We start from the raw sequence: 41,655 nt of genomic DNA on the forward strand, positions 1-41,655 counted from the left end.
TATTTTTGTCTATTTTCATATAAAAAATTAAAAAATTTTTATATAAAATCAATTTATAATTTCCTTAGAAATAAAAATTGTTGCAACAGCAACATATTTTTTAAAATTTTTATATTATAATTATAGTGTAAAATATATTTAGGGAGGAAAAATATGATTCGTAAAATAATAAAAATAGATGAAAATAAATGTGATGGTTGTGGAGCTTGTGTCAATGCTTGTCATGAAGGAGCTATTGGTTTAGTAAATGGAAAAGCTAAACTTTTAAGAGATGATTATTGTGATGGATTAGGAGATTGTTTACCATCTTGTCATACAGGAGCTATAACTTTTGAAGAAAGAGAGGCTCTTCCATATGATGAGGCTGCTGTTTTATCAAATATGGCTAAGAAAAATTCAAATAATTGTTCTAATGGTGGGTGTCCTGGAAGTCAAAGTAAAGTTATAAATCATCATATAGGTTGTCCTGGTTCAAATTCTAAAAAAATAGAAATAGAAACTGATAACAATCAAAATTTTGAAGAGGGAGTTTTAAAAAGCAAATTACAACAATGGCCTGTTCAAATAAAATTAGTACCTATTAATGCTCCTTATTTTGAAAATTCCAATCTTCTTATAGCTGCTGATTGTACAGCCTTTGCTTATGGAAATTTTCATAATGAATTTATTAAAAATCGTATAACTTTAATTGGTTGTCCAAAATTAGATTCTGGAGATTATGAAGAAAAATTAACTGCTATAATAAAAAATAATAATATAAAATCTTTAACAGTTGTTAGAATGGAAGTTCCTTGTTGTGGTGGTATTGAAAGAGCTGCTGTAAATGCTTTAAAAAATAGTGGTAAATTTATTCCTTGGCAAGTTATTACAATTTCTATTGACGGAAAAAAATTAGATATTTAAAAATATATAATAAAAAAATCAGGATAGAATTTAATCTAACCTGATTTTTATTTTTATTATCTAGAAAATATATCAGCAATACGATATAAATCTAAAATATTATTTCTTTTTGTTCCTTCCCAAGCATAAGAAATAGGATGAGTAACTACATCTCCACGTTCAACTCCAACCATTATTCCACCTTCTCCAGCTTCTAATAGTTCAACAGCTTTTACAGCCATTTGAGTAGCTAACATTCTATCTCTTCCACTAGGAGTTCCTCCTCTTTGGATATGACCTAAAATAACTGTTCTTACTTCTGTTGTAACTTTTTCTTTTAGTTCTTTTTCTACATCAAATATATTTCCTACACCTTCAGCTACAAGAACTATATCATGTAATCTTCCAGTATTTCTTCTTTGTTTTATTTGGAAAGCAAGCATTTCAATAGAATTTTCTACTTCTGGTATTAAGATTCCATCTCCTCCACCACAAATACAAGAATGAACAGCTAAATCTCCAGCTCTTCTTCCCATAACTTCTACAAGAATTGTTCTTTCATGAGAAGTGGCTGTATCTCTTAATTTAGAAATAGCATCTAATATTGTATTTAAACAAGTATCAAATCCTATAGTATAATCAGTTCCAATAATATCATTATCTATTGTTCCAGGAAGACCAACTACTTTTATTCCATGTTCTTTACTTAAAAGGTCAGCTCCTCTATATGAACCATCTCCACCTATTACTATAAGTCCTTCAATTCCTCTTCTTTTTAAATTTTCAGCTGCTATTGCTCTATATTTAGGGTCTTTAAATTCTGGACATCTTGCAGTTAAAAGAGCTGTTCCTCCTTTTTCAATTATTCCAGATAGGAAACGTCCATCTATTAAAAAGATTTCATCCATTAACATTCCATGATATCCTCTTCTTATACCATAAACTTCCATTCCTTTATATTGAGCCATTTTTACTGCAGCTCTAATAGCTGTATTCATACCAGGTGCATCTCCACCACTTGTTAAGATAGCTATTCTTCTCATTATTAACCTCCCTAAAAAATTTATAATAATTTAATTTTTTTCCTCATTATTTTCTACTTGAGATGTTTTCTCTGTAATTTCCTCATCTACTTCTTCTAAGAAGAAACCAATTTTTCTAAATTTATTATATCTATTTTTTAGTAAAGTATCTATATTTATTTTCTTTAATTCAGTAATTGATGAGATAACAGCATTTTTTAGGTTAATTTGTGCGCATAAAATATCTCTATGAGCTCCACCTAAAGGTTCTGGAATTATATCATCTATAATTCCTAATTTTTTTAAGTTTTGAGCTGATATTTTTAAGTTATTAGCTGCTTTTTCAGCTAAAGCTCCATTTTTAAATAATATAGCTGCACAACCTTCTGGAGAAATTACTGAATAAATAGAGTGTTCTAACATGAAAACTTTATCAGCCACTGCTAGAGCTAAAGCTCCTCCACTTCCTCCTTCTCCAATAATAACAGAAATAATTGGAACTCTAAATCCCATCATTTTCATAAGATTTCTTGCTATAGCTTCACCTTGTCCTCTTTCTTCTGCTTCAATTCCTGGAAAAGCTCCAGCTGTATCTACTAAAGTAAGAATTGGAATATTAAATCTTTGAGCTATTCTCATAAGTCTTAAAGCTTTTCTATAACCTTCTGGATTTGCCATTCCAAAGTTTCTACGAATTTTTTCATTTATGTCTTTACCTTTTTGATGACCAATTACAACAAATTTTTGTCCTTCGATTTTACAAAGTCCTCCAACTATAGCAGGGTCATCTCCATAAAGTCTATCTCCATGTAATTCAACAAAATCTTCTGTTATCCCTCTAATATAGTCTAAAGTATTTGGTCTATTTGGGTGTCTTGCTATAGAAACTTTATCCCAATCTGTTAAATTTGAATAGACTTCTTTTATTTTATCTCTGTATAATTCTTTTTGTTTTTCAATTTCCTCTGTTAAATCTACTTCTTTATTTTTTGCAAACTCTTCAAGTTCTTTTATTTTTGCCTCTATCTCTAAAAGTTCTTTTTCAAAATCCACTTTTACCCTCCTAAATCTAGACTAAGTTACTTAAAACTTTAGCTACAATATCTTTCATTTCTTCTCTTTTACTGATTATATCCAACATTCCATGTTGAAGTAAAAACTCACTTGTTTGGAATCCTTTAGGAAGTTTTTGTTTGATAGTTTGTTCTATAACTCTTTGTCCAGCAAAACCAATTAAAGCTTTTGGTTCTGTTATTATTACATCACCTAACATAGCAAAAGAAGCTGTAACTCCTCCTGTTGTTGGATTTACTGGAATAGAAATATATGGAATTCCAGCTTTTTTTAGACGATGAACAGCAGCTGATGTTTTAGCCATTTGCATTAATGAAACAATTCCCTCATACATTCTAGCTCCTCCTGAACTAGAAACAACTATAGCTGGAATTCTCATTTCTAAAGCTCTCTCTAAAGCTCTAGTAATCTTTTCTCCAACAACAGAACCCATACTTCCACCTAAAAAATCAAAATCCATAACAGCAATACTTACTTTTATTCCTTTAATTTCTCCAATACCAGAAACAACAGCTTCATTCATCCCTGTTTTTCCTTCAGCTTTTTCTACTTTCGATTTATAACCTTCAAACCCTAAAAAATCTTCTGTTTGTAAGTTTGCATCCTCTTCTACAAAAGTTCCACCATCAATTAATAAGTTTATTCTTTCTCTGGCACTCATTCTATAATAATATCCACAACTAGGACATCTATAAAGATTTCTTCCTATATCTTTTTTAAGTATTATCTCTCCACACTCGGGACATTTTTCCCAAAGTTCTGAAGCTTCTTCTGTAATACCACTTTTCTTTTTATCATTTTCAAGCATTTTACTTTCATCTATTTCATCTTTTACTGTTAAAGTCGCATACTTTTTCTTTCTTAAAGAAAAAAATCTCATTTTCTCCTCCTTATATTCAATAAAAATAGTATTTTTTACAAATAATTATAAAAGCCATTCTATTTATTTTATAAAATTTTAAAAAAATTTTCAATAATTATTTGCATTAATCTTTGTTTTGATATAAAATGAATATAAAAAATGAATAAACTTAAACCTTATAATTTAGATAAAAAATTTTACTTTTTTGTTTAAGAAAATATATAAAAAATATAATATTACATATGTTAGGAGGAATTAAAATGAAAAAAACTATGTTTATTCTACTTGCAACTACCCTAATTGGATGTAGTGGATTACAAAATTTCTCTACAAATCCTAATAATTTATCTGTAATTTGTAAAGAAAAAATAGCTAATAATGTGGATATGTCTAGAGAGATTTATGGTATCGGAAAGGCTAAAATTTCATCATCAGGTCAATTTGTAGTTGAAGGAAAAGCTAGAGAAGCAGCTTTAAATCAAATAAAAGCTAAAATTTCAGCTGAAGTTGAAAAAAGTTTCCAACAACAAATGAATTTAGTAGACAATTATTCTAAGAGAATTTATAACAATTCTATGAAAGAATTAAAAGATTATACTACTAATGTATTAGTTGGAAATGTTGTTGAAAAAGAATCTTTTGTAGCTGATGGATACTTATACATAATAGTGACAACTTCTTTAGAAGATATTTTTAGACAATCAAAATTCACTTTTATTGAATTTACTAGTGATTTAATAAAAAGATTAGAAGTTATAAAATCTAATGTAACTAATATGGAATATGTTGCACCTCTAGAAACTTTAAATGTTACTCCAATAGAAAATGAAAAAGGAGAGGACACATTAAAATTAGATGAAGAACTTATCCTTAAATAATATAAAAAAATACTTTATCCTTTCACTTTTTCTTTTAACTGCTTGTACTAATACAGAAAAACTTTACAAGAATAATCAATATAGAATTTCTACAGTAAATGAAAATGGAAATGGTTATGTATTAAATCTTTATTTTAATAAAACTAATATAAAAGATATTTTTAAAGTTTCTTCTAATAATATAGATGGTGAATATAAAGAATTTTATCCTTCTGGAAAATTAAAATATTCAATAAATTATAAAAATGGAAATCAAGAAGGAATTGCTAAAAAATATTATGAAAATGGAAAGTTAGCTTTAGAGGGATTTTTTATAGATGATTTACCTAATGGTAAATTTACTTATTATTTTGATAATGGGAATATTTCTAAAATTGAAAATTATCACAATGGATATTTAGATGGTGAATATATAGAATATTATGAAAATAATAAAATAAAAATAAAAGTTTCATATTCTGATGGTTATAAAATAGGTGATTATTTTTCTTACTATGAAAATGGAAAGTTAAAAGAAACTGGAAAATATGTAGCAGGAAAAAGAAATGGAATATGGAAATATTATAATGAAAATGGAAAATTAATCTCTAAAAATGATTACGCTGATAAAGGTTATATTAGAATAGAATAAAAAAAAGAGGCTGTTGGATTTAAATAACAACAGCCTTTTTAATATACTTTTCTTAATTTCAAATAGAAATATTCTCTTTATTTATCAAGTTTTATTTTTGTGTTTTTCCTATTGCTATTATTGTAAATACTAAAATAATTGCACCTATAAATTGTTGTCCTGTTAGTAATCTTCCATTAAAAATATAATCAAACACAACTGATGATATTGGAAAAGCTAATTCACAAATAGTAGCCACACTGGCATCTATATATCTAAGTCCTCTATAATAAATCATAATTGCCATACTACCACTTGTAAGCATTATAGTTATAAAAATCAACCATTGAAATGAAGTTACTCTTGTAAAATATACTAAATCTCCTTTAAATAAAGTTATTATAAAGGTAATTATACTTGTAAAAAGAAATCTTGTATATAGTGCTGTCCTAAAAGAAGAATTAGTTAAAATTCTCTTTCCAAAGGCAGTAGAACTTCCAAATGAAAAAGCAGCAAGTAAAGCCAATAAACTAGCTGATAATATATTTCCACTTCCACTTGAATGAGGTAAAGCAAATTCAAATGTCATTATATATCCACCAATCATAGCTAAAAATGTTAAAAAGAAAAAGTTCTTACTCAATTTTTCTTTTAAAATAATTCTAGCTAAAATTAAAGCAAATATAGGTTGAGTTTTTTGTAATAAAGTTACAACTGTTAAGTGTTGAAAATTTACTAAAAATAGAGCCTTTACTATAGAAATTGTTCCTAAAGAACCTCCAAATAATCCTATACAAAAATAATAAAAAATATCTTTTTTAGGTAATTTTTTTATATTTTTTATTTCCTCTTTTCCAAAAAAACAACTCATAAAAAGAAAAGGGATAAAATGTAGAATAAAAACTACAAAGGGAACACTTAATTGATGTAATCTAGGAGTTAAAACAATTCCATCAAATCCCCAAAGAGAAGCAGCAAAACATACTAATCCCGCTCCTAAATATTTTTTGTTTTTCACTTTTCTCTCCTTCTAAAATAGACTAATTTGATTTGTATCACTTAGATTTTTTACTGCATTAAGAGTTTTTAATTTATCTAAAACAGTAGTTGACATTTTTGTTCTTCTTTTTAAATCTTCATAAGAAATAAATTTTTCAATATTTCTTTCAGCTATAATATTTTCTACTACACTTGCTCCTAATCCAGATATTCCCATTAATGGAACTCTTATTTTTTCGTCTTCTATTGTAAATCTAAATCCTTCTGATTTATACAAATCAATTCCTAAAAATTCAAAACCTCTAGCATACATCTCTAAAACAATTTCACATATAGCCATCTGTGTTTTTTTCTTAACATCAAGCTTAGGTTCTTTATTAAGCTCTTGTAGTTTTGCTTTTGCTAATTCTTTGCTTCCCATCATTTCAAAATCAAAATCCTCCATCTTACGAGTAAGATAAGCTGCATAAAAAGCTAATGGATAATGAATTTTAAAATAAGCTATTCTCATGGCCATCATAACATAGGCTACAGCATGTCCTTTAGGGAACATATATTTTATTCTTTTACAAGATTCTATATACCACTCTTTTACATTTTTTTCTTTCATCATATTTGAGAATTTTTCCCAATTCTCAGGCTCTTTAGATGGTTTTCCTTTTCTTACAAATTCCATTATTTTGAAAGCTGTAACTTTTTCCATTCCACTGTCTATTAAATAGTTCATAATGTCGTCTCTTACTGTAATAACTTCTGATAGAGTTGCTGTTCCCTCACGAATAAATTCTTGAGCATTATTAAGCCAAACATCTGTTCCATGAGAAAGTCCAGAAATTCTAACAAGTTCAGCAAAAGTTTTTGGTAAAGTATCTTCCAACATTTGTCTTACAAATCCTGTACCAAATTCTGGAACTCCATAAGTTCCTACAACAGAGCCAATCTCTTCAGGAGTAACTCCTAAAACTTCTGTTCCTGAAAATATTTTTAAAGTTTCAGGGTCAGCAATAGGAATATCATAAACATTTACTCCTGTATATTCTTGTAACATTTTTATAGTTGTCGGGTCATCATGCCCTAGTATATCTAATTTTACTAATTGTTCATCCATAACATGGTAATCAAAATGAGTAGTGATAGAATCATTTTGCATATCATTAGCTGGATGTTGTATTGGACAGAAATCAAAAACTTCTTTATATTTAGGAACTATAACCATCCCACCTGGATGTTGTCCTGTTGTCTTTTTAGCTCCCTCTACTTTTGAAGCTTTTCTAATAATTTCTGCTTTTGAAATATTCAAATGGTGGTCTTCATAATATTTTTTTACATAACCAATGGCGTTTTTATCAGCTAAAGTTGATATTGTTCCAGCCTTAAAGACATTAGATTTTCCAAATAATTCTTCACAATATCTGTGAATTTCTGATTGATATTCCCCTGAAAAGTTTAAGTCTATATCTGGAACTTTATCTCCATCAAATCCCATGAAAACTTCAAATGGTATTGAATGTCCATCTCTTTTTAAAGGTTTACCACATTTTGGACAATTTTTTTCTGGTAAGTCAACTCCAGCTCCCTCTTTTTCAATAAATTCTGAATATTTACAATTTGGGTCTGTACAAATATAATGAGGATATAGAGCATTAACCTCTGTAATTCCCATCATAAAAGCAACTAATGAAGAACCAACTGAACCTCTTGACCCTACTAAATATCCATTATCCAAAGATTTTTTAACCAATTTTTGAGCTGATAAATATAAAACTGAAAATCCATGTCCTATAATAGCTTTTAACTCTCTTTCAAGACGAGCTGAAACTATTTCTGGAAGAGGGTCTCCATAAATTCTATAAGCTTTTTCATAAGTCATTTCTCTAACTATATTTTCTGCATTATCAAGCTCTGGTGGATAAAATCCATCTGGTATTGGTTGAACTTTTTCAATCTCATTAGAAATTTTATTTGTATTTGTAATAACTATTTCATGAGCTATATCTTCTCCTAAATAAGAAAACTCTTTTAATAGCTCATCAGTAGTTCTGAAATAAAATCCATTATCAATAGTATATTGTCTTTCGTTAAATACATTTCCACTACCATATAATAAAATACTTCTTATATCTTTTTCTTCTCTTTCAAGATAATGAACATTAGAACTTCCTGTTACTAACTTATTATGTCTTTTAGCTAAATCATAAAGATATTTATTCATTTCCTCAATAGCTTTGTATGACATAATTCTATTAGTTCCATCTTCTTCTATAAATTCATTATAATTTTCTTTTGGAAGAAGCTCCACATAATCATAAAAATCAACTGCTTTCTCCATTTCTTTAAAATTATAATCAAGATAATTTATAGCAAGTTCTCCATTATTCATAAAGTGAACTGTATTACATGCCCCAACAAATATTCCATCTCTATGGGCTAAAATTTCTGATTTCTTAACTCTTGGTTTTTTATTTCCAAAATTATCTTTATGAGCAAAGGATACAAGTTTATAAATATTTTTTAATCCAGCTAAATTTTTAGCAAGAACAAGAATATTTATAGTATCTTGTTTTTGAATATTTATAGGAAAAGCTCCATTTATTTCTGAAACTTTTTTTACTCCTTTTTCATAATATTTTTCTAAGAAAATTTTAAACATTCCAGCAGTTGCTTGTGAGTCATCAACTGCTCTATGGTGACTTTCTAAAGCAACCCCTAATTTTTTTGTAAGATGACCTAATCCATAACCTTTTAATTCTGGAAATATATCTCTTGCCATCTGTAATGTATCTATAACACTAGGCTCATAATCAATTCCTAAAATTCTCTTACAATCTCTTCTTATAAAACTCATATCAAATTTAGCATTATGAGCTACCATTGTAGAATCTCCAACAAATTTCATAAATTCAGGTAAAACTACTTCTATTGAATCGGCACTTTCTAACATTCCATCAGTTATATTTGTTAAATTTTTAATTTTTTCAGGAACAGGGCGTTTAGGTTTTACAAATTTAGAAAACTTGTCAACAATTCTTGTTCCCTCCATTTTTATAGCACCAATCTCTATAATCTCATGCTCATGTGAATTAAGTCCTGTTGTTTCTAAGTCAAAAATTACAAAACTTTCATCTTCTATAAGAATGTCTTTTGGATTATTAATCATTTGTTTAGTGTCATCTACCATATACATTTCACAACCTAAAATGACTTTAAAATTTTCATCTTTTTTAGTTTGTTTAAATGCAAAAGGGAAAGTATGAACTACAGAATAGTCTGTAATTGCCATACTTGTATGTCCATAAGATTTAGCTCTTTTTATTAAATCTCCTATCTCTGTAACTCCAACCATCTCACTCATTTTACTATGAGTATGTAATTCTACCATTTTTTCTTCAGAAACATCCTCTTTTGAAATTTTAGTTTTTTCCATTTTATTAAGAGAAGATACTAGTAATATCTCTTCATTTTCACTAAAAGTATCAATTTGCTTTCTTCCACTTACTTTTATAAAATCTCCAACTTTAACTTCTAAATTCTCATCAGGTTTTACAAACATTTTTGTAGTAACAGAATTTTTATTATCTGTTATTCTCATAACATAAAGTAAATTTCCTGTTTTTAATTCTCTTTTTTCAAAGTTAAAAACTTCTCCTTCTAAAATACAAATATCATTATCAAAAATCTCTGAAAATTCATCTATAGATATAGATTTTCCTTTAATTTCTTTAGTTTTTCTAAAGGCCACAGCATTGTATTTTTTTTCATTATTTTGATTGTTATTTTCTTCTTTAGGAGTTTGAGAATTTTTCTCATTTTCACTATCTATTTTCTGACTCAAAGTTATGATTCTGTCTTCTTTTTCCTTTTCAATCTCATTAATCTCTTTTGAAAAATCTCCAGGAATAAAAGAAATTTTAAAATCATTTATTCCAAATTCAGATAATAAATTTTCTAATTTTAAATTTATTTTTGACTCATATAAAGTAGCAATTGCCATTTCATTTTTTAATTCTATATAAATATTTTTTTCTTCTATTCTAATTCTATAAAGAAATAAAAAAGATTTTGAAACAGCATTTCTAAGTTTTAATTTTTCTATAGCTTTCTCAACAATTTCAGTTAAAATTTTTTGAGTAATTTGTAGATTTTCATACTCTATATTAAATTCTACAGAAAGACTCTCTCCAAACTTTTTTTGTAAATCTGTCGTTACTATGTCTGTTTCACATAAAAAAGTTGGGTCTTTTAACTGGCAACTTATTTTTAATTTTTTATATAATTCTTCATATACAATTTCTTTTACCAGTAAATTTTTGGCTCCAACACTATGGAAAAAGTCTGGTTTAGATTTAATTAAAATCTTTCTACTCATTTATAAACCTCTTTAAATTTTATTTCTCACCTAAAATTCTATCTAATATAATAGCTACTGCAGCACGAACAGATAAATGATTATATTTTGTAGTTCCTCTTATTGGTTCTAATATGAAATCTGACATATCCATAACCTCTTTTATTAATCCCCAACCTGTACCAAATAGGAAAAGATATGGTTTATCATCTGAAAATATTTTTTCAGAAAGAGCTGGATAACTAATTGAGTTTGGGAAAATATGAGCTGAAGTTGTTATTATTATAGGTCTTTCCCCTTCTACTTCTTCAATATGTTTTATAGTTTCCTCAATAGATTCTCTAACTCTTGTATTTACAAAAGCTGATTCTCTATCCTTGTTGTATTCTCCTCCACTTCCATCTTGCCAATATCCTATGATTCTTTCTGTAAGTTGTTTTTGAGCATCTAATGGAACTATTAAGTCATATTCTTTTACATTATAAGTTCTACATGTTCTTGAAATATCATGTATATCAAAATTTGTAACTGAAGTACAAACAACAGATTTATTTTTATTGTAAACAGGATAATGAACTAATCCTAAATATATTTTATCTCTCATTTTTATATCTCCTAATTTTCATTTTCTTTTAATTCTCTTAACATTTCATTAAAAAGTTTTTTTTCTGTTTTATCAAGAATTTTTTTCTCTAATAAATCAGGTCTTCTTAAATATGTTCTTTTTAAACTTTCCTTTATTCTCCACTCTTTTATCTTTTTATGATTTCCAGAAGTTAGAACTTCAGGAACCTTAAGTCCCATATATTCTGCTGGTCTAGTATATTGTGGATAATCTAAAAGCCCATTAAAAAAAGAATCATTTTCATAAGAAGCTTTTGTAATGACTCCAGGAATAAGTCTTGAAATAGCATCTACTATGACCATAGCTGGAAGTTCTCCTCCTGTAAGAACAAAATCTCCAATAGAAATTTCCATATCTACTTTTTCTTCTACTACTCTTTCATCTATTCCTTCATAGTGTCCTGCTATAATTGTAATTTCTTCTTCCTCTTTTAATTTAAGAGCCACTTCTTGATTGAAAATAATTCCTTGAGGTGATGTATAAATCACTTTTCCACCTACAGTTTCTAAAGCGCGAAAAAGAGGTTCTGGTTTCATAACCATTCCCCCTTCTCCTCCAAATGGAATATCATCAGCTTGTTTATGTTTGTCAAAACAAAAATCTCTTATATTCACTATATTAATTTCTATTAATTGATTTTTGATAGCTCTTCCAATTATACTTTGAGTTTTAAACCCTTGAAATAATTCTGGAAATAAAGTTAAAATATTTATTTTCATTTAAACCTCATAATTTATTTTTGATAATATACATATTATTTTGTTTGCTTTTCTTCTAACATTCCTTCCCAAAGCTCAACAATAATTTTTTTATTTTCAAAATCAATCTCTTTTATAAATGTATCTATATTTGGAATTAAAGCTTCAGTTTCATCAGTTTCTACAACTAAAATTTCATGAGCTGCTGTATCAAAAACTTCTGTAACTTTTCCTATATTTTTATCCTCTAAAGTGATAACTTCCATACCTAATAAATCTTGTAAAAGATATTCATCTTCTTCAAGCCCAAGTACCATTCTATTAACTTTTATTATAGAATTTTGTAATAAATTTCCTTGAGTTTTATTTTCAATCTCTTCAAATTCCAATATAAATTTATCTCCTACTAAAGGAGAGATTTTTTTTACAGTAAAAATATTTTTTTCTCCATTTGGTTTTTCTACAAGTACTTTTTCTCCAATAAGGTCTTCCTCTTCACCAATATTTATATTAGCTTTTAAAGCTCCTTTTAAATGATGAGTTCCTGTTATTTTACCAATAATTACTAATTCTTCCATATTTCACCTAATCTAAAAACTCTACATTTACATTTAATTTATCTTTTACTCCAGCTCCTTGCATAACTCCTCTTATTGCATTAGCTGTAAGTCCATTTTTACCAATAACTCTACCCATTTCTCCTTGAGCAACATTTACTTTAAAAATAACTGTATCGTCTATTACTTCATAAGTAATTCTAATTGCTTCTTCTGTTTCTACTAAATTTTTTAAAATATATTTTAATAGATTTTCTAATTTTTCCATCTATACCTCCTGATTTTTATAGTTGTCCTTTCCATTTTCCCTCTTCTAAAATTTCAGCAACAACATATTTATTTCCTAAATCTAAAATAATTTTTTTTAATTCATCTTTAAAATCATCAGTTGTTATAATAGTAAGTAAACCCTCTTTTGGATTAGTTGTTCTAACTACTCCAAGTCCCTCATAAGCTTCTATAATTTTATTTATAAAATCAATATCTTCTCTTCTACTTTTTACAACAAATTCATAACTTTCCATAAATTTTTCTCCTATTTATTTTCTAATAATTTAGCTAATTTTATAAATTGTTCAATTGTAATATTTTCAGCTCTTTCATTAAAAGGAATTCCTAAGATTTCTAATTTTTCTTGAATGATATTTTTAGGAATACCTAAAGTTGATAAGTTATTTACAATATTTTTTCTTTTATTAGAAAAAGCAGCTTTTACATATTTAAAAAATAGTTCTTCACTTATTTGTTTTTCATATTTTTTATCCTCATGAAATTTTATAGAAATAAATCCAGAATCAATTTTAGGAATAGGAGTAAAAAATTCTTTTGGAATAGTAAATAAATAAGATGCCTCTCCAAAATATTCAATAGCTAAAGTTAAAACACTTCTCTCTTTTCCAGAAATAGCAGAAACTCTTTCTCCTACTTCTTTTTGGACCATAAGATATACTTCTTTTATTTTATCTCTATGTTCTATAAGCTTGTTTATAATAGGAGAAGTTATATAATAAGGAATATTAGCAACAACTTTTGTATTTTCTCCTATAATTTTATCTATATCTGTTTCTAAAATATCTCCCATATGAAGATTAAACTTTGGATTTGAATCAAATTTTTTTCTAAGTATCTTTTCAAGGTCTGTATCAATTTCTACACAGTTAACTTTTTTAGACTTTTGAAGAAGAAGCTCTGTTAAAGCCCCTTCACCAGGACCAATTTCTAAAATTTCATCTTCTAAATTTACATTAGAAACTTCCATTATTTTTTCTAATATTGTATTTTGGTCATTTAAAAAATTTTGTCCATATTTTTTCTTATGTTTAAATGACATTTTATTTATTATCCTTATCTAAAGTAAGCTTTCCTACAAAAGAAAGATTTCTATACTTTTCTGCATAATCTAATCCAAACCCTATAACAAATTCATCTGGAATTTCAAACCCTACATATTCAGCCTTTACATCTATTTTTCTTCTGCTTGGTTTATCTAATAATGTACATACTTTTACAGAATTTGGTCTTTTCTTTGCCATAAATTCTTTTACATTTGCAATAGTCAAACCTGTATCAACAATATCTTCTACTAATAGTACATCTTTCCCTGTAACTTCTTCATCTACATCTTTTAAAATTTTTACGACTCCTGTAGAATCAGTTCCTTTTCCATAACTAGATACCTTCATAAAATCAATACTTAAATCCATATCTATGGCTCTTATTAAATCAGAGATAAATACTACTGACCCTTTTAATAATCCAACACAAACTAATTGTTTTCCTTGATAATCCTCTTTTATTTGTCTTCCAAGTTCAATAATACGATTTTCCAATTGTTCTTTAGAGATTAAAATGTCTATTTTGTTACTCATTATTCCTCCTAAAAATTATAAAATCAACACAAAATATTTTATCATTTTAACTATATTTTATCAAGAATAAATTATTTTTATTTTAGAAATATTTGTCAAATATTTCTTTTTTTTCTAGATTATTTATTGATATTTTATTTCGTTTATGTTATCATTTTTATAATAAGTATCTTTTATTTTTTTAGGAGGATTAATGCAAAAAAAAATAATAGTTGTAGCTAGTTGTATAATCTCTATTATGGCTACAATATATTTCTTAGGATATTTAACTTTAAATTGGTATTTTAATAGAGATTTTTATTACACTCCTAATCTTGTAGGACTTACACCAGAAGAGGTAAGTGTTTTAGCTGATAAAGATATAATTGATATAAAAGTTGTTGGAAAAGATTTTTCTAGACTTCCAGAAGGACAAATTTTTATGCAGGACCCTGTTGAAAGACATATAATAAAAAAGGGAAGAACTATAAAAGTTTGGGTTAGTATGGGAGAAAATTATTTTGAAGTTCCTGATTTTGAAGGACAACAACTTTTTACTGTAAAAAAATTACTTGAAGAAAAAAGAATAAAAATTAATAGTATTGCTAGAACAGATTCTCCTTTATCATATAATTGTATTGTCACTACAAATCCAGGAAAAGGAGAATATGTCAATGTTAAAGATGGTATTTCATTATTAGTTAGTAGCCGTTCATTAAACAAAGTAGTAAAAGTTCCTGATATTTCTGGATATACTCTTATTGAAGCTGAAAAACTTTTAAAAGAAAATTCTATTTTTATTGGAAAAATTGAAAAAATAAAAGTAGAAGGGTTAGAACCAAATATAGTAGTTGATACAAGTATTGGAGCTAACAGTAGAATTTCAGCAGGTTCTACTATAAATATCACTGTTACTGAATAAATTTAGGGGATGATATTATTAAAGGGAAGGTTATAAATAAAATACAAGGATTTTATTATGTAAAATCTGAAGAAAATATTTATGAATGTAAATTAAGAGGAATTTTAAAAAGAAAAGAGAAAAAAGAAAATTGTGTTGTAGGTGATGTTGTAGAAATTTCAGAAGATAATTCTATTATAGAAGTTTATCCTAGAAAAAATATGATAAATAGACCTTTGGTTTCTAATATAGATTATCTTGTTATTCAATTTGCTGGAAAAGACCCAGAAGTTGATTTAGATAGGTTAAATACTTTATTACTTAATAGTATCTACTATAAAATAAATCCAATTGTAATTATTAATAAAATAGACTTGCTTACAGAGGAAGAAATTACAAACTTAAAAGAAAGATTAAAATTTTTAAATTCAGTGGACATTCCTCTATTTTTTGTTTCTACTTATAAAAATATAGGAGTTGAAAAAGTCAAAAGTTTTATAAAAGATAAAACTGTAGCATTTGGTGGTCCTAGTGGTGTCGGAAAATCTAGCATCTTAAATATGTTACAAAATGAAGAAAATTTAATAGTAGGAGAAACAAGCAAAAAATTAAAAGCTGGTAAACATACTACTAGAGATTCAAAACTTATTCCTTCCATTTGTGGAGGATACGTTATAGATACTCCAGGATTTTCATCTATAGATTTACCACCTATAAAAGATTTTACAGAACTTATCTCTCTTTTTAAAGAATTTAATTTTGAAGATGGAGAATATTGTAAATTTTTAGATTGCCATCACATTAGTGAACCTGGATGTCTAATAAAAGAAAAAGTTGAAGAGGGAAAAATTTTTAAAGAAAGATATAATTTTTATAAAAAAGTCTATGAAAAATTAAAAAACGAAAGGTGGAATAATTATGAAAGATATTAAAATAGCACCATCTATTTTGTCAGCAGACTTTAGTAGATTAGGTGAAGAAGTTATTAGCATAGATAAAGCTGGAGCTGATTGGATTCATATAGATGTAATGGATGGTATTTTTGTACCAAATATCACTTTTGGACCTCCTGTAATAAAAGCTATAAGAAACAAAACTAAATTATTATTTGATGTTCATTTAATGATAACACAACCAGAAAGATATATTGAAGCTTTTGTAAAAGCTGGAGCTGATTTAATAGTAGTTCATGCTGAATCTACAATACATTTACACAGAGTTATCCAACAAATAAAATCTTATGGAATTAAAGCTGGAATTTCCTTAAATCCATCTACATCTCCTGAAGTTTTAAGATATATCATAAATGATATAGACTTAGTTTTGGTCATGAGTGTAAATCCAGGATTTGGAGGACAAAGTTTTATAGAAAGTTCGGTTGAAAAAATAAAAGAAATTAGAAAAATGAGTGAAACTGTTGATATTGAAGTTGATGGTGGAATAAATGATAAAACTATAAAAAAATGTATTGAAGCAGGGGCTAATATTTTTGTAGCTGGTTCTTATGTTTTTGGTGGAAATTATGAAGAAAGAATTAAAAGTTTAAAATAGGGAGGGAAAATGGCTAAATATATTGAAGAATTAAATGATATTTTTGAAAAATTTTATAAGCTTTTTTATGAATCAGAAGACATGGCATTAAAAAATGGAATAAAATGTCTTACTCATACTGAACTTCACATAATAGAGGCTATAGGTGAAGATTCTCTTACTATGAATGAACTTGCTGATAGACTGGCTATAACTATGGGAACTGCAACTGTTGCTATTACAAAATTAGGAGAAAAAGGATTTGTTTCAAGAGTTCGTTCTAACACAGATAGAAGAAAAGTTTATGTTTCTTTATCTAAAAAAGGGATGCAAGCTTTAAATTATCACAATAATTATCACAAAACTATAGTTTCTTCTATAATTGAAAAACTAGATGAAGATGAAGTAAAAGTTTTCTTAGGAACTTTTAAAAAACTTCTTAAAAGTTTAAAAAATAAATCTGAATTATTAAAACCTTTGCCTATAACAGATTTTCCTATAAATACTAAAGTTTCTGTTGTTGAAATAAAAGGAACTCCTATTATTCAAGATTATTTTATGGACAGAGGAGTTGGACATTATTGTACATTAGAAGTTTTAGAGGGAAAAGATTCTAATAATGTAGCTCTTAAGAAAGATGACGGAACTATCTTAGAAGTTAATATATTAGATGCTAAAAATATTATTGTTGTTAAGGTAGAAGATTAATGTTTTATTTAGATGGAATATCTCTTTCTAAAATAAAAATAGAGCTAGAAGAAAATTTAACAAGTAAAAAAATTGGGAAGATTTTTCAAAATTCTTCCCTTTCTTTAACATTACACTTTGGAAAAAAAGCTCTATTTTTTTCTTGTAATCCGTCATTACCTATTTGTTATATAAATGAAGACAAAGAAGAAAATTTTTTAGAAGAAAACTCTAGTTTTTTATTATTAATTAGAAAATATTTAATAAATTCAGCTCTAATTAAAATTGAACAACTAGGATTTGATAGAATATTAAAATTCTCATTTTCAAAAATAAATGAACTTGGAGAAATACAAAATAATTTCTTATATTTTGAAATAATGGGTAAATATTCTAATGTAATTTTAACTGATAAAGATAATAAGATAATCTCTGTATTAAAGAAAAAATCTTTGGAAGAAAATTCTCTAAGAACTCTATTTAATGGAGAAGTTTACACACAACCTATTGTAACGAAAAAAATAAATCCTCTTTATATAACTGAAAAAGAATTTGAAAAATACTTAGAAGAAAATAATATTGTTGAAAATATTGAAGGAATTGGAAAATTATTAAAAAATCAAATAAATTCTTTTGAAGATTTAACTAAATTTTTAAAGGATAATATTTCTCCTAAAATATATTTCAAAAACGATACTCCTATTTTAGCCACTGTATTAAATATTATTCCAAAAGATTTTGATAAGGAAATTCCATTTTCTACATATGTTGAAATGATTAATAATTATATAAAATTAAAATCATTATCAAACTCTTTTACTTTATTAAAAAATAGATTATTTTCTGTATTGGATAAAGAGGAAAAAAAATCTTTAAAAATATTAAAAAATATTAAAAAAGATATTGAAATAATGAAAGAACATGAAAAATATAAAAATTTAGGGGATATTTTAGCTTCTGTATTATATTCTATAAAAAAAGGAGATACAAAAGTAAAAGCCTATGATTTCTACAATAATTGTGAAATTACTATTGACATAGACCCCTTACTTTCTCCTCAATCAAATCTTTCTAAAATTTATAAAAAATCTTCTAAAATGAAAAGAGGTTTAGAAATCTCAAAAGAAAGATTAGTTGAATTTTCAAATAAGTTAACATATATTGATAGTGTTAGAACTTTTATAGAAAAAAGTAAAAATATTGAAGAATTAAAAAATATTGAAAAAGAATTGATAGAAGAAAAATATATTATTGAGAAAAATAATAAAAAAAATAAAAAGAAAACTATTGAAGTTCCTTATGGTACTATTAATTTAGATAATAAAATTTTATATTTTGGAAGAAATAATAAGGAAAATGATTATTTAACTTTTAAATTTGCTAGAAAAGATGATATGTGGTTTCATATAAAAGATATGCCTGGTTCTCATTTTATAGTAAAAAAAGAAGATTTTGTCAATGATGAAGAGTTTATAAAAAAAGTTGCTGAATATTCAGCTTATTATTCAAAAGCTAATAGTGGAGAAAAAGTAGTAGTTGATTATACTGAAAAGAAAAATCTAAATAAACCTAAGGGTGCTCCATTAGGTTTTGTAACTTATAATATTTGGGATTCTATAACAGTAATTACTCCAGAAAAAATTTAAGGTGGGATAAACCCACCTTATTTTTTAATCACAAAATGTTTCCAAAGCTATTTTCATCATATTTGTAAAAGATAATTGTCTTTCTTCTGCTGTTGTAGCTTTTTTTGAAGTAAAACTATCTGATATTGTTAAAAGACAGGCAGCTTTTTTTCCTAAAACTTTTGCATTATGGAAAAGAGCAAAACTCTCCATCTCTACAGCTTCACAACCTTTATCTTCAAATATTTTTTTATAATATCCCTCTTCAGCATCTCTATAAAAAACATCACTAGAATGAATTTTTGATAAATGAATAGGAATATTTAATTTTTTAGCTGTTTCTTTTATTTTATTATTTAATTCTTCATCTGGATAAGTTTCATCTTTTTCATATCCATTTTGAGTTTTAGCAAAAGAAGATTCACTCCAAGCACTTTCTACCAATACAATATCAAAAATATTTAATGTATCTACATAAGCTCCAGCTGAACCAATTCTTAAAATATTTTCAACACCATATTGAGAAAAAAGTTCATAAGAGTATATTCCTATTGATGGCATTCCCATTCCAGAGCCCATAACAGTAATATCCTTTCCTTTATATTTTCCTGTATAAGCAAACATATTTCTAACTGAATTTACTAATTTTACATCTTCCAAAAAAGTTTCAGCTATAAATTTAGCTCTTAAAGGGTCTCCAGGCATTAAAACATTTTTTGTAATTTCTCCAACATTAGCACTATTATGTGGTGTACTCATATATCCTCCTTATAAACTTTCATCTGTAAATGAAAAAGGTAATAATTCTTCGATATTTGTTATTTTTAATTTGTCTTCAGTAACTAATACTATAGGAGTATCTTTTTCTAATAATTCAACCATAACTTGTCTACAGGCTCCACAAGGAGTTATTAAATTTTTTCCACTTCCTACAATACAAATTGACTCTATATCTTTTTTTCTATATCCCATAGAATAAGCTTGAAATATAGCATTTCTTTCGGCACAATTTGTTAAACCATAAGAGGCATTTTCTACATTAGCTCCTAAAAAATATTTATTATCTTTTGTTTTTACACAAGCTCCCACAAAAAAATTTGAATATGGAGCATAGGCATTTTTTTGAACTTCATAAGCTTTTTCTATAATATCCCTATATTTTTCCATATAAACCCCTATTTCTTTTTATCTTCTTTTATTAAATTTCTTATAGCTTCTATAGTAATTTTTACAACTTCATCTGTGTCATGAACAACTGGATTATCAAGTCCTAATTTTTCTCTTTCTTGATTTGCCATAACTAAAAAAGAAGCTCCCACTCTAACTTTTCTATAACTTCCTACTATAAAAAGAGAAGCTGATTCCATTTCAGAAGCAAGGCAACCTAATCTTATCCAAGCTTCCCATTTATTATTTAATTCATAACTTACTGGTTTTATATCTGGACTATGTTGGCCATAAAAAGAATCTTTAGATTGTATAACTCCCACATGATATTTTTTTCCTAAAGTTTCTGAAGCTTTTATTAGAGAATTAACTATATCTATATTAGCTACTGCTGGAAATTCTATTGGGGCATATTCTCTAGTTGTTCCCTCCATACGAATAGAGGCTGTAGCAATAACTATATCTCCTCCTACTATTTCTTTTTGCATTCCTCCACAAGTTCCAACTCTTAAAAAAGTATCGGCTCCACAATTTACTAGTTCCTCCAAAGCTATAGAAGCTGATGGTCCACCAATTCCTGTAGAAGTTACACTTACTTTTTCTCCATCTAAATATCCTGTGTATGTTACAAATTCTCTTACATCTGCTATTAATTTTGGATTATCTAAATATTTTGCAATTTTTTCACATCTTTTTGGGTCCCCTGGTAAAATTACATATTTACCAACATCTCCCTCTTTTAATCCTATATGATATTGTAATCCATTTTCAGAATATTTCATATAATTCACCTCTTTTTTATAGGAAATTTTCTTTGTTTATATTTATTTGACGAAAAAAAATAAAAAAAAGATAATATAAAAAGAGGCTATTGTAAATATTATAAAATACAATAACCTCTTAAAAAATTAATATCTTTCTTTCATTGCTCTATCAATATCTCTTTTTTGGTCTTTTTTAGCTATACTTTCTCTTTTATCGTAAGTTTTCTTTCCTCTAGCAAGAGCAATATCTACTTTTACATATCCTTTTGAAAGATGTACATTCAATGGAACAATAGTATAACCTTTTTGACTTACTTTTTCATGTAATTTTTTTATCTCTTTTTTATGAAGAAGTAATTTTCTTACTCTTTTTTCTTCAGGATTATATACACTTCCATATTCCCAAGGAACAATAGACATTCCCATTATAAAAACTTCTCCATTAATAATTCTTACAAAAGATTCTTTTATACTAACTTTTCCAGCCTTAGCTGATTTTACCTCACTACCTACTAATTCAATACCAGCCTCTATTTTATCTTCTACAAAATAATCAAAATAGGCTTTTTTATTATTTGCAAGTATCATTTTTCACCTCTTATTTTCTTTTTACAGAAAAATTTTCTTCATTATATGGAGCTACTTCTATCTCCAATTCTCCCATATCAACTCTTACAATTATAACTTCTAATTTATCTCCTAAATTATATTTATTTCCTGTATCTGTATCTACCATAACATAATTTTTTTCATCAAATTCATAATAATGAGGAGAATTTGTAACATCCCACATACATTCTACTAATTCCTCTGTTTCTATAAATACTTTTCTATTACTTATTCCTATAATAGTTCCCTTAAATACATCACCTATTTTATCAAGCATGTATTCTACTATTTTTATTTTTTTACTTTCATCTTCTACTTTCATCGCATCTCTTTCTGTTTTAGAAATAGCTGTACAAATAGTTGGAAGATTTTTTTCTAATTTTTCAAGATATTTTTTCTTAGGATATCCAAATAAAGTTTCTCCCAAAATTCTGTGAATCATTAAATCTGCATATCTTCTAATAGGTGATGTAAAATGTGTATAATAACTTGAAGCTAATCCAAAGTGTCCAATATTTTCTGGTGTATATCTAGCTTGTTTTAAAGCCATCAATATCATTTTATGAACTATCATACTTATTCCTTTAGCTTGAGAATCTTCAATTATAGATTGAAACTTCTTAGGATGTACTCCCTCAGACCCAAACATAACTTTATAACCAAATTTTCCTAAAACATCATTTAACCCATGTATTCTTTCTCCATCTGGTTTCTCATGGGTTCTATAAATACTTGGTACTTCTAACCAAAATAATTTTTCCGCAACAGCTTCATTTGCTTCTATCATAAAATCTTCTATAATTTTTTCAGCTTCCCCTCTATCTCTTTTTTCTAAATGGTCAACTGTTAAATTATCTTTTAATATTACTTTTATTTCTGGTAAATCAAAATCTATACTTCCTCTATTATATTTTATATTTCTTATAATTTTAGAAAGTTCTAACATCATAAACAACATATCTTTTATAGAGGCATATTTTTTACAAAGTTCCTCATCATTTTCTAAAATTTTATTTACATCTGTATAAGTCATACGATAAGCTGTTCTAATAACTGATTTATAAGTTTGAACATCTTTTACTTTTCCTAAAGAATCAATTTCAAGTTCACAAGTAAAAGTTAGTTTATCTTCATTAGGATTTAATGAACAAATTCCATTTGAAAGTTCACGAGGAAGCATTGGTAAAACTCTATCTACTAAATAAACTGAGTTCCCTCTTCTCAAAGCTTCTTTATCCATAGCTGAACCTTCTTTTACATAATAACTTACATCAGCTATACTAACAATTAATCTATAATTTCCATTTTCTTTTTTCTCTACATATACAGCATCATCTAAATCTTTAGCATCAGCACCATCTATAGTGATTATTGATAAATTTCTTAAATCTTTTCTTGTAGCTATTTCATCTTTGTGTATCTCTTGAGGAACAGCTCTAGCCTCTCTCATAACTTCTTCTGGAAAATCTTCTTTCAAATTTTCTCTTTTTAGTAAAGCTTCCATCATAACTTTACTATCTAAAGGATTTCCTAAAGCTTCTATTATTTTTCCCTCTGGCTTTCTTTCTCTATCTCCAAAGAAATCTATCTTAACAACAACTAACTCTCCATCTCTAGCCATACCTAAAAATCTTTTAGGAATATATATATCTTTACCAAAAGAGTGAGTAGGAGTTACAAAACCAAAACCTTTTTGTTTTTGTAAAATTCCAATAACTGTGTCATTAGTTCTTTTTATAATTTTATAAACTTCCCCCTCTTTTTTCTCAGTTCTAACACTATCTTTGGTAATTTTTACCAAAACTATATCTCCATTTAATGCTCCATTAAATCCAGATTTTGGTATGAAAATCCCCTCTTTTTCAGTATCAACAAAGGCAAATTTATTTCTTATAACACTAAATTCTCCACAAACCATTCCTATATTTTCAGGAATATTATATTTTCCTTTATTATTTTTTACAAGCTCTCCTAACTCTATCCAAGAGTCTAATATCTCTTTATTTCTTTTTTTCATTTTTGAGGACCAAGATAAAAGTTTATATATTTCATCTATTCCTATGGATTTTTTATTTTCAGTCAAATGTTTTTTTAGTATTTCTAAATCTTTTTTTATATCCATTTTTCCTCCTTATTTTATAATCATTTTTTAGAAATCAAATCTTCTAATGTTTCTATAGTATTTTTATGAATAACTCCACCTTTTCCTTTTAAATATTCTAATTTTCTTGAAATTTCCATAATAATACCATCATTTAAATTTCTAAAAGTCTCTTTTCTAATCTCATCTACATTTGGATAATCTCTTCCATATTCTATGGCATCTCCAATATAAATAATTTTTTCAAGTAGTGACATATTCTTTCTTCCAATAGTATGATATTTTATACTATTTAAAATATCTTCATCTTCTATTCCAAACTCTTTTTTTACAACAACAGAAGCTGCTAATCCATGAAAAATCTCATTTAAATTTTCATATCCTTTAATTTCTTTCATATCTTTACAAATTTCTTTTAAAGTTTCTATATTTTCTTTTTTTAAATAATCATGTAAAATAGCAGCTATTCTAGTTTTTTTCTCATCACATCCATATTTTTTAGCAAGTTCTACACATATTTTTTCAACACCTAGTGTATGTTCATATCTTTTAGGTGGTAATTTTTCTTTTACCATTTCTCTTAGATTATCTATATCCATATTTTCTCCTTGATAAAAAAGGGAGTTTTTAGCTCCCTTATATATCTTTTCTATATTTGAATTTTCCTTTCAGATTAGAATATTTCACTTTATCAACATCTATTCCATTAATTAAAATTTTTACTTCTTCAACAGAATCTAAATTAGTTAGAGTATTAACAAAAGAATAAATCAATAAAAGTTCTTCCTTTGGATTTTTTACATTTGAAAATATTTTTTCAGGTAAATCCAAATAAAGTGTACTATCTACTCTATAATAAAAAACTTCTGTTTTTTCATTTATATTAGGAATTAATTTTAAGTTTTTTAATTTTTCTATATTTTTATATAAAGTTTCCTTTATAATATCATTTTCCATTATAGGCTTAACAGTTTCTATCTCTTCACTTACTAACTGTCCATTGTCAGGATAAAAAACATATAATTTTTGTTTCTCAACCACCTTCGTAATATCTTTTCTTTCAAAAACAGTCTTAGGAAGCCCCTCATTTAATGAATTAAAATATAAATATCCTGATAAAAGAGTAATTCCCCACAAAATTCCAACTATTTTTATAGTCCCATTTTTTTCTTTAGAAAAGAATTTTTTTATATTTCCTAAAACTAATTCTACATATTCTTTTACTACTTCTTTTTTATTATTTTTCTCTTGTTTCTCTTTTTTTTCAAATTTATATTTTAAATTTTCTTTTTTGCTTTCTTCTGCTTTTTTATTATCCATCACTTCATCATATAATTTTATATTTTCATCTTGTCCTGAAAAAATTCTTAAATTTACTTCTTTTTCTTCGGTTTCTTTATCATTTTTTACAAATTTTATCATCAAACTCTCCTAATAAAAATAATCTCTAACATGTTCAGCTATTTTTTTAGCCATAATTTTTTGTTGACTTTTAGAAGTTATAATTTTATGGTCTTTAGACCCTTTTATAAATCCAACCTCTATTAAAACACCTGGACAATTAATACCTCTTAAAACAGCAAAGTTCGCTCCATGAGTTTTTCTATCTCTCATTCCCATCTTTTTAGCTAAACCTGTATTTAATCTGTCAGCAAAAGGAATTGTTTTTTCTTGATTCTTATTATAGGCTATTTCTCCAGCAATTTGTACTATAGAACTTGTATTTTCACCATATTTTTCACCAAAACTATTTTCATATCTAGCTATACTTGCAGCATAAGGAGTAGACTTTTTAGAAAAATAAAATATTTCTATTCCATTAGCACTTGTATCTTTTGAAGAGTTAGCATGAATACTTATAAACAAATCAGCCCCTATTCCATTAGCTACATTACTTCTATTTCTTAAAGATATAAATTCATCACTATCTCTAGTCATAACCACATTAAAATCTCTTTTTAATTCATCTCTTAAATATTTTCCAATACTCAAAACAATATCTTTTTCTTTAATATTTTTATATCCAAGAGCTCCAGAATCTTTTCCTCCATGACCAGGGTCAATTACTACAGTATATTGTTTATTTTGAGCACTATTAGATAAATCTACCACTACACGATTTGGATTTTTTCTTAAAGTTACTCTATGAAAAACATTCTTTTTTAATTTTAAGAAAAAGCCATGAGAATTCACATATCTATAATCTGATATACTTTCTAAATATTTTGAAAGATTATTTCTTACTCCTTTATTATAAATAGGTACTTCATTTCCTATTTCTAAAAAAAGAAGTCTATTATAATCATCATATTCACTATGATAAACAGGGGTTGTTTCATCTAAATCAAAAACAACTTGTGGAGGATAAGTATTAAATCTTACATTTTTTACAGTTGAAGAAAAACAAACTGAAAATAAAATCAAAAACATTAAAAATACTTTTTTTATCATTAAACCACCATAAGTAAGATTTTTTTAACAAAAAAACGACAATTAAGTTTAATTGTCGTTTCTCATTCAAATTACTCTAAAATTCCAGCAACAGCTGATTTTCTAATAGTCATATGAACACCTTTATCTATTCTTACTACGACAAAAGCTTCTTCTACACTAGATATTACACCTTTTATTCCACCTACAGTAACTATAGTATCACCAGCTTTTAAACCATCTAACATTTGTTGTTGTTTCTTTTGTTTTTTCTTATTTGGTAAAACCATAAATACATAAATAATAACTATCCATAAAGCAATCATTATTAATGTACCATATTTAGCAAATATTGCGTTCATTTATTACCCTCCCTATTTTATAGTTTCTTCTTTTAGTATATCACAGGAAGTGATTTTTTTCAATAAACTCTTTATTTTATTTAAATAAATCCTTAAATCTTTCTATAAAACTTTTATTCATTTTATAATTTTTTTCTTTTAGACTTTCATCAAACTTTTTAAGAAGCTCTATTTGAGTATCATTTAAGTTTGTTGGAACTTCAATTACAATTTTTACAATTTGGTCTCCAACATATGACCTAGGATTATTTATTCCTTCTCCTCTTAACTTAAATAATTTTCCATTTTGAGTTCCAGCAGGGATTTTTATAGATTTTTTTCCATTTAATGTAGGAATTTCTACTTCTCCACCTAAAGCTGCCTTAGCATAAGTTATTGGAACTTCACATATAATGTTTTCTTCATCTCTTACAAAGAAATCATGTTCTTTAACATGGAAGAAAATATATAAATCTCCATTTTCTCCACCTTCAGAACTTGCATCTCCCATTCCTTGTATTCTTAATCTTTGCCCATCATGTATTCCTACAGGAATTTTTATAGTTTTCTTAATAGTTTCTCTTTCTAATCCTGTACCACCACATTTTTTACATTTTGTTTCTGGAATTTGTCCTTTACCTCTACACTTATCACATTCCTCAACACTTTTAAAACTTCCTAATAATGTTCTTTGAATTTTTTCAATTCTACCTTTTCCACCACATTTATCACAAGTTTTCATTTTACTTCCAGGTTCAGCACCTGTTCCATTACAAGCAGAGCATTTTCCTCTTCTTGTATATTTTATTTCTTTTTCTCCACCTTTGGCTACTTCTTCTAAAGTGATAGTTACATCTACTCTTAAATCTTCACCTGGTTCTGGTCCTCTTCTTTGAGAACCTCCACCAAATCCACTTCCTCCAAAGAAAGATGAAAAAATATCTTCAAATCCACTACCAGAGAATCCTTCAAATCCTCCATAACCTCCACCAGCTCCATTTTCAAAAGCTGCATGTCCAAATCTATCATACTTAGACCTTTTATCTGTATCTGATAAAACTTGATAAGCTTCATTAAGTTCTTTGAATTTTTCTTCAGCTTCTTTTTTTTCTGTTTCAGTTGCATTACTAAATCTATCAGGATGATATTTCATTGCTAATTTTCTATAAGCTTTTTTAATCTCAGCTTCAGAAGCAGTTTTTTCTACGCCTAAAAGATCATAATAATCTTTTTTTGCCATTTTATCCTCCAATTATTAAATAACTTTTATTTTTATTTTTCTTTGATATACTTGTTCTTTTTCTAATTTTTCTATTCCAATTTTATCTTCTAATTTCCCATTAGAATTTACATAATCAGTTATTCCATCCCAAGGTTCAAAGCAAATAAATCCAGAACCTGGTACATTCCAAAAGGCAATATATTTAAAACCTTCATAATCAAATTCTAATTTCTTATCACTATTTAAAGATTTTAAAAATATTTTTTTTGAATTTGTTTTTTCTAAAATAACAGCATCTTTTTCAAAAGTTTTTTCATCAAATTTAAAGATTTTTCCTTTAAATAATTCTTGAGTCTTTTCTCCTAAAAAACCATTTTCTATTATTTTTGATGCTCCTATTTCATCTTTTTCAAATTCTACAAAATTATTATTTTTTTCAAATAAATTAAAAGCAGGATGTGCTCCTAAAGAGAAATACATATCCCCATTTGTTAAATTTTCTACCTTATATTCAAACACCAATTCATTTTCACAAATAGAATATTTAAGATATAAGTTAAAATCAAAAGGATATATTTTTTTTGTTTCTTCATTTGACGAAAATAAAAATTCTATAAAATTTTCTCCTTGTTTATTAACTATAAATTCATTATCTCTAGCAAAACCATGTCTTGTTTTTATTTGATATTCTTTACCATCATATGAATATTTTTCATTTTTTATTGTTCCTACAAAAGGAAATAATATTGGTGATGATTTTGCCCAAAATTTTGTATCTTTTTGCCAAATATATTCAAAATTATTTTTTTTGTTAAAAAGACTTGTAAGTTCAGCACCTTTACTATTAATAACAACCTTTAGATTGGAATTTTCTATTATATAATCCATTTTCACTCACCTTATAATCTAAAAACTGGGAATAGAGAACAAGCTCCATTCCCAGAGAAATGTAATCTATTTTAATTAGTCAACTATTTCAGCATCCTCTACATCATCTGCTTTTTTATTGTTTCCACCTTGTTGTTGTCCAGCATTAGCTTGTTGTGCTTGTTGAGCTTCTCTATAAATTTCTTCAGCTAATTTTTGAGCCGCTTTTGATAATTTTTCCATAGCATCTTCTATTACTTTTTTATCTTCAGAATCTTTTACTTTTTTAAGTTCTTCTAAAGCTTCTTCTATAGCTTTTTTCTCAGCTTCACTTACTTTTGATGAGTGTTCTTTTAATGTATTTTCAGTAGAAGCAATTAACATATCAGCTTTATTTCTTGTTTCTATTAATTCTCTGAATTTTTTATCTTCAGCTTCATTAGCCTCAGCTTCTTTTTTCATTCTTTCAATATCATCATTTGATAAGTTATTTGAACCAGAAATTGTTATTGTATTTTCTTTCCCTGTTCCTAAATCTTTAGCAGATACATGTACAATTCCGTTAGCATCTATATCAAATGTAACTTCAATTTGTGGTATTCCTCTTGGTGCTGCTGGAATTCCTTCTAAATTAAATTCTCCTAATTTATGGTTATCAGCAGCTTTTGCTCTTTCTCCTTGTAATACATTAATTGTAACTGCTGGTTGATTATCTACTGCTGTAGAGAATACTTGAGATTTTTTAACAGGAATAGTTGTATTTTTCTCTATAATTCTTGTACAAACTCCTCCTAAAGTTTCAATTCCTAATGATAATGGAGTTACATCAAGTAATAATACATCTTTAACGTCTCCCATTAAAACTCCACCTTGAATAGCTGCTCCTGCTGCAACAACTTCATCAGGGTTTATTCCTTTATTAGGTTTTTTACCAAAGTATGCTTCTACCCATTCTTGTACAGCTATCATTCTTGTAGAACCACCAACTAATAATACTTCATCTATTTCAGCTGGAGATAATCCTGCATCTGATAAAGCTGTTCTTGTAGGTCCTTGAGTTGCTTCTACTAAATCTTTTGTTAAAGCATCAAATTTAGCTCTTGTTAATTTCATTTCTAAGTGTTTTGGTCCTGTTTGGTCCATAGTGATAAATGGTAAAGAGATTTGAGCTTCCATCATAGATGATAATTCTTTTTTAGCTTTTTCAGCAGCATCTTTTAATCTTTGATATGCCATTTTATCATTTAATAAATCAATTCCTTGTTCTTTTTTAAATTCTTCAGCTAACCATTTAATGATTCTTTCGTCAAAATCATCTCCTCCTAAATGATTATTTCCTGCTGTTGATAATACTTCTATAACTCCATCAGAAATTTCAAGAATAGATACGTCAAAAGTTCCTCCTCCTAAGTCAAATACTAGAACTTTTTCTTCTTTTTTCTTGTCAAGTCCATAAGCTAAAGCTGCTGCTGTAGGTTCGTTAATTATTCTTTTTACTTCTAATCCAGCTATTGCACCAGCATCTTTTGTAGCTTGTCTTTGGGCATCTGTAAAGTAAGCTGGAACTGTAATTACAGCTTCTTTAATTTCTTCTCCTAAATAAGCTTCAGCATCTTTTTTTAATTTTCTTAAAGTCATAGCTGAAATTTCTTGTGGTGTATATTCTTTTCCGTTAACTGTTACTTTATAATCAGAACCCATATGAGTTTTAATAGATGAAATTGTAGAATTTGGATTTGTTATAGCTTGTCTTTTTGCTATTTCTCCTACTACTATTTCTCCGTTATCTTTAATATTTACAACTGATGGTGTTGTTCTAGCTCCTTCAGCGTTTGTAATTATATTTGCTGAACCACCTTCCATTATTGCTACACATGAGTTTGTTGTTCCTAAGTCAATACCAATTACTTTAGACATTTTGTATTCCTCCTTAAATATTCCTAAAAATATTATATAAAAATTTTACTTTATTTACTTTAATTATTTTTTACATACTTTAACCATTGATGGTCTTATAACTTTTCCTTTTAACTTATATCCTTTTTGGAATTCAGCTATAATAAAATTATCTTGAAAATCTTCACTTGCTTCTACCATTACAGCCATGTGTTCCTCTGGATTAAATTCTTTTCCTTCTGTTTCTATTGTTTCTAATCCTTCAGATTTTAAAACTTCTTTAAATTGATTTAGTGTTAATTCAACACCTTTAACTAATCCTTCAAAATCATTTGTTTGTCTTGAAGTTTCTTCTGCTCTAGTTAGATTATCTATTCCATCTAATAATTTTGTTATTATTTTTTCAGAAGCAAATTTTCTAAGCTCATCCATCTCTCTTTCTTTTCTTTTGGTAAAGTTTTGAAAATCAGCTTGTTTTCTTAAATAAGATTGTTTCCAATCCTCTACTTCTGCTTTTAATTTTCCAATTTCTTCTTGAATAGCTTCTATTTCATTTAATTCTTCTTTTGTTTCTTCAGTTTTTTCTTCTGAACATTGACAATTTTCTTCACCACATTGACATTGGCAAGTTTCATTTGTTTCTTTTTCTAATTCATGGATAGAATCTTTTTTTAATTCTTCTGACATTACTATCTCCTTTATTTTTTCTTATTTCCAATTAGTTTTTCTTTATTTATATTTTTTTCAACTTCTTTACTAATATAATCTATAAGTCCCATAGTTTTTGAATAAGGCATTCTTTTTGGACCAATAACTCCTATAACTCCTTTTGAATCACCTTTTTTATATACAGAATATACAAAACTAAAGTCCTCTAAACCTTTTATTGGTAAGTCATCTCCTAAAATAACATTTACTTTTCCTTCTATATATTCATTAGAATTTACAATACTTTCAAAAATATTTCTAACTTCTTGTTTTTCATTAAAAATTTCAAGCACATCTAATATTTCATTTACATTTTTATTTTTAAATATGCTAGGAGAATTACTTAAATATAATTTTCCTTCTATATCTTTATAAATTTCCCTTTCAATATCATTATAGGCTTCAAAATTTTCTTTGATTAAATCTACTATTTCATGACTTTTTATCTTATGAGTTTTAATATTTCTATTAATTCTATCTGATAAAATCGCTAATTTTTCTTGTGTAATTCCAGTTTGTAATTTTATTTTTTTAGTAGATACATTTAAATCTTCAGTAACAATTATAGCTAAGATAAGATAATCATCAATATGAATTAACTCAACTTTTTTTATATTTTCTTTTCTATGGTCAGGTTCTATTACTACTGAAGCATAAGAAGTTAATTTTGATAATAAAGAAGATGTTTCTTTTAAAATATTATCTAAAGCATTCATCTTTTGGTCGTATTCATTATTTATTCTTTTCTTTTCTTCAATTGATAATTTTTCAACTTCCAAAAGTTCATTTAAATAATATTTATAACCTAAATCTGTCGGAATTCTTCCTGATGAAGAATGTGTTTTTTCAATAAATCCAGCATCCTCCAAATCAGACATAACATTTCTGATTGTTGCTGAAGATAATTCTATATTATATTTTTTCACAAGAGTTCTTGAACCGATTGTTTCTCCAAATGTAAGATAATAATCAATAATCGCATTAAGAACTAGTTTTTCCCTTTCACTCAGCATCTAATCACCTTCCTAAGTATTAGCACTCATTATTCAGGAGTGCTAACTAACAAATTCATAATATCATTTTTAAATATTTTTGTCAATAGTTTTTAAAATATTTTTTATTTTGAAAAATTTTGTGATTAGATAAAAATAAATAAATTTTTTTTATAAAAAAACTACTACATTAAGTAATGTAATAGTTTTCTAAATAAAATTATTTTTCATTAAAATATTCTTCTAAAAATTTTGCAACTCCATCATCATTATTAGAATTTTTTGTCACATAAGTACAAATTTCTTTTAACTCTTCTATAGAATCTTTCATAGCCACATTTATTCCCACTACTTGTAACATCTCTTTATCATTTTCAGCATCACCAAAGGCTATGCATTGGTTTATATCTATATTTTTCAATTCTAATATTCTTTTTAAAGCTTTTCCCTTATTAATATCCTTATTTAAAATTTCTAAATATAGAGGTTGAGTAAAAGTAATGTATGAATCTTTTCCTATTAAACTCTCTAATTCTTTTTTATAATTTTCTAATATTTCAGTTTTTCCTATTAAAACACCTTTAGTGATATTATTTTTAGGAAAAGTTTTTATATCCATTTTTGTAGGAATCAAACCTGAATTTTTTTTATAAATTTGTACACTTTCACTATCTAAATCATTAGCATACCATTTTTCATCCATAAAAATATTTAAATTTAATTTTTTTTCTTCAATATATTCAAATAATTTTATAGCTATATTTTCAGGTAATAATTTATTTTCTAAAATCTCTCCTGAAACTGTGTCTATTATTTTTCCACCATTATAACAAATTGCTGTCATTGGTATTCCAAGTCTATCTATTATTTTTGTAGTAGAAGCATAAGGTCTCCCTGTAACAATTAAAATTTCTATTCCTTTTTTATAAAGTTTTCTTAATATATTAACACTTCTATCTGTAACTTCTTTTTTATCATTTAACAATGTTCCATCTAAATCTAAAGCAATAGCTTTTATCATTATTCCACCTCACAAATATTAGCTTTGCATCTTTCTCTCATTTTTATAAGATTTTTTATTTTAAATCTATAGCAAATAAACAATGTTATAGCTTCTAAATTCCATTGTAGTACTGTTATCCACCAGAAATAAGTTATTGGTTTTCTATTTAGATACAAGAAATAATACATAAGAGGAAGTCTTATTAACCAATTACAGACAAAACTTACTTTAAATGGAGTTTTAGAATCTCCCATCCCTTTAAAAGCTCCAGAAAAAGTCATTCCTAATGAAGTACCTATTTGTTGAAAACAACCTATTTGTAAACAAAGAGCCCCTAATTTTATTACTTCTATTTCATCACTTTTTATAAATAATTTTATTATATCTTTTGAAAAAAAGAAAAATATAATTCCAAAAGTTCCCATTATAATCCCTGATAAAATTGCTGTAGTATTTATATATTTTTTGGCTTTTACAAAATCTCCATCTCCAACACAATACCCTGTTAAAGCTGTACAAGCTAAAGAAAATCCCCAACCAGGCATAAAACTTATGCTTTCTATGGTAACTGAAATTTGATTTGCTGAAAAGGCTAAACTTCCTAAAGACATAACTATAACAACACCCATTAATTTTCCAATACTAAAAGAACCTTCTTGTAAAGAAGCTGGTATAGAAAATCTAAGAATTTCTTTAAGAATTTTTTTATCCACTTTTGAGAAAAATTTTAATTTTATAGGAAGTTTTTTTAATCTAAAAAATAAGAAAGTAAAACATGATATTCCAGCAGTAGAAGTAGCTATAGCTGCTCCTTTTACTCCTAATTCTGGTAAACCAAACTTTCCATAAATTAATAAATAATCAAGAACTAAATTTACACAATTTACTATCATAGCTCCATAAAGAGGAGTTCTTGTATCCTTACATCCTCTATATATTCCACTAAATAGATTTCCTAACATAGTAAAAAACATTCCAACTGAACAAATTCTTATATAAGAACTTGCCATTCCTATTATTTCTTTTTCAGCTCCTAAAAAATTTAAAATATTTCTTGCAAAAATAAAATATGTAGAAGAAACTGTTAAAGCTATAATAAATCCTATATTAAACCCTTGATTAGCAAACTTTATAGTTTTTTTCTCATCTTTAGCTCCAAGACCTCTAGCTATAATAGAAGTCATAGATACTGACAGTCCCATCCCTATAAGAGTATTCATTACAGTATACATAATTTCTGATGAAAATCCTACAGCTGCTACTGAATATTTCCCTCCATAATGTCCCACCATCATAGTATCAAATACCCAAACCAACATATAAAGTATCATCTCTCCAACAGCTGGAAGAGCCAACTTTAAAATTTCTTTTACATATCTTAAATAATCTTTCACTTTTATCCCCTCAATAATATAATTATCATAAAATTATAACATGAAAAAATAAATAAATCTATAAGTTATAAATTTATTTTCTTTAATTTTTATGCTATAATATTTTGAACTTATATAAAATTATAGGAGGAAAAATGTTGTTGCATGAAAATGAAGTTATTAATAATCTTCTAAATAAAAATCTAAAAATTATTCAAAGAAATGACTATTTCAATTTTTCTTTAGATTCTCTTTTAATCTCAAATTTTATTTCTCTAGGAAAGGGAGTTAATAAAGTTGTTGATTTAGGTACAGGTAATGGAGCTATTCCTCTTTTTCTTTCTGAAAGAACTAAAGCTAAAATAAAGGGGCTTGAGATTCAAGAAGTTTCAGCAAATCTTGCTAAAAGAAATGTTCAATTAAATAATTTAGAAGAACAAATTGAGATTATTAATGATGATATGAAAAATTGGAAAAAATATTTTAATCATGGTTCTCAAGATGCTGTTATAACAAATCCTCCATTTTTTAAATTTAATGGAAATCCTGAATTTTTAAATGACCTTGACCAACTTACTTTTGCTCGTCATGAAATAACTATAACTTTAGAAGAAATTATACAAATTGCCTCTTGCTTACTTAAAGATAAAGGATATTTTACTATGGTCCATAGACCAGATAGAATGTTAGAAATTTTAGATTTAATGAGAAAATATGGAATTTCTCCAAAAAAACTTAGATTTTGTCATACAAAATTAGATAAACAAGCTAAGATTTTATTAATAGAAGGAATAAAATTTGGAAAAGATTCTATGACAATATTACCTCCTTTAGTTGCTCATGATGAAGATGGGAATTATTCTCAAGAAGTTCTAAAAATGTTTGAACCAATTAATAATAAATAATAAAAAAACTGCTGTAAACTATTTTATTTTTAGTTTACAACAGTTTATTTTTTATCTTATTTTTATAAAACTAGGATTCATTTTTTCAAATGATGTTATATATTTTACATCTAATTTTTCTAACATTTCATAGGCTATTTTAAAATCTTTTGTAATATACTCTTTTTGATGTGAGTCAGAACCTATTGTTAATATCTCTCCACCTAATTCAAAATATCTTTTTAAAATTGGAAAATCTGGATAAACTCTATCTTCTCCATATCTAAATCCTGAGGTATTAATCTCTATCCCTTTTCCTCTAGAAATAATCTCTTTTAATATTTCATCTATAACTTCCATATGTTTTCCTATATCCATTCCTCTAAACTTAGGTCCACCATATCTTGTTATAAAGTCTATATGCCCATAAACACAATAGTTTTGAAATTTTTTTACATTCTCTAAAACAGTTTTAAAATAAAATTCTTGCATTTCATCTCTAGTTTTTCCAGCTTGTAGTATTCCAAAAGCTAAGTCAATACTGTTTATTCCATGTGTCGAAGCTATTACAAAATCTAAAGGATATTTGGATATTTTTTCGTTATAAAAATCTAAAGTATGTGGTTGTATTCCAGCTTCTATACCAAATTTTATTTTTATTTTATCTTTATATATCTCTTTTAATTTTAAAATTTCTTTTGCATATTCATCTAAATTAATATTCCAAGCACTACTCAAATCTTCCATTCCATGTTCTAAATGGTCTGTTATTGCTATCTCTTCCAATCCTAATTCTGTAGATTTTTCTATAATTTTTATTAAATCTTCATTTGAATCTCCTGAAAATCTACTATGAATATGATAATCACTATAAAACATTTTTTCTCCTAATTTTATTTTTTATAATTCATTATAATATAAGTTTTCTGTTGGGAAAACCATATCACAAGTAACATCAATACCTAATTTTCTTAAAAGTTGTTCATCTACTTTTCCTAGAATTATTGTAGAATGGGCTTGAGAACCTTTTAAGTTATTTAATTGGTCTATTGCTTTTTTAGCTCTCTCATCTGTCACAGCACAAATACTTAAAGCAATTAAAACTTCTTCACAATTAAGAGTTGGCTTTTTACTTCCAAAGTTCTTAATTTTTAAATTCATTATAGGCTCTAAAGTTTCTTGAGATAATAAATGAACTTCATCTTCTAAGCCAGCTAAATGTTTTATAGAATTTAATAGAGCTGAAGCTGCTGCACACATAGTTGTAGAACCTTTTCCTGTAATTATTGTACCATCATCTAATTGGATAGCCACAGCTGAAGAACTAGCTTCTTTATCTATTTTTTTAATTTTTTCAAGACGTTTTCTAGCTGCTACTAAAACTTCTCTATCCTCTTCTTTTAATTGTAATCCTTCCATTATCATTCTAGCTCTTTGGAAAGTTTCTTGGTCAATATATCCTTTTTTATATTCACAACCAGCATTTAAATATCTTCTTATAATTTCTTGTTCAGAAGCTTTTCTTACTACTTCATCATCGATTATTCCATATCCTACTCTATTAACTCCCATATCTGTTGGAGATTTATATTCAGATGGATTTCCTGTTATTCTTTCAATTATTCTTTTTAAAACAGGAAATGCTTCAATATCTCTATTATAGTTTACAGCAGTAAGTCCATAACTTTCTAAGTGGAATGGGTCTATCATATTTACATCTTTTAAATCAACAGTTGCTGCTTCATAAGCTATGTTTAAAGGATGTTTTAAAGGTACATTCCAAACAGGGAAAGTTTCAAATTTTGAATATCCTGCTTTTATTCCTTTTTTTCCTTCATGATATAATTGATTTAAACAAGTAGCTAATTTTCCACTTCCAGGTCCTGGAGCTGTAACAACTACTATTGGTTTAGTTGTTTCTATATAAGGATTTTTCCCATATCCTTCCTCACTAACTATCGTATCTACATCTGTAGGATAACCTTTTGTTGTTCTGTGTTTATAAACTTTTATTCCTCTATGTTCTAATTTATTTATAAATACTTTTGTAGCTGGTTGGTCTTCAAATCTTGTAATAACAACACTATTAACTTCTAATTCATAATCTCTTAAATCATCTATTAACTTTAGCACATCCATATCGTAAGTGATACCAAAGTCTCCTCTTATTTTATTTCTTTCAATATCACCAGCATAAACACATATAATAACTTCTACTTTTTCTTTTAATCTCTGTAATAATTTAATTTTAGCATTTTCATCAAACCCAGGTAAAACTCTTTTTGCATGTAAATCGAAGAAAAGTTTTCCTCCAAATTCCAAATATAACTTATCATAATTATTAACTCTCTCTAGTATAAATTTAGATTGTTCCTCAAGGTATTTATTATGATCAAATCCTATTTTCATAAATGCCTCCTAATTAATAAATTTTTAACAACTATCTATTCTACCATATTTTCAAAAAAATTCCAAAATATATTTTTATTTTATTAAAATTTTTACTTTATTTTTCTATAAAAAATAAAATATCTTTATATCTAATCAAAAATTATTTATTTGAAGCATTTTTCTTTTTTATTCTATTCCCATACTTTCTTTTTTTAGATTTTTCATCTATTTTATTTGAAATAGAAACATCTCTTTTATTTTTCATTCCTTTTTTTATTTTTGTTTTTTCTTTCATTACAGAAAATCCAAAAGTTCCTAAAACTTTTTTAGACATTGGAAAATATTCTCCATGACAATAATTAATAAGTTCTGCATTTTCAAAATGAATTTTTCCATTTTCATCTAATAAATTTTCATCAACATGCGAACCTACTACTTCAGCTAAAAATAAATCATGAGTTCCTAATGAAATTATATCTTTTACTTTACATTCAATATTAATTGGACACTCTTCAATATATGAACAATCAACATTATCACTAGGTATCATAGTAAATCCCATCTCTTTAATTTTGTCATTTGTTCTTCCTGAACGAACTCCACAAAAATCTACTTTTTCTGTAAGTTTTTTTGGTGGTAAGTTAACGGTAAATACCATAGTTTCTTTTATATACTCATAAGATAATCTTTCTGGTCTTATTGATATTGAAAGCATGGGAGGTTTTGTACAAACTGTCCCTGTCCATGCTACTGTAAAAACATTTTCTTTTCCTTCTGAATTTTTACTACTAATCAATACTACTGGTACAGGATTTAAAATAACACTCCCTTTAAAACCAATTTTTTTCATACTTCTCCTTTATTAAAAATTCTCTAAAATAATTTTTTCATTTTCTATAAATTTTTCTTTAGTCATATTATAAATATTATCTAAAATCTTAACTTTTAAAGTTCCATTTCCTTCAGTTTTATCAAGAGATTTTTCTGAAAGTTCTCCAGCTATTCCCATTAAACTTACTCCTAATGTCGCTCCCAACATATAATCTTTATTAGTTCCACAAGCACAACCTATAAGAGAAGCTGTCATACATCCTGTTCCTGTTACCTTACCTAATATATGAGTTCCATTTTTTATAATAGCTATTCTTTTTCCATCACTTATAATGTCATCTTTTCCTGTTATAGCTATAACTGTATCTAATTTTAAGGCCAACTCTTTAGCCATTTCATCAGCATTTTCTAATATTTCTATAGAGTCAACTCCTCTATTACTCATATTTTTTAATCCAGCTATAGATTTTATCTCTGCTAAATTTCCTTTTATTACAGAAAATTTTACATTTTTTAATAAATTATCTATTAACTCTTTTCTAGCTTTAGAAGCTCCAACTCCAACAGGATCCAAAACTACAGGCACTCCTAATTTATTGGCTATTTCTCCTGCTTTTACTACTATATTACACATTTGTTTATCCATTGTTCCTATATTTATCACTAAAGCTGAAGTAAAAGATAAAATCTCTTCTAATTCCTCTTCACAAAATGACATTAATGGAGAACCACCCATAGATAAAGTTATATTAGCACAATCATTTATTGTAACAGTATTTGTTATATGATACACTAACGGTTGTTTTTCTCTTATCTCTTTTATTATATTTCCTATTTGCTCTTTTTTCATTTTTCTTTCTCCTAAATTACTATCCACATATTTTTTTAAATTTTTAGTTGCTTCTTTTATATTTTCTTTTCCTAAAATTTCAGAAATAACAGCAACTCCATTTATTCCAGTTTTCATTACTGAAATAATATTATCCATATGTATTCCACCAATAGCTACATTAGGAATATTTATACTTTCTACTATATTTTTTAATTTTTCAAGTCCTAATGGTTCATTAATATCTTTTTTACTTCCTGTATAAAAAATAGTCCCTATTCCTAAATAATCTGCTCCATCTCTTTGAGCTTTTAAAGCTTCTTCTATATTCCCAACAGATACTCCTATTATTTTATCCGGTCCTAAAATTTCTCTAGCTTTTTTTAATTCCTCATCTTTTTGTCCTATATGTACTCCTGCTGCATCTACTGATTTAGCTACTTTTACATTATCATTTATAATTAACGGAATAGTGTATTTATCAGTTATTTTTTTTAATCTTTTAGCAATTTCTAAAAATTCTTCATCTGATATATATTTTTCTCTTAATTGTACAACAGTAGCTCCTCCAAGAATACTTTCTTCAACAGCTTTATATAAATCTCTACCTTTTAATATATCTCTATCTGTTACTAAATAAACAGAATAATCTATATTTTTATTCATAATTCATACCAGCCTTTTTATATAAATCAATAAAATGCCCAACTGGTCCTACTCCATGTCCAATAGAAAAAGAATTTTTTATAGCTTCAGTTATATAATCTTTTCCTTGACGAACTGCTTCTTCTACTGAATTTCCTTTAGCTATAAGAGAGGCTATAGAGGATGAAAGTGTACAACCTGTTCCATGAGTATTTATTGTATCTATTCTCACTCCAGGGAATTTTACTATTTCTCCATTTTCAAGTAATAATATATCTGTACAATTATCTTCTCTATGTCCACCTTTTACTAAAACGTTTTTAGCTCCAAGAGTTTGAATTTTTTTAGCTGCCTTTACCATTTCTTCTTCATTTTTTATTTCCATATCAGCTAATATTTCAGCCTCAGGAATATTAGGTGTTACTAAAGTTCCTAAAGCAACAAATTTCTTTAAAGCTTCAATAGCTTCATCTTTTAATAATTTATATTTACTTTTTGAAACCATAACAGGGTCTATAACAATATTTTTTACGTCATATTGTTTTAACATTTTTGTAATACTTTCTATTATTTCTATACTAGAAAGCATTCCAATTTTTACAGCATCCACTCTTATGTCTTCAAATATAACTTCTATTTGTTTTTCTATAATCTCTTTTGAAATTTCCTGAACTCCAAATACACCATTTGTGTTTTGGGCTGTTACAGCAGTAATAACACTCATTCCATAAACTCCTAAAGCACTCATTGCTTTTAAATCAGCTTGTATTCCGGCTCCTCCACAAGTATCAGAACCAGCAATTGTTAAAACATGTTTCATATAAACCTCCATTAATTATTTAAGATATTTTTTATAATTTATAATGAATACTACAATAAATATTTTTCTATAATTTCTATATCAGCTGGAGCCCAAACTAAAGATTTTAGATTTTCTCTTTTAAGCCATATTAGTGCTGAATGTTCTTTTAATTCTATTTTAGATAATAATTTACATTTTATAGCAATTATATTTACAGTCCCTCTTTCATATTTATGATAAGCATTTCCTATAATCTTTAATGGCTCTATATCACAATCTAACTCTTCTTTTATTTCTCTCACAATTCCTTGAAAATAACTCTCACCTTTTTCCAATTTTCCTCCTGGAAATTCCCAATTATTTCCTAAAATTTTATTTTCAGGTCTTAAAGTACATAAAATTTCATTTTTTTCATTTTCTATTATGGCAGCTACAACATCAATAATTTTTTCCATTCTTCCTCTCTTTTTCATTAAAAGATACAGATAGTTTAAATATCCAAAATATTATATCACTTAAAAATAATTGTATCAATAAAAAACTACATACCCATTATAAATGAGTATGTAGTCATTTTTACATTCTTTTATTAAATTATACTAATTTTTTTAATTCAGTTGCTACAAATTCTACATGTGGTCCTACTATTACTTGTACT

Annotated in this window: 43 protein-coding genes; 9 read left to right on the forward strand and 34 right to left on the reverse strand. The window is 26.6% G+C overall.

Features of this window, described 5'->3' with window-relative positions; genetic code table 11:
- Positions 1–153: 153 nt before the first annotated feature.
- Positions 154–903, forward strand: coding sequence for an ATP-binding protein (locus HF862_RS08430; RefSeq protein ID WP_170187429.1), 750 nt, complete (start codon positions 154–156; stop codon positions 901–903).
- Positions 904–959: 56 nt separating this feature from the next.
- Here HF862_RS08430 and pfkA read toward each other — a convergent pair whose 3' ends face one another.
- From pfkA to accD, 3 genes are read right to left on the reverse strand one after another with little or no spacing between them, the layout of a single operon-like run.
- Positions 960–1,925 (reverse strand): 6-phosphofructokinase, encoded by a 966-nt coding sequence (gene pfkA, locus HF862_RS08435; protein ID WP_170187430.1) that lies wholly within the window; start codon positions 1,923–1,925, stop codon positions 960–962.
- 30 nt (positions 1,926–1,955) lie between these two features.
- Complete coding sequence (locus tag HF862_RS08440) at positions 1,956–2,957, reverse strand: acetyl-CoA carboxylase carboxyltransferase subunit alpha (protein WP_170187431.1); 1,002 nt, start codon at positions 2,955–2,957, stop codon at positions 1,956–1,958.
- A gap of 16 nt (positions 2,958–2,973) precedes the next feature.
- Positions 2,974–3,858 (reverse strand): acetyl-CoA carboxylase, carboxyltransferase subunit beta, encoded by an 885-nt coding sequence (gene accD, locus HF862_RS08445; RefSeq protein WP_170187432.1) that lies wholly within the window; start codon positions 3,856–3,858, stop codon positions 2,974–2,976.
- A gap of 242 nt (positions 3,859–4,100) precedes the next feature.
- Between accD and HF862_RS08450 the strand changes: the two genes are divergently transcribed.
- Both HF862_RS08450 and HF862_RS08455 read left to right on the forward strand, forming a co-directional pair.
- Positions 4,101–4,718, forward strand: coding sequence for an LPP20 family lipoprotein (locus tag HF862_RS08450; protein WP_170187433.1), 618 nt, complete (start codon positions 4,101–4,103; stop codon positions 4,716–4,718).
- On the forward strand, positions 4,696–5,349 hold the full coding sequence (locus HF862_RS08455; protein ID WP_170187434.1) for a toxin-antitoxin system YwqK family antitoxin: 654 nt from the start codon (positions 4,696–4,698) through the stop codon (positions 5,347–5,349). Before HF862_RS08450 ends, HF862_RS08455 begins: the two co-directional genes overlap by 23 nt.
- Before the next feature lie 91 nt (positions 5,350–5,440).
- Here the strand turns inward: HF862_RS08455 and HF862_RS08460 are convergent, their stop codons facing one another.
- Genes HF862_RS08460 through hpt form a run of 9 tightly spaced genes read right to left on the reverse strand, consistent with a single transcriptional unit; the run spans position 5,441 to position 14,420 of the window.
- The gene (locus HF862_RS08460) at positions 5,441–6,346 is read right to left on the reverse strand and encodes a DMT family transporter (protein ID WP_170187435.1); all 906 of its coding nucleotides are present in this window, start codon (positions 6,344–6,346) and stop codon (positions 5,441–5,443) included.
- A 12-nt stretch (positions 6,347–6,358) separates the two neighbouring features.
- Positions 6,359–10,693, reverse strand: coding sequence for a PolC-type DNA polymerase III (locus HF862_RS08465; RefSeq protein ID WP_170187436.1), 4,335 nt, complete (start codon positions 10,691–10,693; stop codon positions 6,359–6,361).
- 19 nt (positions 10,694–10,712) lie between these two features.
- Positions 10,713–11,276 (reverse strand): RNA methyltransferase, encoded by a 564-nt coding sequence (locus tag HF862_RS08470; protein WP_170187437.1) that lies wholly within the window; start codon positions 11,274–11,276, stop codon positions 10,713–10,715.
- An 11-nt stretch (positions 11,277–11,287) separates the two neighbouring features.
- Complete coding sequence (gene trmD, locus HF862_RS08475; RefSeq protein ID WP_170187438.1) at positions 11,288–12,016, reverse strand: tRNA (guanosine(37)-N1)-methyltransferase TrmD; 729 nt, start codon at positions 12,014–12,016, stop codon at positions 11,288–11,290.
- 35 nt (positions 12,017–12,051) lie between these two features.
- Positions 12,052–12,573, reverse strand: a complete 522-nt coding sequence (gene rimM, locus HF862_RS08480) for a ribosome maturation factor RimM (RefSeq protein ID WP_170187439.1) — start codon at positions 12,571–12,573, stop codon at positions 12,052–12,054.
- Positions 12,574–12,580: 7 nt separating this feature from the next.
- On the reverse strand, positions 12,581–12,820 hold the full coding sequence (locus HF862_RS08485) for a KH domain-containing protein (protein WP_027129467.1): 240 nt from the start codon (positions 12,818–12,820) through the stop codon (positions 12,581–12,583).
- Positions 12,821–12,836: 16 nt separating this feature from the next.
- Positions 12,837–13,076 (reverse strand): DUF4911 domain-containing protein, encoded by a 240-nt coding sequence (locus HF862_RS08490; RefSeq protein ID WP_170187440.1) that lies wholly within the window; start codon positions 13,074–13,076, stop codon positions 12,837–12,839.
- Between the two features lie 11 nt (positions 13,077–13,087).
- Positions 13,088–13,882, reverse strand: coding sequence for a 16S rRNA (adenine(1518)-N(6)/adenine(1519)-N(6))-dimethyltransferase RsmA (gene rsmA / locus HF862_RS08495; RefSeq protein WP_170187441.1), 795 nt, complete (start codon positions 13,880–13,882; stop codon positions 13,088–13,090).
- A 1-nt stretch (position 13,883) separates the two neighbouring features.
- On the reverse strand, positions 13,884–14,420 hold the full coding sequence (hpt, locus tag HF862_RS08500; RefSeq protein WP_170187442.1) for a hypoxanthine phosphoribosyltransferase: 537 nt from the start codon (positions 14,418–14,420) through the stop codon (positions 13,884–13,886).
- Positions 14,421–14,613: 193 nt separating this feature from the next.
- Here hpt and HF862_RS08505 point away from each other — a divergent pair, with 193 nt between their 5' ends.
- From HF862_RS08505 to HF862_RS08525, 5 genes are read left to right on the forward strand one after another with little or no spacing between them, the layout of a single operon-like run.
- Positions 14,614–15,321, forward strand: a complete 708-nt coding sequence (locus tag HF862_RS08505) for a PASTA domain-containing protein (protein ID WP_170187443.1) — start codon at positions 14,614–14,616, stop codon at positions 15,319–15,321.
- A 32-nt stretch (positions 15,322–15,353) separates the two neighbouring features.
- Positions 15,354–16,232: a ribosome small subunit-dependent GTPase A gene (gene rsgA / locus HF862_RS08510; RefSeq protein ID WP_170187466.1), complete on the forward strand. Its 879-nt coding sequence runs from the start codon at positions 15,354–15,356 to the stop codon at positions 16,230–16,232.
- A complete protein-coding gene (gene rpe, locus HF862_RS08515) occupies positions 16,216–16,851 on the forward strand; it encodes a ribulose-phosphate 3-epimerase (protein ID WP_304205870.1) in 636 nt (211 codons plus the stop codon). The genes rsgA and rpe overlap by 17 nt, the downstream gene beginning before the upstream one ends.
- 9 nt (positions 16,852–16,860) lie before the next feature.
- Complete coding sequence (locus HF862_RS08520; protein WP_027129474.1) at positions 16,861–17,538, forward strand: MarR family winged helix-turn-helix transcriptional regulator; 678 nt, start codon at positions 16,861–16,863, stop codon at positions 17,536–17,538.
- Positions 17,538–19,163, forward strand: coding sequence for an NFACT family protein (locus HF862_RS08525; protein WP_170187445.1), 1,626 nt, complete (start codon positions 17,538–17,540; stop codon positions 19,161–19,163). Before HF862_RS08520 ends, HF862_RS08525 begins: the two co-directional genes overlap by 1 nt.
- A 24-nt stretch (positions 19,164–19,187) precedes the next feature.
- Here the strand turns inward: HF862_RS08525 and deoD are convergent, their stop codons facing one another.
- From deoD to HF862_RS08605, 16 genes are all read right to left on the reverse strand, one after another.
- A complete protein-coding gene (gene deoD, locus HF862_RS08530) occupies positions 19,188–19,901 on the reverse strand; it encodes a purine-nucleoside phosphorylase (protein WP_170187446.1) in 714 nt (237 codons plus the stop codon).
- 9 nt (positions 19,902–19,910) lie between these two features.
- Complete coding sequence (gene cdd / locus HF862_RS08535) at positions 19,911–20,309, reverse strand: cytidine deaminase (RefSeq protein ID WP_170187447.1); 399 nt, start codon at positions 20,307–20,309, stop codon at positions 19,911–19,913.
- An 8-nt stretch (positions 20,310–20,317) separates the two neighbouring features.
- Entirely contained in the window at positions 20,318–21,091 is a 774-nt protein-coding gene (gene udp, locus HF862_RS08540; RefSeq protein ID WP_170187448.1) for a uridine phosphorylase, read from the reverse strand.
- Positions 21,092–21,217: 126 nt separating this feature from the next.
- A complete protein-coding gene (smpB, locus tag HF862_RS08545) occupies positions 21,218–21,661 on the reverse strand; it encodes an SsrA-binding protein SmpB (protein WP_027129479.1) in 444 nt (147 codons plus the stop codon).
- Between the two features lie 10 nt (positions 21,662–21,671).
- Entirely contained in the window at positions 21,672–23,804 is a 2,133-nt protein-coding gene (gene rnr / locus HF862_RS08550; protein ID WP_170187449.1) for a ribonuclease R, read from the reverse strand.
- Between the two features lie 20 nt (positions 23,805–23,824).
- Positions 23,825–24,382: a bis(5'-nucleosyl)-tetraphosphatase (symmetrical) YqeK gene (gene yqeK / locus HF862_RS08555; RefSeq protein ID WP_170187450.1), complete on the reverse strand. Its 558-nt coding sequence runs from the start codon at positions 24,380–24,382 to the stop codon at positions 23,825–23,827.
- 37 nt (positions 24,383–24,419) lie between these two features.
- Positions 24,420–25,205 carry a GerMN domain-containing protein gene (locus tag HF862_RS08560; RefSeq protein ID WP_170187451.1) on the reverse strand — a complete coding sequence of 262 codons (786 nt, stop codon included), beginning with the start codon at positions 25,203–25,205 and terminating at the stop codon, positions 24,420–24,422.
- A 9-nt stretch (positions 25,206–25,214) separates the two neighbouring features.
- The gene (locus HF862_RS08565) at positions 25,215–26,234 is read right to left on the reverse strand and encodes an N-acetylmuramoyl-L-alanine amidase (RefSeq protein ID WP_206039068.1); all 1,020 of its coding nucleotides are present in this window, start codon (positions 26,232–26,234) and stop codon (positions 25,215–25,217) included.
- 71 nt (positions 26,235–26,305) lie between these two features.
- The gene (yajC, locus tag HF862_RS08570) at positions 26,306–26,575 is read right to left on the reverse strand and encodes a preprotein translocase subunit YajC (RefSeq protein WP_170187452.1); all 270 of its coding nucleotides are present in this window, start codon (positions 26,573–26,575) and stop codon (positions 26,306–26,308) included.
- A 76-nt stretch (positions 26,576–26,651) separates the two neighbouring features.
- On the reverse strand, positions 26,652–27,794 hold the full coding sequence (dnaJ, locus tag HF862_RS08575; protein WP_170187453.1) for a molecular chaperone DnaJ: 1,143 nt from the start codon (positions 27,792–27,794) through the stop codon (positions 26,652–26,654).
- A gap of 15 nt (positions 27,795–27,809) precedes the next feature.
- Positions 27,810–28,664 (reverse strand): aldose 1-epimerase family protein, encoded by an 855-nt coding sequence (locus tag HF862_RS08580; protein ID WP_170187454.1) that lies wholly within the window; start codon positions 28,662–28,664, stop codon positions 27,810–27,812.
- 75 nt (positions 28,665–28,739) lie between these two features.
- Complete coding sequence (dnaK, locus tag HF862_RS08585; protein WP_170187455.1) at positions 28,740–30,560, reverse strand: molecular chaperone DnaK; 1,821 nt, start codon at positions 30,558–30,560, stop codon at positions 28,740–28,742.
- A 63-nt stretch (positions 30,561–30,623) separates the two neighbouring features.
- On the reverse strand, positions 30,624–31,226 hold the full coding sequence (gene grpE, locus HF862_RS08590; protein ID WP_170187456.1) for a nucleotide exchange factor GrpE: 603 nt from the start codon (positions 31,224–31,226) through the stop codon (positions 30,624–30,626).
- A gap of 11 nt (positions 31,227–31,237) precedes the next feature.
- Positions 31,238–32,260, reverse strand: coding sequence for a heat-inducible transcriptional repressor HrcA (hrcA, locus tag HF862_RS08595; protein WP_170187457.1), 1,023 nt, complete (start codon positions 32,258–32,260; stop codon positions 31,238–31,240).
- 199 nt (positions 32,261–32,459) lie between these two features.
- Positions 32,460–33,260: a Cof-type HAD-IIB family hydrolase gene (locus tag HF862_RS08600; RefSeq protein ID WP_170187458.1), complete on the reverse strand. Its 801-nt coding sequence runs from the start codon at positions 33,258–33,260 to the stop codon at positions 32,460–32,462.
- Positions 33,260–34,636, reverse strand: coding sequence for an MATE family efflux transporter (locus tag HF862_RS08605; RefSeq protein ID WP_170187459.1), 1,377 nt, complete (start codon positions 34,634–34,636; stop codon positions 33,260–33,262). The genes HF862_RS08600 and HF862_RS08605 overlap by 1 nt, the downstream gene beginning before the upstream one ends.
- Positions 34,637–34,770: 134 nt before the next feature.
- On the opposite strand from HF862_RS08605, the gene HF862_RS08610 reads away from it, so the two are divergent.
- Complete coding sequence (locus HF862_RS08610) at positions 34,771–35,520, forward strand: tRNA1(Val) (adenine(37)-N6)-methyltransferase (protein WP_170187460.1); 750 nt, start codon at positions 34,771–34,773, stop codon at positions 35,518–35,520.
- 51 nt (positions 35,521–35,571) lie between these two features.
- Here HF862_RS08610 and HF862_RS08615 read toward each other — a convergent pair whose 3' ends face one another.
- From HF862_RS08615 to HF862_RS08645, 6 genes are all read right to left on the reverse strand, one after another.
- On the reverse strand, positions 35,572–36,378 hold the full coding sequence (locus HF862_RS08615) for a histidinol-phosphatase HisJ family protein (RefSeq protein WP_170187461.1): 807 nt from the start codon (positions 36,376–36,378) through the stop codon (positions 35,572–35,574).
- Between the two features lie 21 nt (positions 36,379–36,399).
- Entirely contained in the window at positions 36,400–37,908 is a 1,509-nt protein-coding gene (locus HF862_RS08620; protein WP_170187462.1) for a DUF1846 domain-containing protein, read from the reverse strand.
- 142 nt (positions 37,909–38,050) lie between these two features.
- Positions 38,051–38,740 (reverse strand): flavin reductase family protein, encoded by a 690-nt coding sequence (locus HF862_RS08625; RefSeq protein WP_170187463.1) that lies wholly within the window; start codon positions 38,738–38,740, stop codon positions 38,051–38,053.
- A 12-nt stretch (positions 38,741–38,752) separates the two neighbouring features.
- Positions 38,753–40,216: a hydroxyethylthiazole kinase gene (thiM, locus tag HF862_RS09955; RefSeq protein WP_206039069.1), complete on the reverse strand. Its 1,464-nt coding sequence runs from the start codon at positions 40,214–40,216 to the stop codon at positions 38,753–38,755.
- A complete protein-coding gene (gene thiD / locus HF862_RS08640) occupies positions 40,209–41,015 on the reverse strand; it encodes a bifunctional hydroxymethylpyrimidine kinase/phosphomethylpyrimidine kinase (RefSeq protein WP_170187464.1) in 807 nt (268 codons plus the stop codon). The genes thiM and thiD overlap by 8 nt, the downstream gene beginning before the upstream one ends.
- Before the next feature lie 50 nt (positions 41,016–41,065).
- A complete protein-coding gene (locus HF862_RS08645; protein WP_170187465.1) occupies positions 41,066–41,452 on the reverse strand; it encodes a (deoxy)nucleoside triphosphate pyrophosphohydrolase in 387 nt (128 codons plus the stop codon).
- Between the last annotated feature and the right edge of the window lie 203 nt (positions 41,453–41,655).

The organism is Fusobacterium sp. FSA-380-WT-3A, assembly GCF_012843705.1.
In the GTDB taxonomy this organism is placed as follows: Bacteria; Fusobacteriota; Fusobacteriia; order Fusobacteriales; family Fusobacteriaceae; genus Fusobacterium_B.

Excerpts from the sequence above, each read along its gene's own strand:
- cdd (WP_170187447.1), bottom strand. The coding sequence starts at position 20,309 with ATGGAAAAATATAGGGATATTATAGAAAAAGCTTATGAAGTTCAAAAA.
- HF862_RS08525 (WP_170187445.1), top strand. The coding sequence starts at position 17,538 with ATGTTTTATTTAGATGGAATATCTCTTTCTAAAATAAAAATAGAGCTA.
- rimM (WP_170187439.1), bottom strand. The coding sequence starts at position 12,573 with ATGGAAGAATTAGTAATTATTGGTAAAATAACAGGAACTCATCATTTA.
- HF862_RS08615 (WP_170187461.1), bottom strand. The coding sequence starts at position 36,378 with ATGTTTTATAGTGATTATCATATTCATAGTAGATTTTCAGGAGATTCA.
- accD (WP_170187432.1), bottom strand. The coding sequence starts at position 3,858 with ATGAGATTTTTTTCTTTAAGAAAGAAAAAGTATGCGACTTTAACAGTA.
- HF862_RS08470 (WP_170187437.1), bottom strand. The coding sequence starts at position 11,276 with ATGAGAGATAAAATATATTTAGGATTAGTTCATTATCCTGTTTACAAT.
- HF862_RS08625 (WP_170187463.1), bottom strand. The coding sequence starts at position 38,740 with ATGAAAAAAATTGGTTTTAAAGGGAGTGTTATTTTAAATCCTGTACCA.
- HF862_RS08430 (WP_170187429.1), top strand. The coding sequence starts at position 154 with ATGATTCGTAAAATAATAAAAATAGATGAAAATAAATGTGATGGTTGT.
- HF862_RS08505 (WP_170187443.1), top strand. The coding sequence starts at position 14,614 with ATGCAAAAAAAAATAATAGTTGTAGCTAGTTGTATAATCTCTATTATG.
- HF862_RS08450 (WP_170187433.1), top strand. The coding sequence starts at position 4,101 with ATGAAAAAAACTATGTTTATTCTACTTGCAACTACCCTAATTGGATGT.
- HF862_RS08580 (WP_170187454.1), bottom strand. The coding sequence starts at position 28,664 with ATGGATTATATAATAGAAAATTCCAATCTAAAGGTTGTTATTAATAGT.
- hrcA (WP_170187457.1), bottom strand. The coding sequence starts at position 32,260 with ATGCTGAGTGAAAGGGAAAAACTAGTTCTTAATGCGATTATTGATTAT.
- yajC (WP_170187452.1), bottom strand. The coding sequence starts at position 26,575 with ATGAACGCAATATTTGCTAAATATGGTACATTAATAATGATTGCTTTA.
- dnaJ (WP_170187453.1), bottom strand. The coding sequence starts at position 27,794 with ATGGCAAAAAAAGATTATTATGATCTTTTAGGCGTAGAAAAAACTGCT.
- HF862_RS08620 (WP_170187462.1), bottom strand. The coding sequence starts at position 37,908 with ATGAAAATAGGATTTGATCATAATAAATACCTTGAGGAACAATCTAAA.
- HF862_RS08645 (WP_170187465.1), bottom strand. The coding sequence starts at position 41,452 with ATGGAAAAAATTATTGATGTTGTAGCTGCCATAATAGAAAATGAAAAA.
- HF862_RS08465 (WP_170187436.1), bottom strand. The coding sequence starts at position 10,693 with ATGAGTAGAAAGATTTTAATTAAATCTAAACCAGACTTTTTCCATAGT.
- HF862_RS08490 (WP_170187440.1), bottom strand. The coding sequence starts at position 13,076 with ATGGAAAGTTATGAATTTGTTGTAAAAAGTAGAAGAGAAGATATTGAT.
- deoD (WP_170187446.1), bottom strand. The coding sequence starts at position 19,901 with ATGAGTACACCACATAATAGTGCTAATGTTGGAGAAATTACAAAAAAT.
- HF862_RS08565 (WP_206039068.1), bottom strand. The coding sequence starts at position 26,234 with ATGATAAAAAAAGTATTTTTAATGTTTTTGATTTTATTTTCAGTTTGT.
- smpB (WP_027129479.1), bottom strand. The coding sequence starts at position 21,661 with ATGATACTTGCAAATAATAAAAAAGCCTATTTTGATTATTTTGTAGAA.
- thiD (WP_170187464.1), bottom strand. The coding sequence starts at position 41,015 with ATGAAACATGTTTTAACAATTGCTGGTTCTGATACTTGTGGAGGAGCC.
- hpt (WP_170187442.1), bottom strand. The coding sequence starts at position 14,420 with ATGAGTAACAAAATAGACATTTTAATCTCTAAAGAACAATTGGAAAAT.
- udp (WP_170187448.1), bottom strand. The coding sequence starts at position 21,091 with ATGAAATATTCTGAAAATGGATTACAATATCATATAGGATTAAAAGAG.
- HF862_RS08485 (WP_027129467.1), bottom strand. The coding sequence starts at position 12,820 with ATGGAAAAATTAGAAAATCTATTAAAATATATTTTAAAAAATTTAGTA.
- HF862_RS08600 (WP_170187458.1), bottom strand. The coding sequence starts at position 33,260 with ATGATAAAAGCTATTGCTTTAGATTTAGATGGAACATTGTTAAATGAT.
- dnaK (WP_170187455.1), bottom strand. The coding sequence starts at position 30,560 with ATGTCTAAAGTAATTGGTATTGACTTAGGAACAACAAACTCATGTGTA.
- HF862_RS08520 (WP_027129474.1), top strand. The coding sequence starts at position 16,861 with ATGGCTAAATATATTGAAGAATTAAATGATATTTTTGAAAAATTTTAT.
- thiM (WP_206039069.1), bottom strand. The coding sequence starts at position 40,216 with ATGAATAAAAATATAGATTATTCTGTTTATTTAGTAACAGATAGAGAT.
- grpE (WP_170187456.1), bottom strand. The coding sequence starts at position 31,226 with ATGTCAGAAGAATTAAAAAAAGATTCTATCCATGAATTAGAAAAAGAA.
- trmD (WP_170187438.1), bottom strand. The coding sequence starts at position 12,016 with ATGAAAATAAATATTTTAACTTTATTTCCAGAATTATTTCAAGGGTTT.
- pfkA (WP_170187430.1), bottom strand. The coding sequence starts at position 1,925 with ATGAGAAGAATAGCTATCTTAACAAGTGGTGGAGATGCACCTGGTATG.
- yqeK (WP_170187450.1), bottom strand. The coding sequence starts at position 24,382 with ATGGATATAGATAATCTAAGAGAAATGGTAAAAGAAAAATTACCACCT.
- HF862_RS08560 (WP_170187451.1), bottom strand. The coding sequence starts at position 25,205 with ATGATAAAATTTGTAAAAAATGATAAAGAAACCGAAGAAAAAGAAGTA.
- HF862_RS08610 (WP_170187460.1), top strand. The coding sequence starts at position 34,771 with ATGTTGTTGCATGAAAATGAAGTTATTAATAATCTTCTAAATAAAAAT.
- rsmA (WP_170187441.1), bottom strand. The coding sequence starts at position 13,882 with ATGTCATTTAAACATAAGAAAAAATATGGACAAAATTTTTTAAATGAC.
- rnr (WP_170187449.1), bottom strand. The coding sequence starts at position 23,804 with ATGGATATAAAAAAAGATTTAGAAATACTAAAAAAACATTTGACTGAA.
- HF862_RS08455 (WP_170187434.1), top strand. The coding sequence starts at position 4,696 with ATGAAGAACTTATCCTTAAATAATATAAAAAAATACTTTATCCTTTCA.